The following is a 57,671-nucleotide window of genomic DNA, read 5'->3' as shown; positions in this document are numbered from 1 at the left end:
CAAGTACCATGGTGAAAGATATATTCGGCTTGGACTGTACCGTGGTAGAAGATCCTTTGTCGGGTTCTCCCTTGGTTGTACCCCGGGGAAGATATCATGTACATACTGGCGAATAAACTTGGTAATTGGACATTTTGGTCTAAGAGGCCACAGTAAAACAAGCTTATTCCAAGAATTCACCATCTGGAATCGGCTTTTTCGTTGCCGAGGGCCGGCTGATTCGATCTCTTTTTCCTCATGAGGAGAACTACGAACCTAGAAACCTGACCTAGAATGGCGTTATGGCTTGCCATGTTTTCTATTATCTTGAAAAAATAAATCTTTCACCCCTATAAGCGGGTTAGCGGTAAGGTTGAAACTAAAGTATACTAACAGGTAAACCAAGTAACTTAAAATTGCATATTTCAATCTAACTGTAATATTGATACACTATGACCAAGGTTTAATTTCGTTCAGAAGAGGTTTGGGCCAGTTCAAGAACGGGCTCGCTGCAAATGCCAAATCGATAACGCTTACATCCTTTTGGCAAATATAGGATATAAGGACGGTAGACATGAGCCAGGGACAAACGAGTACAGATGTTATCTTGATTGGTGCCGGAATTATGAGTGCAACATTGGGAACTTTGCTGAAGGAATTGGCACCAGATTGGAATATTAAGGTTTATGAGAAGCTCGCCAGTGCAGGAGAGGAAAGCTCCAACGAATGGAACAATGCCGGAACGGGCCACTCTGCACTTTGCGAATTGAACTATACCGTTGAACGACCGGACGGAACCGTAGATATCAGCAAAGCCATTAAGGTGAATGAGCATTTTCAAGTCTCCAGACAATTTTGGTCCTATCTCGTTAATAGCAATCTGATTCGTAATCCGCGGGACTTCATTATGCCGCTTCCCCATTTGAGTTATGTGCATGGAGAGAGCAATGTCCTGTTTTTGAAAAGACGTTTTGAAGCCTTATCGAACCACCCTTTATTTGAAGGTATGGAATTCTCGGACGACCCGGCAAAATTGCGGAAATGGATTCCTCTGATGATGAAAGGCCGCAAGGGGAAAGAACCGATCGCAGCTACCAAAATCGACTCCGGTACGGATGTTAACTTTGGTGCTTTAACGCGTATGCTGCTCGATCACTTGAAGAATCAAAACGTGGGCATCCACTACCAACATAGTGTGAAAAATATCAAACGCAAGCAAGATGGCGCTTGGGAATTAACAGTGAAGAATCTGACGAACGGTGCAGTAGAGCGCCATACAGCTAAGTTTGTCTTTATTGGTGCGGGTGGCGGAAGCCTGCATTTGCTGCAGAAATCTGGCATTCCGGAAGGCAAACATATTGGTGGATTCCCAGTTAGCGGACTCTTCATGGTGTGTAAAAATCCGGAGGTTGTGGAGCAGCATCACGCCAAAGTATATGGTAAAGCCTCGGTGGGCGCTCCGCCGATGTCGGTTCCGCATTTGGACACCCGATTTATTGATAACCAGAAGTCACTGCTGTTTGGGCCGTTTGCCGGATTCTCGCCCAAATTCCTGAAGACCGGTTCGAATGCCGACCTCATTACGTCGGTCAAAACACATAACCTTCTAACCATGCTAGCTGCAGGGGTCAAAGAGATCTCTCTGACCAAATATCTGATTCAACAGCTTATGTTGTCCAAAGAGCAGCGTATGCAGGAACTGCGTGATTTTGTTCCAAGTGCTAAAAGCGAAGATTGGGATATGGTTCTGGCAGGTCAGCGCGTGCAGGTCATTAAGGATACGGTGCAAGGTGGCAAAGGTACACTTCAATTCGGTACAGAGGTCGTTACTGCTGCCGATGGCTCCATAGCCGCATTGCTCGGCGCATCACCAGGGGCTTCCACTGCGGTGCAAGTCATGCTGGAGATTCTGCAGCGATGCTTCCCGCAGCATATGGATTCATGGGAGCCGAAGATTAAGGAAATGATTCCTTCCTACGGCGAGTCCCTGGTGGAGAATCCGGATCTTCTTCGCAAGGTTCACACGACGACAGCTAAGGCACTTGGGCTGACAGTTGAGAAGAAGGTTGCTTCGGTATAAAGAGGCAAATGATATAGAACGCCATTGCATATTTACTGTAATTATTCCAATGGATAAGAATAAAGTATAAAAAGCCTTTGCTGACATTAACGTCGGCGAAGGCTTTTTGACGTACTATTTTGGATTAGTGTACGGCACTCCCTCCGGAGCTACAGATAGATCCGTTTCGCTTCGTCCTCAAAGAACTGAATGACATTCGGGTACGCGGTTATGTTGATTTGTTTCTGTCTCATTACCCGATCAACGAAAACTGTGTCCATGAAGATTTTATTGATGATCGTTCTGCACCACACAGGGGTGTCTTCGAAATAATCCACTAATGCATGAATTTCATCAAACCTGAAAAACAGGATATACGAGGTATAGTTCTGGAGCAGCGTCGTGAAACAGTGTTCCCGATAGGGAGTGGAACGAGCTTCAGTCAGAAAATCCTTCATGATCTCAAACAACACTGTTTTATTTTCTTCATGCAGCTGCAGCATCTGATCCACGTCATTGATGAGCCGCAGCATTGCTTCTAATCCCTCCTCCTCAGGCAAGTTCAGCTTGGCAGATTTTCCTTCAATACACCGCAAAATCTCCAATGTAAGGTGTTTGCAGGCTTGGATGTCGTGTGGAGAAATGGCGATCTGCTCGCTGTACTCATTCATATTTGTACTATAGTAATCATGAAATGCCGTGAAATAACGCTCCAATGGAATATCCGTTTTGGTATGTACCAAGTTCTGACTGTCAAATGAACATGCGTAGAGCGTTTCCTCGTTAACCGGATGTGCATAAAGGTAGTAAAAGAAGAAAAAGTCTCTTACCTGGTGCTTCTGTTCCTCGTTTAAACGAGTGATCTCGCTCAAGTGAGACAGCTGTAAGAAGCTGTAGTTTTTCATGAAATCATTCATGGTGCTGTATGCGTTGTGCGAGTTAATGGACAGCGTAGTGTTGAGGGTGAACAGAAGATAATACAGGACCTGCTCATCATATATATCCATCTGCTGAAAAAACTCTCCGAGAACAGGCTTCCAGTCTGGCTCAGAAACATAATGGGGATCTCTCGGTTGTAAATCGTACATCCAATTCGTGAAGGTCACCTCAGGGTGATCCGGTAGAAACAGATCAGCACTGTCATCTTCATACAAGCCATATTCGAACGAATTCGTCCGTACAGGCGGTAATCCGCGTTTGAATTTGATATTGAGATACTCGTTATATATCGATTGAAGCTCCATCTATCCTAACCTCGATTCATGCATAGTTCTATACTAAGTCTTATATAGGTATTCGACGCCCATTGGGTTGTTCCTATTCGGCCTTCCATCAAGCGGGGTGTATTGCTTCCAGATGATATCGGGAAATGATTGATGCAGTCGTAATACTTTCACCCTGTTGGGAGATCGTGGAATCTGAGATGATGGGTCTACCAAAGGTTCGGGTCACGAGCTTCGGACCTATGACCTTCAGGCTATTGCGATCCTTCCTTCTAACTCAATTGGATGAAATAGGGTCGCAGCTCTCCTGTAGGATTTCTATTCAAGAGAGGAGGCGTCCAGGCTATTATATTCCTTCCTTCTTATGCTAACCTTTCACGTTATATAGGGATATAGCTTTCCTGGACTCTTTTATCATGAACCATAACACCATTTATTTAAGGCGAGCTAACAAACTGATTATCGAACATCAAGGGGAGAAACAACTGCCCAAGTCTTACCTGGCTACTGCCCTTAAAAATATTGAAACGCTAGGATACACGTTCTCCGATGAACTGATGCAAGCCGTACGAAGATTATCCAATGAACAGTTTGAAGCATTCGTTGTTCAGTTGGTAGCGGATCTGAGAGAGATGGTCGGGGCACATGTGAAGTACAAACCGATGTATCCGGGATTTCCCATGCAGGTCATGCAGGAAGATGAAGCGGAGCTGTATCTCAATGCCATCATTCACTACCTAACCCTTGTATATCCTGATCGTGAACCGGTTGATAGACAGCCTTTGTCTGACAAGACCAATCTGAAAGTGATCCACTTGGGAAGTGAGGAAGGGTTCAGAACACTCATCCGCCAGCTGATTGAAGCAAAGGGTTCCATTTCGGAGACGGACAAGAATGATATCGATACAGTACTGGAACATGCGGAACCGGATGAGGTAGATGCAATATTGCCTGCTGAAATTCCGTTCAAGGAGAATGTGGGCTTCGTGGTGGCTTCGCTGTTGAAACATGAAAAGGCGAGGTTGGAACGAATCGGCCCGTACTTCAAAACGGCCACGGACGTCCTGCGTCTGGCTGCTGCCTGGTCGGACGGGGATGTCAGTCTGGCTGCGCCTGCACGCTTTCGCAAGTTCAAACGTCGTGAGAGACGTCTATTGCTGGGGCTACTGGAGCAATGCGGGCCGATCACTGAAGACATGCTGCGTTATAAAAACCGCTGGGTTCGTCTGGGGGAGATTCTGCATCCTTCCGAATATAAGTCTCGGTATCCTCGCTGCGATGAAGCCTTTGATATTCTGCGCAATAAGAAGCCGTTTACCACCTTCAACGGAAGCGTAGAGCTGGCGTTCCAGTATCGCAACACCTGGAGCCTGATCGATCTGCTGTCACAGCGTCCGGGTGAGTTTGCCAGAAGACTGGATCATCTACTGCGAATCACCGAGGATGAGGCCTATGTACTGTTGGCATTTAGTGAGGTAACTGCACAGGTATCGACGCCGGTGCTGCTGCAGGTGAGACAACATTTTGCCCAGCGTAATGAACCACAGGATCTTCGTGTCTTTTTCCCTAAAGGCAACGTGGCAAAGGCATTTGGCGTTCCGAATCAGCTGCCAGAGCTGGATGAGGCGACATGCCGGGAAGTTGTGCAATTGTGCGAGCAGGCTCTGGTCGAACGGTTCGCAGCTCTTCCCCCGCTGGGTAAGACGTATATCGATGAACAGCTCCATGACTATCTTGTGCCTTTTTCCCAACGTTCCGCGAGCAAGGCCCTGCGTACCCTCGTGAGAGGGAGCCGGGTACCCATGGGCGAAGGAGATACCATTCGTTTCTTCAACTGGTGGAAGGAAGGCATGGTCAACGGGCAGGACACAGGACGCGTCGATATTGACCTGTCTGCGGTGATGTATGACGAGAACTGGAATTATGTTGAGCACATCTCTTATACGAATTTGCGTTCCACCAAGTATAAGGCTGTTCACAGCGGAGATATCGTATCGGCTCCGCAGGGTGCATGCGAGTTCATTGACTTGCATATTCCGTCGATCGTTAATTATGGAGGGCGGTATGTCGTTGCTTCATTGCTGTCGTTCACGAGTCATCCGTATTGCGATCTTCCGGAATGCTTCGCGGGGTGGATGATGCGCAAGAAGCCAGGGTCGGGTGAGATTTTTGAACCATCTACGGTGGCTAACAAAATTGATATTACAGCCGATACACAGATTACGATTCCTGTCATACTTGATCTGGTAGATCGCACGGTGATATGGACCGATCTTGCCCTAACCAGCCACCCAAACTATTACAACAATGTAGAGGGCAATGAAAAGGGAATGGTCTTGATGGGCAAAGCCATGACCGGATTGCGCAAGCCAGATCTATACGACCTGTTCATGCTGCATGTAAAGGCCCGAGGTGAACGGGTAGATACGCTGGATCAGGCAGATACAATCTATTCGTTGGAGCAAGGGGTTACCCCGTATGACATCGAGCAGATTATGGCGGAGTACCTGGTTTGAGTTTAACGATTGCGATTTGTGCAAAAAAGAAGGGCAGCTCCGCTGCTCTTCTTTTTTTGTGGATGTAGACTCGGTACAGAGTTATGAAACAATAAGCTGATGACTCACTTATGCTTCAAATAATAATTTAACTATGTGGAAGAAAAATTTAAATTGAGCGCGTAGATCAGCTGCCATCAGAATTTGCCCTTCGGTTTTTTCTGTACATATCGCTTATAATGCTTCGTTGTTCGGATCTTCTTGCTCTGCGAGAGGAGTTCGCGATCACTGATGATCCAAGTGTGGCCGGAGGAGTTTTTCCTGCGGATCGCGACAAAGTTATGCTTGCCTCCCGAGTATACCTTGTATCCCTTCCGTTTACTTCTTATGCAAAACAGATCATCTTCACCGACGCTTCGATTCGGAAACTGGACATGGCTGGATACATGTCGTTTAAAGACAAGTGTAGCACCAGGAAGGAGGGTTACAGGGCGATGTTCATCCTGGGGAAAGCGAAGGAGCAGCTTCCTGGGTCCTTTTAAATATAGATAATGTGCTCGCTTGCCAATGACATCGGCATTTGTCCTCTTGAAGGTCTGCAGGCTTTCCTTCAAATAGTAGGGAGCATAGTAATCATCATCATCAAACTTGGCAATATAGCTGTATTTTGTTTTCTTGATCGCATAATTGAGGCAAGCACCGAGAGAGGTACGTTCCGGTAGACGAAAAACGTGTACGTTCCGAAGCTTTTTGGCTAAGCTTTGATAAGGAGCAAGAGGGATATTATCGTTATTGACGATAACGATCATCTCTTTCCTGGAATGCTTCTGTCGGCTGTAATTTTTAAATAGATTATGGATATAATGCTGGCGTTTGGTGCAGGCAATGATAGACACGCCTTGTTTGGTCTTGACTGTACCGGGGCTGGCTCCCATTCGATCGCGCTCCTTATCCGTGAGGTTCAAAACGATCTTTCTATAAAATATGTACATGACAAGTAAGAGGAACGGCCTTGATACAAAATGGAGAATTCGCCGTCTATGCTGGCCGTCTGCGGATCAATACATTGCTGCCTGCAGAATGGTGCAGGGAATGTCGGATGCCGGAAGAAGAGCTTTGTTATGCTTGGATCAATGGGGGAGGGATTGATGATGAATACATTGGCACGGCTGAATGAGGGGTTAGCCTATATTGAGGAGAATCTGACGGAGACATTGGATATGAAAGAGGTCGCGCGAATCGCGTGCTGCTCGGAATATCATTTTACACGAATGTTCTCCTTTCTTAGCGGTATGACCTTATCCGAGTACATCCGTCGCCGGCGCTTGACGCTGGCAGCAATGGAGCTCAGCAGTCATGACAGCAAAGTCATCGATGTTGCGCTCAAATATGGATATACCTCACCGGACTCCTTCGCCAGGGCATTTCAGAGCATGCATGGGGTCACACCCTCGGAAGCGAGGAATCATGGCCCTTCGCTCAAGGCCTTCCCCCGGATGACATTTCAATTGACCATTCAAGGAGGAAGTGAAATGAACTACCGTATTGAAGAGAAGGAAGCCTTTCGGATTGTGGGAATCTGTAAAAGGGTACCGATCGTGTTCAATGGGGTAAACCCCGACATTGCTGCGATGTATCAGCAGCTCACCCCAGAATTGATCGAGACGATCAAAGGGGTGTCGAATGTTCAGCCGCTGGGGATCATCAGTGCTTCGGCTCATTTTAGCGAAGAGCGGATGGAGGAGAAGGGCGAACTGGATCATTATATCGGTGCAGCAACGACCCAAGTGGCCCCCGAGGGCCTGGCATGCTTGGAAGTACCCGCATCGACATGGGCTGTGTTTACTGCAGTTGGCCCCTTTCCGAGTGCGCTTCAGGATGTGTGGGGACGAATCTACGCCGAGTGGTTTCCTTCGTCCGATTATGAACTTAGCGAAGGACCGGAAATTCTGTGGAATGAGCACAAGGATGTTACCTTGCCGCAGTACAGAAGCGAGATATGGATTCCGATCCGGAAGAGCCAAAGTAACGACTAGTATTCCTAAGATGAAGCAGGAGAATAGGCCGGATGCGTGGAAAGGGTAACCGACCTGTTTTATACACATTTGAAGAATTTCATTCTTCAGTAATATGACATCACACTTGGGGGTGGTAACCATGGATCGCTTGAAACACAGTGGATTTTATAAGCTTAAGTTTCTGGTAACACCAGAGGAATTCAAAGGGATTTTAGAGCTTTTTGAACAAAAGGAAGCTCAGTTTGGTCTTTCGAATGCTGCAAGAACCACCCATGATCTAAATCAGGTACACGAAGCTTATACCACTTATTATCAGTACTTTACAGGACAGGAAAAGCTCCATTACCACCCCCATTTTGTATACTCCATAACGATGAAGCTGGATGATAAGATCTCTGGTTTTTTTATAAAAAACGAAGGAATCAGCTTTCCTTATCACGGAGCGTGGGCGGAGGACGAATTACCGAGCATGATGCTCTCACTTCCCAAAGGATTTCAAGTATATCTTGAAGATGAAAAAGGGAAGTATTATATCTATGAAGATATTCGTGAACATCTCCCGTTAACGCATGCATTCTACGAGGAAGTGGGAAAGTATATCAAGAAATACACAAAGCTGCTGCGCTTTTCAGTAGGATCTTCAACGGATGATGTGCAGGAGCTAAAACCCTCTGTGCGGGTTAGTAGAAATGCAGCAGCCGATCTGGCAAACTCCTGGATCTTCACAACCTATTCGCTCGTGCTGAATATGGCATGAGGCCAACTTGAATACTAGTCAGGAATGGCATTGCTGGAGAAGGCAATCTGATAAATGGTATAATTCTCAGCAAGGGATATCGAGCGAATGATCAGGGAGGTACGAAGGATGAGAGAAGAGTTATTGGAGCAGCTGGAAGAGTGGCATGAACAGGATGAATTCGAAGAGATTGTGGACGCAATTACAGCCATTGATGTGGAAGAGCGCGACTATGAGCTGATCGGTCATTTGGGTAGAGCGCTGAACAACCTGGAGCGTTACGAAGAGGCAGTTGAACAATTTCTGACGGTTGCCGAAGAGGGTCAGGACGACCCCTTGTGGCAATATCGCATTGGTCTGGCATATTATTACCTGGAGCAATATGAGAAGGCACGTGAGGCTTTTGAAACAGCAGACCGGCTGGATCCGGGAGATGAAGATACACAGGAGTTTCTCGAATGGATTCGCAGTAAAACAGTCGAGAAGCCTGCTGAGGAAATAACTCAAGTGACAACTCAGGAGACGGCTCAATCCGTCCCGGCAATCTCCATGGAGCAGCCCAGTGTTAGTGATCCGAATTCCACGGATTTCTGGGATGACAACGCCGAAGCTTTGCAGAACTGGGTTCTGCCTTCACCTACGGACGAACAGGTTGAGTCGGTAGAGGATCGGCTCGTTTTCAAATTGCCTAGAGCTTATGTCGACATGATGAAATTACATAATGGTGGGATCCCTCGTTATCGATATGTTCCAGTCAGCGAGGCTGGGGCTGCAGAGAAGAGACTCATTGAGATTTCGGGAATGCTGGGCATCGGCCAGGAGAAGAAGCATTCCCTGTGCGGTGAAGAAGGCAGCAGGTGGATCATTGAGCAAGGTGGCTATCCGGAGATTGGTGTGGTTCTATGTAAGTGCCCATCCGATGCTGAGATCATTATGCTGGATTACCGTGCATCGGATAATGCGGGTGAGCCTGAGGTTGTTCATGTGGATAAGGGAAACAACTACAAGATCACCTGGATTGCTCCCGACTTTGATACCTTTGTTCGTAGTCTGGTCAATGAGGACAATCGCCGCCCTGACCTTTCTGATTCAATTTAAGTTAGTCTACCCAATACCCTGTTTGACTCTTTCATTCCAAATGAGAGCGTTGGACAGGGTATTTTAGTTCACGCGATAACCAAAATAAGTTAAATGTGTCCATGCCATTGCATATCGGATAGTCTGGTGCTATTATTTAGACATCTAATAGTTATATATCTAAATAATAATCATCTTAGAACCATTACAGGTTTCTTAAATATAAGGAGCGTGGTGAATATGGACAGAATGAAAGACAAGGTTGTGCTTGTTACCGGAGGAGCTTCCGGCATCGGTTTATCCGCTGCCAACTTGATGGCTGCGGAAGGTGCTAAAGTCGTCATTGCCGATTTTAATGTCGATGGGGCTATAGAAGCTGCCAAAAACATTCAGCTTCGAGGAGGCGATGCCGTAGGCATATTTGTCGATGCTGCAAAAGAAACTTTAATTCAAGAAGCGATTGAATTTACGGCACAGCGGTACGCTAAACTCACATGCTTGTTTAACAATGTGGGGTTGACCAACCTCAAGAAGGATTTGGACGTAGTTCATGTAGACCTGGATGAATGGGATCGACTGATGAATGTTAACCTCAAGAGTGTACTTCTGGGCTGCAGATTTGCCATTCCTCATATGATCCGTGCTGGCGGGGGTTCCATCATCAATACAGCATCGATGGCAGGCTTTACGGGTGATGCTGTTCGTGTAGCTTACGGTGCTTCCAAAGCAGGTGTAGTCAATCTTACCAAGTATATTGCAGCCCAATACGGGAAGCACAACATTCGTTGTAATGCTGTTGCACCCGGTCTGATTTTGACACCGGCAGCGCAGGATAACATGCCACCGGACGTGTTGAATATGTTTGCAAAATATAATGCACTGCCTTATCACGGAGAACCGGATGATATTGGACATACCGTCCTATTCCTGGCTTCCGACGAGTCCAAATTTATTACCGGCCAGACGATTCAGGTGGAAGGCGGGCATTATATCGCTAATCCAACGGTTCCTGATTTCGAGAAGTTTATGCAAAGCGTATAAGCCTTCATTGCTGGCTTTATTCCTATAAACAAACATTCAAAACAAAGTGAGGAGCAACGGACATGGGAAAATTGGAAGGTAAAGTAGCTATTATTACAGGCGGAGCTTCAGGCATTGGCGAGTGCATGGTGGATCTTTTTGCACAGGAAGGCGCCATCGTGATTGCAGCGGATATTAATGAGGCAGCGCTGGAGACAGCTAGCCAGAAGCAGAATGTATATGGAATGAAATTAAACGTGGCGTCAGACGAGAACTGGGAGGCACTGGCGAAGGTCGTCAACGAGCGATTTGGCAAAATAGATATCTTGGTCAACAATGCAGGTATCTCATCCGAAAAACCATTTGAGGAGATCAACGCACAGGACTGGGAGAAGATGCTTTCCATTAACGGATTTGGCCCGTTTGCGGGTATGAAGCATGTGACTCCATATATGGCCGCTCAGAAGAAAGGTTCCATCGTTAATATTTCTTCGTATACTGCAATGATTGGGCAGGGCTTCAATCACTACTCGGCGTCGAAGGGCGCGGTACGTGCGTTGTCCAAAGCAGCGGCTACGACATTCGGACGTCAGGGCATTCGTGTCAATGCTCTTTTCCCAGGGATTATCGAAACGCCCATGACCCAATCCCTTAGCACGTCCCAAGAACTGCTTGGTCGGCTGATTCAGGCAACGCCTCTACAGCGTCTGGGTCAAGCTATGGATATTGCCAAAGCGGCACTGTTCCTGGCTTCCGATGATTCCTCCTATATTACCGGTTCCGAGCTGGTTATTGATGGTGGATACTCCGCACAATAGTGTGTAGAATAATGACAGCTCTTAATTTTCATTAGGGGCTGTCTTTTTTATGAGGAGGCAGTTATGGAAGAGAAAACAATTTTTGAAATCATACACAATATGGATACCTTCACCAACAAGTTGATTATACAGTGGAACAAATCATTTAATGAGGACCTGGGCGTATCTCATGTTCTTGTGCTTTCCCATTTGAAGCAAAACGGAAAAAGTCGACCATCCGATATTGCGAAAGTACTGGGGCTTACCCCGCCGACTCTCAGTTATTTATCGGACAAGCTCGTCGGAAAAAAACTGGCTGTCAGGGTCGTTGATGAATCCGATCGCCGCAATAGTTACCTGGATATCACCGAGGATGGTTCCGAAGTTCTTGGCAGAGCATCCATGGAGGGACAAAAGCTGCGCAGAGCGTTATTTGAAAAGTTAACAGCACAGGACCGGGAGAAGTTGGCGGAGATTTTTGAGAAGCTGAATCGCTAATGTTGTGTTGAGTTTTATATGTAAGAATTGAGTGAATGTTGACAGAGGGCAACTTTTTTTCTTATGATAATTGGGACTGCACCATTATGCTCTGAAGGAGACTGAGCCGTGATTGAAACCAACACGTCAAGACGCAATGAATCTCTTTTGCAAGTGCTGAACGTGCAGCACAAGGTCACCACTGACAATATTGCCAATGCAGACACACCCAATTACAAAAAGAAATCGGTGGAGTTTGAAGAAGCACTGAGACGTATCGTGGAAAATGGTACAACCCGGGAGCTGGATATGCACCGGACACATCCGAAGCATCTGCCTGCCAAAGATCTCAATTCTTCTGTCGTTCCATACCGGATTGTGGAGAACAACGAAACAACGATGAACAACAACGGCAATAATGTGGACATTGATGCCGAAATGGCGAACCTGTCGGAGAACCAGCTCATGTATAACTACATGGTTGACCGGGTAAGCGGGCATTACAACAAAATGAAAAACATTCTGCAGAGCTTGAAATGAAGAATGTCCAGCGGCCCCGAGGGCTGCTTTTTTTATTGGCTGATAACGATGTACCATGGTCTATAATTAAATTACAAAGTGATTGTATTGTAGACTAGAAGGGAAAATGGTGTAGAGGGAGGCAGGAGATATATGCAGGAACCGATCAAAGTATATAATACTGCAGTCGAAGCTTTACTTGAAGTGATCGGCGGCAAATGGAAGCCCGTTATTCTGTTCCATCTTACTTTTGGCAAAAAACGTAATGGTGAATTGATGAAGCTCATGCCTGCCATTGCTCAGAAAGTATTGACCCAGCAGCTTGGTGAACTTATGGAGGCGGGAATCATATCCCGTATTTCCCATCATCAAATTCCACCGAAGGTTGAATATGAGCTAACGGAATATGGGTGGAGTCTTAAGGAGATTCTCCATTCGATGTGCAGATGGGGAGATACCCATGTTGAAAAAGTATATGGTAATCGAGCGAAAATTCTGTTTAAGCCTCCCACCTCGGATGGTTAACCGGGAAATACATAACAAGCAGATTCCCGAGGTCTGGGAATCCGCTTGTTTTGCATTTAATATTCCATTACGGAATGATCCTGCGCTCACGCAAATTCGCGAATATATCCATAAACATAGATTCAGTTTCAACAAAATCATGAAAGCCAAAGCGGCGGGCTTTGGAACCATCTGCGAAGAAATCATAATCCCATGAGAATACAAAGTCGCCGAAGGCCCAGGAAGAGACGTCATCATAGGAGGTTTCCATCAAGCCATATTTCTCAATCATGGATCTCCAAAGACTTTCTTTGTCTGCCATCACCGTTGCGAGCGAGAGCGGCAGTGGAGGTGCCGTTTCTAGTTCAAAAAAGGCAGCGATTTTGGGCCAAAGTTCATTCCAGCGAAATAAATCGCCATTGGTAATATTAAACGCCTGATTGGCGCAGCGGGGGTCGGTTGCCGCCCAAACGGTAGCACGAGCCAGCAGGGCAGCATCGGTCATTTCGAGCAGGGAGTGGTAAGCACCTGGCTTACCGGGGAAGCGAAGTGGCAGCCCAAGTTCCTTGGAGATGGACGCATATATTCCAATAACCATGGCGAGATTCATTGGATTACCGAGTGCGAAACCACACACAACAGACGGACGCAGGGCCGACCAGGTCCAGCCGCTTCCGGTCTGCCTTCTCTCAAGAAACTGCTGCTGATCCACATTGAATTCAGGCGGCATATGGTGTGCATCCGTTTCCCGTGCAGGTGTTTTAAACGGGCCCAGATGAGCACCGTATACCTTATAACCTTGCATTAGACTAATATGCTGGAGGTTGGGGGCGATGGGCTCAAGGGCATTGACCACATTGACGAGCATTGCCAGGTTGGGTTGTACCAATTCGGACCAAGTAGGGCGATCCTGATAAGCAGCATAAAAAATGTGAGTGACCGTCGTCAATGGACTCAGCTTGGCCTGAGTATCGGCTTCATTCAATAAATCCACCGATATATAACGAAGTCTCGGAGAGTTTTGCCCTCCGCGGCGTGATACACCAATGACATTCCATTCCGGAAGTGTCGTCAGATAATCAATAAGATTACTTCCAATGACTCCGCCCGCACCAATAACGAGAGCAGTGTAGCGTGTAATAGGTTGATCGGGTTTCAATGGGCATGCTCCTTTCTTTTCCTGTACATTATTGTGAGCCAGCAAAAGAAAGGTGTGAAGTACGCACCTTGAAGTCATATACGCACTTGAAAGTAATATTTCGGCTGTTAGGCAGGTTTACGGGCTTTTGAAATGTAGTAAAAAAAACTCAGATGTTGCTATGCTGCTTCGTTAATTTTCTAAAGATGAATACGTATGTTACTATATACAGCATTAGAAGCCCGAACGGTATTTGCAAGCGCTAATCGGGCATGTAGGAGAAAGATATGCGTAATTGGCTTAAAAATGAAAATGTACAAATGACGGCGGTCGCCCTGGCTACAGCCATTGGTGCGCAATTTAAGATAAATCCTTTTCAGGAAGACTATTTTCGAATCGGCTTGGGCGTGAGTATCCTTTTGTTCCTGCTTATGATCATGCCGCATCTGTCTTATGTGAAGACGGGGATTCTGACGGGTATCGTGAGCTTTATCGTGCAATCCGTAGATTTACTGTACGATGTAAATTCGATGTCGGTCCTGGAAAGTTTGCATGACAACATTGGAGCTGGCATCTATTATATCGCCTTCTCTTATGGTCTTAGCAAGTTCAAGAACAGGTTTCACGAGATCCAACCACTTCTCCTGGGTGGCTTAATTACATGTGTTGATTTTTCCTCCAATCTCATTGAGCTTTTCATTCGCGGTGTATTGAATGGGACCAGCATCTTCGATATGAGAGAATGGCTGTATCTGCTCGTTGTGGGTGGGCTAAGAAGTTATTTCATCAGCGGTTTGTATAACAGTATCGCGGTAAGACAGATGAGGCTCATGCATGCGGAGCAGGAGAAGCGGATGGAGCAAATGCTCAATGTAAACTCCGGTCTCTATGGAGAGGTCTTCTATCTGAAAAAGGCCATGAAGACAATCGAAGGCATAACGGCGGATAGCTACGACCTCTATCGGGATCTTAGGGAACAGGACATGAATCAATACAGTCAGCGGACACTGGGGATTGCTCAGCAGATCCATGAGGTGAAGAAAGACTCGCAGCGCATCCTGGCCGGACTGCTGAAACTATATGACAGCGAGAAGGCAGTCAACATGAGCCTGTCGGAGGTTCTGAATTTCGCCGTGAAGGGCAATCTTAAATACGCTGAGATGCTGGATAAAAGAATACAAATTCAAATGGAGCAGCAGTATAATTGCGAATCGCCTTTTTACATTCCACTCTTAACGGTGATGAACAATCTGATCGCCAATGCTGTGGAAGTGATCGAGTTCGAAGGGACTATTCGGATACAGGTATATGAACAGGATGAGGATGTACATTTTGCGGTAATCGATTCTGGCAAAGGAATACCTGAAGCCAAGCGAAATATTATTTTCGAACCTGGCTATACGACGAAATTCAATCAGGCAGGCATTGCCGCAACAGGAATTGGTCTATCCCATGTTCGAGATATAGTCCAGTCTCTGGAAGGGCACATTACCGTCGAATCGGCCGAGCGAAACGAGAAGGGAGCAGCCTTTGTGGTGTCCATCCCAAAGAGGAACCTTATTAAAGGAGCGGAAGCGGAGAACACGTTCCACCCGGATGGAAAGTCATGACCAACACAAACACAAACATAGAGATAGCGACTTTAACCACAGAGGGAGAGTCGCTATCTTTATGTGGTGAACTTTAATCCAAAATAACTTCTTTGGTGGGATGATCCAGAAACTCAAACATGGTCTTCACCTGCTCTGCTGTATTTCTTTCAAGCGAAAGCTCAGGCAGATCATGCCTGTCGAAGAACTGGATTGCACTGGTTTCCACACCGATTTCAGCTGTACCACCTGTAATCTCGCATTGAATAAACATCTTGTAGATATGATAAGGTTCGGGTGGATGGCCATGGAATTTCTTATCCAATACGGCCAACAGGCGCAGGGGCACTACATCGAAGCCGGATTCTTCCTTGATTTCCTTCACGGCAACCTCCGATGGAGAGAGGCCGATGTCGCTCCATCCACCGGGCAAGGCCCAGGCTCCATCTATTTTTTCCTGCACCAAAAGGATTTTGTTATCCTTGAAAACAACACCTCGAATATCGACTTTGGGCGTTGCATATCCAGAATCACTCGCGAAAGTGAGTGATATCTTCTCCTTGTTTACAGAAGTGTAGTTAGCCAAGATATCCACACTAATCTTTCTTAATTCCTCGTAGCGTTCGATATCGTATACATCTTTGCCATAAGTTAAACCGGTCTGAGCAATAGCCTGAATCTGTTTAGCCCAATCGAGCCACTTCATGTCCATGGTAGCATCCCTCTTTCTTAGGCAAATCTCGAAATATAATTTCTATAGGAAATAAATCCATTATAGCAGAGGAATTCCAGCGTGTGATTACAAATAAGAAGCAAACCCAGATTGTCGGAGGAGCGAAAATTTCCATTCTGATTGTGAAAAACACATTGCTTTTAGCGAAGGAAATGCGAGATAGTATAGGGAAATGAGATATGGAAGGAGCACGTGAAATGGATATTACGATCGATCAACAGGGTAACTCCAAGGTTGCCATTATTGAGAGTAACGACATCGTCATCAGCGAAGTGCAAGATGCACTGGATCTGATGGCGTCGGTAAATTATCTGAACGAGGCATACAAGCTGATCATCGACAAATCCAACATTACGGAAGAATTCTTCGATCTGAAGACGAAGCTGGCCGGTGAGATTTTGCAAAAGTATGTTAACTACCAGGTGAAGCTTGCCATCATTGGTGATTTTGACGGCTACAGCAGCAAAAGTCTGAAGGATTTCATTTATGAGTGCAATAATGGCAAGCATGTGTTCTTCGTAAAAACAAAAGAGGAAGCGCTTCATATCCTGCATGAATTGAGCTAATCAATTGGAGGAGGTCTACCCATGATAGCTGAGTTGAAATTGGTTTCGAATGACGTTGTGGCCCGTTTTGATCGCTTGTGGCAGCATGATGTACGGAAGGTATGGTCCTTTTTAACGGAAAACGATAAGCTGCATGGATGGTTCCCCGAATTGCGAATTGAAGATCTGCGAGAGGGCGGACTGATCAAGTTTGACATGGGCGATGGGACATTTGAAGAAATGAGAATCACACATCTGGAGCCTTACTCCGTTCTTGCATACACCTGGGGGGAAGATGAGGTGAGGTTCGAGCTGCATCCTGTACAGGAGGGCTGCCGTCTTGTTTTGACAGAGATCATTCATTCCATGACAAGCCATACACCAAGAGATCTTGCCGGATGGCATGTCTGTCTGGATGTGATAGGTGCGCTGCTGGACGACCGCACGCTGGAGTCACGCAAGGATGAGTGGAGATCATGGTACGAGAAGTACCAGGAGCATGTGGATCGTTTTCTAAAAGAATAGGATGACGAAACCCACTTGCTCAAGTGGGTCAAAACAGGCAGGAGGAATACATGGTGAAAACGAATGACAAGTTACAGGTGCTTGCCCTGTCAGAGATACAGAACCTGAAGGTGCATGGTAGGACAACAGAGCAGCGGGGACCTCTGACGTTATTTTGGACAGGCAGCGCAATCGAACTTCAAGTCACAGGCTCTGAGCTGTGGGTGGAAGTGGAGTCGGACTACGATATCTATGAACCGTGGATCAGTATTCTGATCAATGGTGTTCCTGTAAGCAGGCAGATGGTCACTGCAGGACGGTATTGGATCTGTATCTTCCGGGGCATGAGCGAGGATACAGTAAAAAACGTAAAAGTCGTCAAGGACGTGCAAGCGATGAGTGCAGACCCGGGCTCCGCATTGCAGCTTCATGCCTTGAAGTCGGATGGCACATTCCTGCCTGTGGAAGAGAAGCCGTACAAGATTGAATTTATTGGTGATAGCATAACATCTGGAGAAGGCGCGATAGGGGCCAGAGCGGAAGAAGACTGGATTCCAATGTGGTTCAGTGCGATACATAACTATACGTACATGACAGCAGAGGCAATGAACGCGGAATACAGGGTGATATCCCAGAGTGGTTGGGGTACACTCACAAGCTGGGACAACAACCCGAACAATAATATTCCTGATTATTATGAACAAGTCTGCGGCCTGCTCACGGGTGAGAAAAACCAGGCGCTCGGGGCCGGGGAGCTGCATGATTTTGAGTCCTGGCAGCCGGACGTGGTTGTGATCAATCTGGGAAGTAACGATGGAGGTGCTTTCCAGACAGCGGAATGGAGGGATCCGGTGTCTGGAAAGGTGCATAAGCAGCGTTTAAACGAAGACGGAAGTTATCATGAAGAGGATTTGGCTGCTTTTGAGGAGGCGGTAGACCGATTCCTGGCCAAACTTCGACAGTACAATCCGAAGGCTCAGCTTGTTTGGGCCTATGGCATGCTTGGTTTTCCCATGATGCCTGCCATCTATCGTGCAGTGGATGGTTATATGAAGCGGACAGGCGACCGAAAGGCATCTGTTCTGCAGCTCCCGGATACAACGAAAGAGACCATGGGAGCGAGGGCGCATCCTGGCGAGTTGTCCCATCGGCGGGCAGCAGAGACGTTAAAAGGATACCTGCAAGGAATGTTGGCTTAACGCAGAATGTCGTAATAGCCCTGGCCTGGATAAAAACAAGGACCACACTTAACCCCCTCGTGGGCAGTGTGGTCCTTTTCTTATCCTGAGTTGGGTTATACCTGAACCTGATACCGGATGGAGATGATCTGACCGAGTGTCTGCGTCCCGATCATCTTCAGGTTGCTCGGTACCGTTCCCTCGGGAAATAGGGGAATGCCTTCCCCAAGAATTTTCGGAATGACGGCAACCTCAATTTCATCAAGCAGCTGTTTTTCCAACACAGCCTGAACCAGTTGACCACCCCCGACAATCCACAGATCGTCATCGGAAGCCTGTTTTAAATGGGGAATAAGGATTTCTACAGGCTCGGTTGTAAATTGCACATGTGGTGCTGGTGGCTGCTCCGAACGGGAGAGTACATAGGTGGGTCGGTCTGCATAAGGGAAATCTTCGGATAGCTTAAGCACATCTTCGTACGTGGTTCGGCCCATGACTACCGTTCCAATCGTTTGATAAAATGCAGCATACCCGTTATCTCCACCGTCACCTTCCACGTCAAACAGCCAATCTACCGAACCGTCCTTTCTTGCAATATAACCATCCAGACTCATCGCAATGTACAGCACTACTTTATTGGACATGATTTTATCGCTCCCTTCTGTTACGTATGATACACTTAAACTATGACAAAAGTTGACGTAGTTAGGTGGTGAACCCATGAATGGCCGGAAACTCGCCATTATGAGATTGATGGATTCCAGAAAAAAGTTCACAGCCCGTGAGTTGGCAGAACGATTCGGTGTATCCGTTCGTACCATTCAGCGTGACTTGGATGCGCTGCAGGAGATGGGGTTTCCTTTGTACACGGAAGTCGGTGTGAATGGGGGTTACAAGGTTCTGCCTAATCGGATCCTGCCGCCACTGCAACTGACACAGCATGAGGCACTAGGCCTGTTTCTGATGATTAAATATTTGCAGCGGGTTCCTGATTTTCCGTATGGATCGATGCGAGAGCATTTGGCAGAGCAGTATTTCTCCAGCTTGCCGCAGGATGTACAGGATCTGATTGTACGAATGAGAGAACATGTGACGTTTATACAGCATCCGGGCGAGCACTTAGAGATATTGACGACAGAGATTTTGAATGCTGCCGTAGATAAAAAAGAGATTGAATTCACGTATCATTCCCGGAATGGCAGTAAAACAACAAGGGCTTACCCGATCGGCATCTATTATGACGGTGGATTTTGGTACATGCCCGCACGTCATAAGGAGCGGGTGCTGTTATATCGTGTGGACCGCATGCAGCAGCTGAGATTGCTTGATTCCACAGATGAGTCCATTCCCAGTTTGCAAGCATGGTTTAAGTCCGAAGACGACAGAGAGGGGGCAGAAGTGGTGCTGCACTTCACCGAGTTTGGGTCAAGGCTCGCGCGTTCCGATGTGCTGTTCAATTCGATTCAAGGCAATGAATGGAGAGGGATGGTCCCTCTGGAGGAGTTCCCGTTCACTGCCCGGAAGCTGCTTGCCTATGGCCCGGAAGTCAAGGTGGTCTCGCCAGCACCCTTGCAGCATGCTGTCCGGGAGATGCTGGAGAAGAGTCTGAGCCAGTATTCATGATGCTTATGTTTAATAAGAGGATATTGCCGTGCTTTGATCGAATGGTTCATGTGAAGGGATCAAACAGCACCTATATATGGGTGCCGAATGGGGGGCTACCATGATTCAATTCATAAGAGGTTTCAAGATCCGCTCTATGCAGAGTCCATGCGATGAACAACGGCGGTTGTTTGCATAGAGCCATGTCTTTCCTTTCCGCCACATAGAACTCAGAAGTGTACGTCGTATGACTCTGCTGCCTTAAAAAGACTAATTTTAAGGAGCGGAGCAGCATGAAATATATCAATGCAGATGCGATCTTGCCGGAAGAATTATTAAAAGAGATCCAGAGGCACATCCCAGGTGGGCTGGTTTATATTCCAAAACCGAAGGAAGCTCACAAAAAGTGGGGCGAAAAATCGGGCAACAGGGCGGTTGTGAAGGAGCGTAATGAGCAGATCCGGCGCCTGTTCGCTGCAGGTTTAACCGTGCATGAGCTGACCGAACGATTTTTCCTGTCCATCGACAGTATCAAGAAGATCGTGTATTCCAAAAAATAAGGATGAAGAGCCGCATTAGAGAAATCTAGTGTGGTTTTTTTATGCAAAGAATCGTTATAAATGTTCGTTAAACTGAAGTTTGGATACTTGAAATCTAATTAGAATCCGATAATGCGTCTAAATACTGGACAAATTAACCAAATAAAGGTGATAATTGAAAGTAATGATGACGCGAAAGGATGAAACAATGATGCGTAAGGTAATCTGCTTAATGAGTGCTTTATTACTTTCAGGGATGATTATGGGATGTACTGAATCGAAGACGAGTGATCCTGTTCAGGAGATACCACCCCCAACCAGCGATCCGAGTATGGTAACGAACGATAAGGCAACGGCTCAGGATGAACAGAAGGCTCTCGATATGTCACTGGAGTATAAAAAAAAGGAATTGACCGTGGATTATGCCGATTATGAAGATACACTAACCGTAGAGGGGCTGCTCGCCAAAGGGGAGACCATGAAACCATTTTTGACGGAGAAGAACTATGAGGCCTACATGGCTAATCGGTATGCGACGTTACCGCTAATGGTTGCCGACAAGGAGAAGGCTCTACTCCATCCCGAAAATATACTCGTGGAGATCAAAGAGAGCAAGAACGATTGGATCCTTGTAGAATATAGACTGAATCTGGTCTTTACTGATCGCGAAGGCAAACAGTTAAAGAACATTCCATTATCAGGTGATATTACTTTTTTACAGGACCAAGGCGAATGGCGCATTCAAGACGACACCTATAATATCAAAGATTTGCAAAATATCGTCTATGAGGCAAAAGAGTAGCGTGATACGAACCGATCAAGATAATAGAAGGCTGCACTCTTAGATCAGTTTCTAAGATGCAGCCTTTTGTTAGTGAGATCTTACAGATGAGATCAGACTTCACAAGGTCAAACTAGAAGTTGGTTCGCCCAAACGTGGCATCACTTTTCACGGTAGAGCTGCTGGATGCATTAATGGTATCAAGCTGAAGTACGTAGTCATAGTGCCGGATGTAATACCCGGGCTGGCTGTACGATTGAAGTGATATTTTGGAGCTGTCTGCCCAGCCGGGGCTGCTCAGAAAGGTTGCATCTCCTTTATAAGCGGCTGTGTCTGCATAGGCTTCAAGCACAATTTTGTTGCTGCTGTTTCGCTTCAGGAAGTACCCTGGGAAGTTGATGGACTCCAGCGAAATGCCTGTAGAGCTGGCGAGACCAGGAACAACGCGGAATTGGGAGTCCAGTACAGGCGAGACATTCGCATCAACACGAGCTGTGAAATTGGAGTGCCGGATATAACGGTCCGGATAGTTATGTGAGCTGAACTGGCTGTAGCCTGTCGCTTCCGAGGCAGCAGGACCCAGCATTTTGACCTCATACAGCGTTGGAGTGTACCAATTACCCGGGTTGTTCCACAGCACGGCATTCACCATGTTGATACGTACATAGCGGGCCGTAAAGTGCACTGCATCTGTGGTAAACCCGTAGGTCAGGTTATTGGTCCGATCCAGTGTGGAATAGTTGACGCCATCGTTGCTGATCTCAATCTTGTATTTGTAATACCCCTCCGATCCTTTATACATAAACCAGGAGATATCGATTTCGGTAATGGTCTTCGGCGCTCCGAAGTCAACCTGCCACCATGCAGGCCATGTATTGGAAGAGGCCGCCCACGAAGTCTGGTAGTTGCCGTCATTCACATTGGCAGCGGAAGAACCGGAGGCTGTCGATATGGCCGTAGCTGTCTTGCCTTGAGCGTGATTGACGAGAGAGGACGGCGCTACCGTACCTGTAGCAGCATCGATACTCCAATCCTTATACCACTCCAGTGATGCCGTTCCGTTGGTATCGTTCAGGGTCAGAGGGAGCCAGATATGCTTATGCTCGCCCAGATTCATTGGATTCCAGCGGTCTCCCATATAAATATAGGACGTGGTGCTGCTGCCTGTAATCGTGGCAATATCATGAATCTGCGATCCAAAGGCAGAAGGATTGCCATAAGGGGTAAGTGCAGACCAGGGTCCCGCCATGGATGTGGCTGTCGCATAAGCCCCCTGATTCGGATACCAGCCAGCGGCCTGGGAGGTGAAGAGGTAATAGCGGTTTCCCTTTTTCACAACGGCAGGAGCCTCTCGGTAGCTGTTCTCAAATAACCAGCCAACAAAGGATTCTACGCCTGTATAGCTTGCGTTCATTTTGAAAATGGCCATCGTATCGTTCGCGCCGCCATTCTTGCGTGAGGCACTGATGAGATAGCCCGTACCATCGGTATCCACGAACACCGTCATATCGCGGGACTCATAGTCCAGTGGCCGGAAACTGCCCTCATACGTGAATTTACCACTCGGTGTATTGCTGGTCGCTACGGCGACGCGTCCCAGATTATAATCCGTTCCGTTCTCATAATGTGCCCAGAGCACATACTGCTGCGTAGCGGGATTGTAGATCACTTTGGGGCGCTCAATCTTGCTGGAGGCAAGCTCCGTTGCGGAATCCTTGGTGAGGATGGCATTGCTGAATGTCCAGTTTTTCAGATCGGTTGAAGTATAGACGTTAACACTGTCAAACTTGCCACCTACCGCATGCTCGCCATACCAATAATACGTGCTTCCCACTTTCAGAATATTGCCGCTGTTCGCATGAATGGGGTTACCTGCGGTATCCAGCCAATCGGAGCTGTTGCTAATAGTCACACTTGCTGCGTCCGTTCGTTCTGGATGGAAGCCAAACATCGTCAGTGTCAGGGTCAGAACCAGAATCCATGCATACTTCCTGCTTCTCATTACATGCACCTCCCCAAGGTTATGAGCAAAAGTATAGCGCTTTCACATATATTCTAGCTGGACTTCCATTCGTTTCAAGTGAACAATTCATCCATTGCTGAACAAAGAAGTGCTTTTCGATATAAAGCGGCGAGAGCGGGGAGTTTTTTATCAGACGTGTTCATCCACTTGCTGAAAACCTGCATAAATCAAAGAGAGAGTGCCTCAAGACACTCTCTCTTCTAAGGTATATTAAATTCGTATCTTCCGCTTACACATGCTTCCCTTTGCGGACCTTCAGCTGTTTCCCCTTGACCGTTGTGTTTTGCATCATTTCCAGTACAAGCGGGCCTTTGCCGTTTAGAATCTCCACATCGGTCACATTATCGAGAATCGTAATAATCCCGATATCATCTGCGGTGACGCCCTCCAGTTTGGCGATGGTACCTACAAAGTCTACGGCACGCAGCTTTTTCTTCTTGCCGCCGTTGAAGTTCAGCTTCATGATCTGCTGGTTCAGCTGCTCACGCTTGTCTTTTTTGCGCTCAGGTACAATCTTCAGACGTTTCTCGAATTCTTCCCTGCGGCGATCGACAGCTTCTTCAGATGGTGCCGGAACGACCGGGATCTCGAATCCGATATAGGATTCAATCTCGGCCAGGCGTCTGCCATCCTTCGGCGTAACCAGCGTGATGGCCTTGCCTGTCTTACCAGCACGTCCGGTACGGCCTGTACGGTGCACATAGCTCTCTTTTTCCAAGGGAATATCATAGTTGATGACATGAGTGATATTCGTGATATCAATCCCACGTGCCGCAACATCGGTTGCAACCAAATAACGGAATTGACCTCTTCTGAATGCATTCATGACTTCGATCCGCTCGTCTTGCTCCATGCCTCCGTGGATTCGGTCTGCTGGGTAGTCCAGGTCAGCCATCACCCGGAACAGTTTATCCACGTTCTCCTGTGTACGGCAGAATACAATGCAGCTGTCCGGATTTTCCACGATAAACAGATCCTCCAGCACAGCGGTCTTGTTGACTTCGGATACCCGAACAACCTCGTGTTCTATTGTAGCTGTTGTGAGACCACTTGCTTTGATCTCGATCTCTACCGGATTATCCATATACTTACGTGAGAGACGGGCAACGTCCTCAGGGAATGTAGCGGAGAATAACATCGTTACGCGCTCGCGAGGCAATGCCTGAATGATAGCTTGTACCGTCTCGATAAAGCCCATGTTCAGCATTTCATCCGCCTCGTCAATGACGAGATAGGCAATCCGCTCGAGCGGCAGCGTGCCGCGTTCGATATGGTCCAGCACACGTCCCGGCGTACCTACGGCGACATGTGTTCTTTGTTTTAGCTCTGCTTTTTGAATATAAAAAGGAGATTGTCCATAGAGTGCCGTGGCTTTAATCCGCTTATAGCGTCCAATATTGGTGATGTCTTCATTGACCTGCAAGGCCAGTTCACGGGTTGGCGTGAGAATCAAAGCCTGCGGTTTATTTTCATTCCATTCCACCAGCTCACAGATCGGAATACCATACGCAGCTGTTTTACCACTGCCTGTCTGGGATTTGACCACGAGGTCTTTATTTTCCAAAGCGACCGGAATCACTTCAGTTTGTACCTCGGTTGGCGTTTCATAACCCAGACTATCCAGTGCCCGGACGATCTCTTCACCAAGCTTATAATCTTTGAATTGTTGCTTGCTCATTGTTAACCTCTTTTGCGTTAGTTTTAAATGCTTAGACCAGAGACGTGCAGGATGCTTAATATAAGCATTGCACCATAACTATATCGTATACCTGTTCATTATACTCTATATGCAGGAAGGCCAGTGGAGGAAATGACCTAGGTACATGGGCAAATCAGGAAATTCATGCTGGAACCAGGAATTGGAATATGTTAGCATAGGGATAACTTACTGAACGGAGGGATACGTGTGGCACATTTTTTCCGATTGAGATAGTAGCGAAACGTTTGTTTGCGCGTTGCTGCTTGCTGCCTGTGTGCAGATAATCGGGAGAGGTTTGCCTATTTACACGTATGCCGTAATCGATAGTGGACACTCTTGTCTAAGAGTGGTTCTTCGATGTACCACTATTGGACTGCACATAGTTAGGTATATTCCTTAATCCGAGATCAAGGCACAGGCGTGAATGTCTGTGTTTTTTTTATTTTTCTGAGGAAAAGAGGAGGAATGGGTATGACAGGACCAATTTCGAATGAACAGGTAAAACTTCAACAGGATATATGGCTGCTCGCGGAACAGAATGGGCTTCGAATTCGCAAAGATTCGATGGAAATCAATGAGTCCGGGATGGATTTCAGGGTGACCTTTGCTACGGATGAGAGTGGGCAAAAGTGGGTTCTGCGCCAGCCGAGACGTGGAGACGTATGGGAGCGTGCCGAGAACGAGCGCAAGGTATTGGGGGTTGTACAGGATAACTTGTCAGTTAAGGTGCCGGATTGGCGAGTTTGTACACCGGAGCTGATTGCTTACCCCTTGCTGGACGGTGAACCGGTTGCTGTGGTCGATCCTGCTGGGGGAGGATATGCATGGCGCTTTCCACAGGAAGACCTGTCGGATGTATTTTTTGATTCGCTGGCCGCTGCACTCGTACAATTGCATGGCATTGATGCCAATGAAGCGGTACAAGGCGGAGTGCGGTGCAAGACGCCTAGGGAAGTGCGCCAGGAGTTTACCGCCAATATGGAGCAGATTAAGCAGAGCTTCACAGTGCCGGAGCGACTCGCCGAGCGGTGGAAAAAATGGGTGTCTACAGACCATTTCTGGCCTGAGCACGTCACATTCAATCATGGTGATCTGCATCCACCGCATATTATCGTCGATCATACACAGCGGGTAACCGGGCTTATCGACTGGACGGAAGCGGAGATCGCTGATCCAGGGAAGGATTTTGTGATCTTGTATGGGCTTTTCCAGGATGCTGGATTGCGCGATCTGTTAAAGCGGTACGAAAAGGCAGGGGGAAAAACATGGCCCCGGATGTTTGATCATATTCGGGAGCAGTGGGCTGCTTACCCGGTACTGGTTGCACAATTCGCACTAATCACAGGGGAAGAGTCGACCATGGAGATGGCGAGAGGCATGCTGGCTAGCTGGGATGTGCCTCAGGATTAAGTCTAAACCGACTGTATAACTTGAGTATGCCCGGATGAGGAGGAGGTGGGGGTGTGAAACGGGTTCGTGTTATGCATTGGTTAATAAGTGTTGTATTCATGATTAGTTTAACGAGTTGCTCTAACCCTTTATCTAACGTTCATGATGATGCAGGAAACAGACTGTCCCTGAACCGGATAGCGGAACTTAGAGAAGAATATCCACTTTCCACTGGCGTCCCGCCGACGATCAATATGAGGGAAGTGAGTTTCAGAGAGATGATGGATTTCGGGGAAGCCGTCATTGTTGCAGAGGTAGTGAGCGAACTCCCGAATTTTAGCGTCGACTTGAGGGACGAACCGGGTACACCTGAAGGTGACTCTGCAGAGAAGGATAAGGATGCTGGCATTGGTCCATACAAGCCTGAGTTCATAGCGTACAAGGTGAAAGTGCTTCAGGTTGTAACAGGTGAGGGTGTGAATGAGGATACATTTCTCTTTTATAATGCTGACTTTGCAGGCATGGAACCGGAACTTAAACCAGGCATGAGAATCGTCACCGTGGTCAAGAAGGGGACAACAGGGGAACAGGTGGAAGGTTATTCGTTTACCCGGTATGGAACGTACTATATTGTGGATGGGGATTATGTGCTATCTGCATATGAAGGGGAATCCGAGGAGCTGCGTGAATTTACGGGAAAAACGAACGGCATCCAGGTGGACTCTTTTATTCAGAAGATCAAGGAGCTAGCACACAGTTAGCAGGCAGAGGAGATCGTCGCCCTGTCCCTTGTTTTGCAAGAAATATAGCAAGAAAATAATAAGCCTATCGCACGTAGTTCATACAAGAACCTGCGATAGGCTTTATTTGTCGTAACACCTTTATGATTCAATACTGTTGTCCACCTGTTTATTTTCAAAAATCAGAATCGTTTTGCTTCTCCCGATATATCCGACTGTCGTATTAAGCTGCTCCGAAACAAAGCGAACAGGTACAAAAGCCGTACCATTTTCGATCAACAAGGGAGCATCATTCATCAGGAGCGAACCATCTACAACCACCTGTTTGTTGCCGGCAGTCCAGCGAATGGTTTTATCACCTTGTGTGATTACGGCCTCCTGCTTGTTGCGATCCCAACCCACCTGGGCATTCAGTTGTTCGGACACAAATCGCAGTGGCACATACGTACGCCCTTCATGGATAAAAGGTGCAGCTTCCAGGGCGTATGTGCGATCACCCACATAGGCTGTGGTCGATCCTTCGATCAGACGCTGAAAACGGCCTTGCGGTGTGCGTTTCTGTTCCCGGACATTCATCTGGTTAAGGAGACTCATGGTATTGCTGCCACTCGATACGTCCAGGTAGTTATTTTGCACGGTCAATCCGGCGGATTCCGCTTCCGTCATCGGGGTCAGTACGTTAGGCGATACAGAAGTGGAAGCTCCGATGTCCTGTACCGTATTCGCGGGAGTAGCCTGTGTAAAAGTAAAGTCAGCAAGCGGCGTCAGATCCCATACACGATTGTTCGCAAGCTTCAGCACCTCCAGCTTGGTGAGCTGTCGTAATGGCTCCAGATCATAGATCTGATTGGTTTCCGCATTAAGCTCGGTTAACCGCAGCAATCCTTCAAGTGCCTTGAGGTGCTGAATGTGGTTACTCGAGATGTCGAGCCCCTGAAGACGCGTCATATGCTGCAAGGGTGACAGGTCCGAGATTGCATTGCCTGCCACGTTTAGTCTCAATAATGTATTGTCCATATCAGCCAGTGGGGCCAGTGATTGCAGCCGATTATTTGCTACGTTCAGCTGCAGCAGCCGGGATTGATTAACCAGTGGAGTCAGATCTGCAATCTCGTTATTGGAAATCTCCAGCCATTTCAGATGATCTAGTTCAGACAAGGCAGATAAGCTGTAAATTTGATTGCCACTGGCATAAAACGTATGTAATCGGGTAAAGCCACGAACCACTTCTATAGATGAGATAGAGTTGTTGCTGATGTACAGCCGTCCCAGTTCCTTCAGGTCAGCGAGTGCCTCAATGGAGGTAATATAATTGTTGCTTACGTCGATTTCCCGGAGCTGGTCCAGATGCTTCAGCGGGGTCAGATCCTCAATCTCATTGCCGTATAGGCGGAGATGTGTCAGGTTGGTCGCATACTCCAGTCCCGACAGGCTCTGAATCCCTGCATTACTCAGATCAACAACGGTAAGCTGTTCCAGGTCGGAGGAAGTTAAGGGTGAATCTACCGGTTTGTTCAAGATCAGTTTAAGTCCGTTTTCCAGTGCAGGATCTTCTATGATGCCTTTGCCTGAGTCCATCGTTGCGTAGGCCATGGCTTGCCCCGACGCACCGATACTTAGAATGAATATTAGACATAGTAGTGCCATTCTTTTCATTGCATGCATTCCCTCCGATATTCAAAAGTTTTTCTAGCTTTTATGTAATCCGCGCATTGTAAAGGTCAGGTCAACAGGAATGAATCCTCAACATTTCTCTAGTTATTAACCCGTCTGGCGAGAAAAGGAACATCCATTTCAGGGGACAGGTAACAACTCTACTTCTATTCTATATGAAACAAGCCTTGATCTGTACTCCTTCAGGTGAACTTTACCAAAAAAATCTTTTGGCCTGCGAGCCTTATTCATCCTACCCCGAGAAAGGGTATAGAAGAAGTAAATATGTGCAGGTGGAGGGAGAGGCGTTTATGCGTCAAGCCATGATCATTAGCAATCCGTCATCGGGAAAAGAAGAGGCGCAGCAGTACGTGTCCCAAGTTCAGGCGATTTTGGAATCGCAGCAATATCAAGTGATGATTAATGAGACAGCCGGGGAGGGTGATGCAACCAGTTACTGTCTGGACGCCTGCCAAGGTGGCTGTGATCTGGTCATATCCATTGGGGGAGACGGCACGCTGCATGAGACCATTAATGGCATGATGGATCAGAAGCATCGTCCCAGGCTGGGTATTGTGCCACTAGGTACAGTAAATGATTTTGCCCGTGCGCTCCATCTGTCTCTCGATCCTGATGAAGCCATTAAGCAGCTTGGTTCAGATCAGGTACGCAAGGTGGATCTGGGGAGGATTAATGATCGTCTCTTCGCCAACGTGGTGGCAGCCGGTTCTTTGGCTGAAGCGTTATCTTCCGTCTCATCGGAAGACAAGTCGAAGCTGGGCTCCCTGGCTTATTTGAAGGAAGGATTGAAGGACCTCGTGTCCTCGCCCGCCTATCCTTTGAAGATTGAATACGATGGGCTGACGTGGGAGGGTGAATCCCCGTTGTTTCTCGCTGCGCTAACCAATTCGGTTGGTGGATTTGAGAAGCTGTCTCCGGATGCAGTAGTGGACGATGGACTGATTCATTGTTTTGTGATCCGCAATATCAGTGTGTTCAACAGCCTGACACTGGGAACCTCCTTATTGTTTGGGCATCTGAAGGACCATAAGGATGTGGATTATTTTACGGCAAAAGATATCCGGGTAAGCTGCACTGAATCGGTCCGCACCAATGTGGATGGGGAGGAAGGGCCTGCGCTGCCTATCCAGATCAGCGTCTTGCCTCAACATATTGAAGTGATCGTGCCTCAAGAAACGTAAGCCTGTCTAGAAATGGAGAAAAAACGACCATTTTTCCATATAAGATTTCTAAAAATCCATTGAAACCGATTGCAGATCTGTGTCACAATCATAGCTGGAAGACAAGTATATACAATCTATCCGAATATGGAGGGAAATCACCTTGAGAACAATAAAACTTGGCAGCAGCTCACTTGAAGTACCAGTTGTGGCCGTAGGCTGCATGCGCATCAATTCACTCAGCAACAAAGAGGCAGAACAATTTGTTCATTCCGCCATGGAAGTCGGTGCGAACTTCTTCGACCATGCTGATATTTATGGAAACGGAGCATGTGAAGAGATTTTTGCAGAGGCGGTACAGATGAATCCCCAGATTCGTGAAAATATGATTTTGCAATCCAAATGCGGTATCCGCAAGGGCATGTTTGATTTCTCCAAAGAGCATATCCTGAATTCGGTGGATGGTATCCTGCAGCGTCTGAAAACCGAGTATCTTGATGTTCTGCTGCTGCACCGTCCGGATGCTCTCGTGGAGCCGGAAGAAGTGGCAGAGGCATTCGATCTGCTCGAACGTGAAGGCAAAGTGCGTCATTTCGGCGTATCCAACCAGAATCCGAACCAGATTGAACTGTTGAAAAAGTACGTGAAACAGCCGCTGGTAGCCAACCAGCTTCAGCTGAGTATTACCAACACAACAATGATCTCCAGCGGGATCAACGTGAACATGGAGAACGATGCAGCCGTGAACCGTGATGGCAGCATTCTGGATTATTGCCGTTTGCACGATATCACGATTCAGCCATGGTCTCCGTTCCAATATGGCTTCTTCGAAGGCGTATTCCTGGGCAGCGACAAGTTCCCGGAACTGAACGCCAAGATCGATGAGATTGCAGCCAAGTATGATGTGAGCAACACCACCATCGCGATTGCCTGGTTGCTGCGTCACCCAGCTCAAATGCAGCCTGTAACTGGCACAACGAATATTGAACGCCTGAAGGACTGTGTCAAAGCTGGAGATGTTCATCTTACACGCCAGGAGTGGTACGAAATCTATCGTGCTGCCGGCAATATCCTGCCTTAAATCTGATTCACAAATAGAGTCGTAGAGTCTACTCTCTTATACGAAAACACGAGCATTTATTCGGCTCGTGTTTTTGTTTTTCCTGATTTGATGCGAGTTCATTCCCGGTATAAAATAGGGGAACGGGGTTTATTTTATCAAAAGGATTAAATTGTAATTAATACAAATTAGTTGAAATTATTATGTTGACCCTTTCTTTTGGATTACATATAATTACTTTTGCATACCGTTAATCCTGTATATGGCTTTAATTTGGGAGGGTGGTGTTCGTTTGGAGCCGACAACCACGATTCGCGATCATTTAGAGAATTATCTGAAGCGCGAGCAGATGTCCATCAGTTCTTTTTCGGAAGCATCGGGTATTAATTCGGGTACGCTGAGCAATATTTTGAACAAAAACCGCCCGATTGCGATGCAGCAGTTGGACCGAATCACTTCAGCCATGAAGCTTGAAGAAGGCCATTTCTATGAATTGTATATAGATGAGTGTTTCGTTCATGCTACCCCCGATTGGCGAAGACTGGGCCCCTTCCTTCACCGTTGTGCGGAGTTAGACAAGCTAAATTGTATTGAAGAGGTTATCCGATTAATGATGGATAATCTATCGTATATTCCCCTTTTATTTGATCTGGCTGAGGAATTCTACCACGAAGGTAGATTTAAACCAGCCATCCTCTTATATGAAACGATCGCTGAGAGTGAGAAAATGCAGCATTCGGAGCGTCTCGCTCTATGTCAGTATCGGCTGTTCAAATTGGGCCTGACCAATGACCAGCAGAGAAACCTGATCATCGCAGCCAAGTTCGAGTATTATGTCGATCGCCTGGATGAACGATATCAGTTGGACGCTCTTAATGAACTGATCAATGCTTTTGGAGCACTACACCGATGGAGCAAAGTGCAGGAGCTGTCCGAGAAGCTAAAAGTGAAGGCAACCATTCATTATGAATTGAATGGCAGAAGAAAACAGGAAGAAACCAAAAAGCCTATTGTTTTCTATGTCCTTTATTCCGATTTGGCTGCTGGAAGTGCATGTTATCATCTCAAAGATTACGATAGTGCTTTAAAATATGTCTCATTATATGCAGATAACAGCTGGGTTAAAGACCCCGATCAGGATGAGATTGTGGTTATTCATCAGTTCCAGGAATGGGCTGTAGCAAATCGTTATATCTATCAATTGATGGCGGGGCAGTTCGAGATACTGCCTTCCTATTTAGAATATATATCTACCAAGGAAAATGAAATTTTTCCTGCGCTTTGCGATATAGTCACCGCCGCTAATCGTTATGATGAAAATATCGATTATGTTCTTGAACAGTATCAATCCTATTTTACGTATCAGGAACAGAGTAATCGAATTGGAAAGGTTAGCAAGCAGGTTACTGATGATCGTTATTTACGTCTTTTAGCTGATCTTGGAGCGTATTATCTAAAGAAAGATGAATATCATAAAGGCTTGGGATTCGTGCTTGATAGCTTAAGATTTTCTATTGAAATTAGCAGCGGCAGGGGTATGCTAAGGGGTATCGGATTGTTTGAACAGTATAGGGATTATGCGACTGATACAGCCAAGCAGCAGTACAAAATGATCATTAGTGAGGTGCAGAAACTCAATGAAGAGAAAGTTGGCTTTGCTGATAGCTACATGTAGCATTGTGGTAAGCATACTAACTCCTGCAAGTGAGCCTGACTTAAGTACGGATGCTCCAAACCCCGCAATTATGAGAACCGCTGATCATGGTTTCGGCTCTTAATCCCATTAGGAAATTGGAACGCTTCTGAATTTTCATTCAGAGGCGTTTTTTTTGTTTGCCTTTGCCATGACAAAGGAGGGGTGGCTCCATCTTAAACGGATGAACTCACTCCATCTTGCAGGTTCAAAAAAAAAATGAAATACGGGATAGTCGGCTATTTACTTTTGAATATCTGTGTACTATAGTTAGTTACATGAGTAACTAACCAATTAACCTAAATAACGAAAGTTGGATTGGCATGAAATCGACTTTGGATGAATCACAGCCCATATTTCATCAGATTGCCATGATGATTATGGATGATATTGTGGAAGGCAGATTACAAGCGGAAGAGCAGGTTCCATCGACCAATGAGCTCTCACGTTTCTACAATATCAATCCGGCAACAGCGCGCAAAGGGCTGCAGGAGCTTGTGGACAGAGGAATCATTTATAAACAGCGAGGTGTTGGGATGTTTGTCGCCAAAGGAGCAAGAGATGCACTGCTGGTTGAACGAAAACAGCATTTTTACGAAGAATACATTAAGCCACTGCTCGAGGAAGCCAGACGGATTCATATGAATGAAGACATGATTATTGATCTGATTAAAGGCAAGAGAGACAAGGAGAGTGAGTCATGATTCGTGTAGATCAGGTAAGCTACGGTTATCATCAGACACCTGTTTTGGACCATGTCACATTGCATGAAAGTGAGCCGGTCATTAGTGCGATCTGGGGGAGGAACGGAGCCGGGAAGACAACACTTATGAGTTTGCTTGCTGGACATAACCGTCCTGATCAGGGCAGCATTCAAATCATGGGGGAGGACCCCTATAATAATCTGGCTGCTCAGAAGCATCTCTGCTACGTTCAGGAGAATCACCCGCTGGGCAGGAACTGGACAATAAGTGACCTGGTACGATTCGGTCAGTATTTCCATCCAGAGTGGAATCAGGAATTGGCGGAGCGGTTAATTGATCTGTTTGAATTACCTTCCAAAAGGAAGATCATCAAATTTTCCAAAGGGATGAAAACAGCTGCCCAGATGGTTCTTGGCCTCGCAAGCCATGCGAGTGTAACCATTCTGGATGAGCCGACCAACGGATTGGATGCAGAGAAACGCAAATTTTTCTATAATACCTTGCTTGAAAGTTATGAAGAGCATCCCCGTTTGATTCTGGTTTCTAGCCATCATATTGAAGAGATTCAGCCGTTATGTGAGTCACTCATCGTGCTCCATCAAGGCGGCGTACTGTGTCATGAACAGATGGAAGAGATGCGCGAAAAGGGAATTCTGCTAACAGGGTTAATTCGTGATATAGATCAGGTTACCCAAGGCGAAAACATCATGGAGTCTGCACAGCTCGGGTCAACAAAAAAGGTGATGATTGACGCCTCTTACTCCAAGGAGTGGAGAGATATAGCGCAGGCGCATGGTCTTTCCATTGAAAAAGCGACCCTGCAGGACTATTTGGTTAACCTGACGCGGAAACAGGAGGTGCTTAAGGGATGAATGCAGTAAAAGGTACAAATCGACTGATTCTGGATGATATGCGTTGGTATCTGATGCTCTTCTCACTCATTACACTTATGCTTACGGCCGTATATCTGGCAGTGGGCTTCATATTTGATGTTGCTTTTACCACTCAGCTGTTCGGGCCCATGTATGGGGGGATCTGTGCATTTGCTGTGGCGGGTCTCATTACACTGTACCCCGTTGCAATTGGACTGGGGAGCACCCGAATTCAGTTTCTGAAATCCTTCTACCTCATCTCTGCATGGATGGTGGTTGGTACCATTACCATTCTGAATGTGATCTATCTCATCATGCATCTGCTTCATGAAGCTGGATGGCTTGGTGTAACCTTTTATCAGTTGGGTAGGCTACACTCCAGTGATTATCAATTCCTGTCCTATCTCTGGATTGACTTGATGATTGGATTTCTTGTCCTCGGGTTATCTATCTTTTTGACGGTTTGCTGGATACGGCTGGGAATGCGCAATTTCCTGATCCTGTTCTTCGGCTTAGGCCTGATTCTTACGCTGGCTTTCGTTTTGTCCGACCTGAGTGCTCTGGTAAAATGGTTCACGAGTATCAATATCCTTGTGTTTGCCACGGTCTTGGGGGCTTTGAGCTGGGGGTTCATTCTATGCACCTATCCCATGATGAAGAATGCGCCGCTTACGATGAAGGGCAGAAAAGAGTAGTGGTTATCGGTATACGTTAGAAGGCTGTGTGGATCTATGGAATCAAACGTAAACAAACACGAGTGCATTACTGCCTCGTGTTTTTCTGTTTATATAATTATTCCTGCACCTGTAATCTTCTTAGCTTGTTTCGAGTAAAATGCTTCGTCCGAGTTCTTTCAAGTGTTCCATGGCACTCTGATAAGGATAAGGTCCATAGCTTACCCGGGCTACCCCGAGCCTCGCGAGCTGTGCTGGGGTTGGCTCATTAGATGTCACCATTACGTTGACTGGAATCGGGGAGTGTTCACACAATTCCTGAATGAGTTGTGGATCCTGTAGACCTGGAACGAATAGCCCGCTGGCTCCTGCCTCTGCATAAGCGTGGGATCGTACTAGGGCTTCTTCCAGGTGGAATGAGGTATGCTGCGCTGGTGCCGTTTGCAGAAATATATCCGTGCGAGCGTTAATGAATAGGGCAATGTCCATTCGTTCAGCGGCTTCCCGAGCGGCTCTCAAGCGCAGAACGAATTCCTCAATGGCATATAGACCTGTTCCACCAGGAAGTTGATCTTCGATGTTAATGCCGACAGCACCACGCTTGATTACCCGGAGGACATTCTCCTTCACTTCTGACGCATACCTGCCATGCCCTCCCTCAATATCGATGGTAACAGGCAGTTTAGTACTGGATGTGATGCGAGCCAGATTGGAAAGTACCCATTCAAACGGCATGATCTCTCCGTCCTGCTCCCCATGAGCCGCGGCAACAGACCAGCTTCCGGTGGCTATGGCTGCGGCTCCAATCGATTCAATGGCTTTTGTACTTCCGGCATCCCACACATTGATTAGCACGAGTGGATTACCTTTGATGTGCAGCTGGTGAAATAGCTCTGCTTGTTCTTTTAGGGTCTGCATAGGATGATTCTCCTCCGTTATATCGTTATAAATGGATATACTTTCACTGACTATGTCTCAACGAATTTGTCCAAAAGCAGTCTTCTCATGGGTTAACAGCCAGTTCTTGCGAGTGAGGCCACCGCCGTACCCACCGAGATCGCCACTTGCATTAATGACCCTGTGGCACGGGATGACAATGGCCAGTTGATTCGCCCCATTGGCCTGTGCGACTGCACGGCATGCGGACGGTTTACCCAGTGCAACAGCGATATCCTGATATGACCTTGTCTCGCCTGGCGGAATCGCCATAAGCTGCTCCCAGACGCTCTTTTGGAATGGTGTTCCTAAACAGAACAACGGGGTGTTGAATGCCGTTAAAGTCCCGTCAAAATACGATGCCAGTTCCCGCTCGATAGAGTGAATGGGTTCAGTTACACCCGGTACGATAGCGGACTTGGTTCGTTTCCGAAGGCGCTCCACTTCCCGCTCCAGACCTCTGCGATCCACAAATTCAAGCAAATACAGGGCTGTATCATCAGCCACGGCCATCATGGGTCCAAGACGGGTATCAATCCAGGAGGCCTTCAGCACCCGCCCGTCATCCACATGAGTAGGAGCAGCGCCCATAATTCGGGAGAAAGCATCCCGGAAGCCGCTGCTGGATTCGTAACCTGTTGATAGCTGGGCATCGATAATGGTGCGGCCTGAGCGGATATTCTTCAAAGCCAGTCCCATACGACGTGCGCGAGCATACTCCACAAAGGTCATGCCGAACCGCTTTTTGAACTGGCGGCGTGCCGTGGACTCATCGATGGATAAATCCTTGAAATCCTGACCTTTCCAGCGCTTTTCCGGATTGTTCTCCACGGCCTCGACCAGTATTCGGACTACATCAGATACCTGGTTGGGGTGGGATAACGGACGGCAGCGCTGACAGGGGCGAAATGAAGCAAGCAGTGCCTGCTGTGCGGTCTCGTAAAATTCACAGTTTTCATATTTGGGCTTCCGTGCAGGGCAGGTAGGGCGGCAAAATACCCCCGTCGTTTTGACACCAACGTAGAATAAACCTTCGTATTCCGAATCTTTGGCAACCAGAGCCTGATAATATTGTTCTTTCAGTTCAGCAGAGATCATTAAACGCACGTCCTTACGATTTTTGTTCCAGCTAGCAAGATGCAGTCCTATCGGAAGTCACATCTGTCTTTGTTATTATAAAAAAACGATGCGCAGGGCATCGCCGAAAATCAGGCATGAATATTTTTATTTCAATGCAATGTGTTTCTTTCCTCCAGTCCAGTTTACCAAAAAGATCCCCAGGAATATAAATAACCCGCCAATATAAACGTAGCTCTGGATGACCTCCCCAAGAAGCAGCCAGCCGGATAGTATGCCGAAGAACGGAGCTAGAAAAAGAAAGGCGCTTGTTTTGCCAGGATCGCCTTTGCTCAGCAGGTAGTACCATGTAGCAAACTGAACAATGGAGCCAAGCAATGCCAGGTATAGAACAGCACGAATGGAAATGGCGTTAAGCTCCAGATGTGGTGTCTCCAGCGATAAACTGAGCAGTAATAGGAGCAGGCCGCCGAATAACATTTGATAAGCGGTCAATACCCAGGTGCTGAAGCGGGCCCCCCACTTTTTTACGAGTAAAGTAGCAATGGCCCACGACACGGCGGAGCCTATGCCCAGCCACGTTCCTTCTGATAACTGCAAGTGAAATCCCAACGTAACAAACACTCCTGCAATACCAATAACGACACCTATCCACTGATAAAACCGGTATTTCAGATGGAGAAACAGACCTCCCAGAATAACGACCAGCAACGGATTGGTAAACGTAAGAATGGAGGTCTCTCCAGAAGGAATGGTACGCATGCTAAGAAAGATGCAGGCCATAACCCCGGTTGTCTGGAACACACCAATAACGAATAATCGGGTCCAGTCCGGTAAGGTAGAAGGAAGATTTTTGTTCCACACCCATAGTGCCATGAGTCCCCCAGCCAGTGTAAAGCGGATACCTACGAGAAGAAGTGGAGAAATATAAGCGAGCCCAATTTTGCCAACAGCAAAAGAAGAACCCATAAGCGAAGTGGCAATGATGACAAGTATGATGTAAACCAAGCGATTCAATATGTTCCCCCCTAAATTCGGTAATGCCTTTGTCTAACCAAGGTAACACGTCAATAGTTCAGAACTCATCGAAGTGTGGCTGTAATGATCAAATTCGGAGGGTTTACATATTATGGAGCTTCATGAGGGACGATATGGTGTAGTGATTAATAAGGCATGTGTCGTTTAGATGGATTAGACCAAGATGGAAGGAGTTCCAATGATGAAAAAGAACACGAATACATTTGCTCTTTGGGCATCGGTGCTTTGCATTCTGCTGCTGATCAGCGCCTGTGGCGCGAAAAATAACAATGAATCGGTTCAGGAACACGCTTATCCGCAATCCAAGCAACCTATCGAGGAAGCGGGAAAAGGCTCCATTCCGAACTCGGATGCCAAACAGGGCAATGAGGACCCGGCGAACACGGCGGATGGCGATGAAGGGAAGCTGTCTGCTCAATCCGATTCATCAGCAAATGACGAACAGATCATCATTCAAATTGACCAATCGGACAAGCCGACAGAGAATAACAAAAGCTTTGACTTCTCCGTGAGCCAGGTGCCAGAGGGCTACACCCTCTCTGAGCTGCGGTGGACATCCAACCAGATTACCATTATTAACTCGCCTGCAGAGGCCATTCAGCATGGTGGTGACAGTAAAGAAGGCTTCTATATTAGCGGGAACGGACAGTTCTCCGGCTTTAAGTACTCGGATGAAATGAAGGGTGAACGGGGTAAGATCACACTTGTCTACAAGAATGAAGCGGGTAAGGAAATACTGGCCGAGCAGGGAGTTCAGTTGAAAAAATAAAGAATAAGCAGCCGATATTGAACTGCCCCCCAATTGTTGGACACCATTTAACAATTGGAGGTGCAGTTTTTTCGTTTGGCATGATCTCCAAAAATGCATCTTGCGGTAAGTGTTGTCTGATCTACATGAAGTCGAAGAAATAACGAACGACATGAAACATGACCGGAGACGTATAGGTCAGGCTGTCGACCCGGCTCAGATAGCTTTTTTTGAGTGCATCGAATTTGTTGTCGTCCCCAATTAACAAGTCCCGCTTGAGTACAGACACCGTCAGACTTCCGAAGAAACCGGCAAGGCTGATCAATACACCGATAAAGATTCCGAATTGCCAATCGAACGGAGTCAGATAAGGGTGGATGAAATAGGAGGCTGCCGTTGTGATGACAAATGCACAGGCGAATCCTTCCCATGTCAAAAATGGATTAGCTGTGGGTACCACTTTTCGTTTCCCCAGATAGAGGGAGACCAGATAGTGGACCACATCGTTAAGTTGCGTTAACACCACGAGGAAGAGGACCAGCTTCGACCCATACTCCGGTGTTGCAAACGGAAAGTAGGCCAGATGACTGAGTCCGAATACCATCAGCATCAATCCCCACTGAGTAGAACTTACACTTCGCAGGAAGCCGACTGTTCCCTTATTAATCAAGCGGGGGAGCGGCAGCACGAGGAAGACATACAGCGGAATAAAGACGATAAACATCCCATACCATCCAATATAGATCCAATAGAACTGCACCGGTATGGCGAGATAAGCCCATAGGAAAAGCCGGCGGTCAGCCTTTCGGGTACTGCGGATCATGGAGAAATACTCTTTGAGCGCGAAAAACGCAAGTACCATCAATGAGATGAGGGAAACAATCGGATTGAAGAGCGTAGCGAGACAAAAGATGACGAGCATGCCCCACCAGGTCTTGATTTTGTTGCCGATGCCCGAATAATCCTTGTCCGGCTGAAGCTTGGCAATGATTTTATACACGATATGTATGACGAGTAATGCTGCAAAAATGAGCGTTAATGTGAAGAGCGAGCTGCTCACGAACCAATCACCTGCTTATTCCAGAAGTAAGATCCCATAATTGGGTACCTATGTTATTATGAAGGAATAGTGCCAACTTGATAAGGGGAAATTTCGTTATGACAGCCGACCGTTCAATCTACATCCTGCTTACGAATACAGGGACACTGTTTACCAAGGTTATTCAGAGTTACACCAGAGCACCATACAATCATGCCTCGATCTCTTTCAACCGGGAATTATCCGAGCTGTACAGCTTCGGCCGCAAGCACCCGAACAATCCGCTGAATGGCGGTTTTGTGAAGGAGGATATTCAGACGGGTACATATAGCAAATATCCGAATACAACATGTGTCATTTATGAGCTTCAGGTTACGGACCGCGAGGTGGAAAAAATGAAACGCGTGCTGCAGATTTTCATCCGCAGCCGTCAGAAGTACATGTACAATCTGCTGGGAGTCATCGGCATTACCCTGAAGGAGCCAGTGGAATTCAGCAACTCCTACTTTTGCTCCCAGTTCGTGGCTGAGATTCTTCAACGTTCGGGAATTAAGCTGTGGAATAAGCTGCCTGCACTGGTGACCCCTGATGATTTTCGTCAAAGTGATCGCCTGAAGCTGGTATACGAAGGAAAGTTAAGCGACTATAAGCCAGTCACCTAAACGCAGAACAGCCTGCTGCCTCGGATCATTGGGTAGCAGGCTGTTGTGCATATGCACAATGAATTTCGTCCTTTAATCAATATTTATTTGATGCGCCAGCCTCTATAATGAAAGCGTGTTCAACAAGAGCAAGGGGGCAATCACAATGGAGGCTTTAACTATTAGTTGGATTGGCGCACTGGCAGGACTTGCTATTGCCATCATATTGATCTTAAGGAAGCTGAACCCGGTCTATTCTTTATTTCTGGGGGCAATTGTAGGCGCTTTAATTGGTGGAGCAAACCTGGAAGAGACCGTAAACATATTGGTGAATGGCACGCAAAGCGTCATGGGCACCGTGCTCCGCGTTCTTGCGGCAGGGGTTCTGGCAGGTGTCATGATGGAGTCCGGAGCGGCAGAGACCATAGCTCAGGCGATTGTGCGAAAATTTGGTGGAAGCAAGGCAATTCTAGCATTGGCACTGGCCACGATGATTATTACAGCTGTTGGGGTGTTCATCCCCGTTGCCGTACTTATAGTGGCACCAATCGCCTTGTCTGTGGGTAACAAAATGGGTATTTCCAAACTGGCCTTGATTCTTGCGCTATCTGGCGGTGGTAAGGCGGGGAACATTATATCTCCAAATCCCAATACGATTGCAGCGGCACGTGGATTCGATCTGGATCTCAGCAATGTCATGCTGGCAGGTGTGATTCCAGCCATCTGCGGATTAATTGTAACCGTTATCGTCGCTTCAATGCTCAAAAATAAAGGCGTAATGGTTACTGATCAGGAAGCGGAACAGGGTGAAGTGGATACCTCACAGTACCCGCCGCTGAAAAAAGCGATTGTTGCACCTCTGGTAGCCATTATTTTGTTAATGATTAACCCGATTGGTTCGATAACAGGGGTAGAGGTACTATCCTCGTTCAAAGTGGATGCGATGTATATTCTGCCGCTTGCCGGCATCATCGGCATGCTGGCGATGGGACAAGGTAGAAACATTGTGAAGTACACAACTTCCGGATTGAATAAAATGACAGCAACCGTGCTTATTCTGATCGGCGCAGGTGGGATTGCGGGTCTGATCTCTGCATCCGACTTGTCAGGTCAGGTGGTTAGTTTAATTGAAGCATCCGGCATCTCAGGCACCTTCCTGGCGCCGATTGCGGGTATTCTGATGGCAGCAGCTACTGCCTCTACATCAACCGGTGTCATACTGGCAACAGGCTCGTTTGGCGACGCGATTCTGAACATGGGGACGGCTCCGCTCGCAGCAGCGGTTATGGTGCACACCGGGGCAACCGTCATTGATTCTCTGCCTCAGGGGAATTACTTCCACGTTTCGGCAGACAGCATGAAAATGACGATCCGGCAGCGGATGGGTGTCATTCCTTATGAAGCTATTGTAGGTGGGACGATGGCGATTGTAGCCACATTACTATACGGATTTATCCTCTAATATCAAGGATGGGGTGAGAAGAATGGGAGAGAAGACATTTGTACTGGCACCGGATTCATTCAAGGAGAGTATGACGGCGAAGGAAGTCTGTATTGCGATGGAAAAAGGATTGCGTAAAATCTACCCGAACGCCAGTTACATCCATGTGCCCATGGCAGACGGCGGAGAGGGGACCGTGCAATCATTGGTGGATGCTTCAAATGGTGCTATTCACCGGAAAGAGGTGAGCGGACCGCTTGGTCAACCGGTCATGGCGCAGTATGGCATTCTGGGCGACGGCACAACGGCAGCCATTGAGATGGCATCAGCCAGCGGCATTCATCTGGTAACCCCGGACAGCCGGGACCCGCTCCGCACGACCACTTACGGAACAGGAGAACTGATTCGGGCATGTCTGGATCTTGGCATTCGCAAAATCATTATCGGGATTGGTGGCAGTGCCACCAACGATGGCGGCACAGGCATGGCTGAGGCGCTCGGGGCGAAGTTTCTGGATGCCCAAGGGCTGCCACTTGCTCGTGGCGGTGGGGATCTGAACAAGTTGGCCCATATCGATGTGTCGGGTCTGGACCCGCGTTTGCAGGAAGTGGAGCTCATTGTAGCCTGTGATGTGACCAATCCGTTGTGCGGAGAGCATGGTGCTTCAAGGGTATTTGGGCCGCAGAAGGGGGCTACACCGGAAATGGTACAGCTGCTGGATGGCAATCTCTCTCATTATGCGGAGGTGGTGAAACAGCAGCTGGGCAAAGATATTCGGGATGTTCCAGGCGCCGGAGCAGCAGGTGGACTGGGTGCAGGATTGCTGATTTTTACCCAGGCCGTTCTGCGTAAAGGCATTGAGATTGTCATCGAGTACACAGGTTTGCAGGGCAAGCTGGATCATGCAGATGTAGTGTTTACAGGTGAGGGCGGGATCGATTTTCAAACGAAATTCGGCAAGACTCCTTACGGTGTTGCACAGGCCGCCAAGGAAGCGGGCAAACCGGTCATCGCCATTGCGGGGTATGTTGGTGAAGGTATCGATACACTGTACACGGAAGGTATTGATGCCGTATTCGGTATTGTACCGGGGGCAGCCGATCTGGGTAAGCTGCTTCGTGAAGGGCCGGAGAATGTGGAGCGTACCATGGAGAATATTGCAAGAGTGCTGAAGTTGGGTTTGTGATCTTGATGATCAATCGGGATGAAATGATCAATCAAAGTTATAACGGAGACGGGTTGCGGATCTGCCAGCGTGCAGATGCTGCATGCCCGTCTCTCTTTTTTATGATGGCTGTTGTCACTGATGGAGTGAGAGCAGTCCATGGGTAAGTTCGATCAGTTCGAACCAGTTGTGAGGGTCTCTGCCCGTAATAGTCTCTATGCGTTTGAGGCGATACTGCAGCGTATTGCGATGAATGTTCAGATCGGTAGCCGTTATGGTCATGCTTCCGTTATGGTGGATGAAGCTGCGCAAGGTTTCCAGCAGATCTGCATGGTCTTCCAGCCTGCTAATGATGTTGGCTTGAGACGTCAGGCGAGTCTTGCTGAAGCTTACCAGAAAGTGCGCATCATCATAATAGAGGAGAGGGGTAGCTGGCTGAAGTGCCATCAGAATATTCATGACGGATCTCGCCTGCTCATAACAAACAGCAACGTTGGGTTCTTTTCGGCTGACCGAAATCAAGCAGTGAGGCTGTTCTTGACGTAATCGCTCAAGGAGTGAATCAAGATCTGTTTCACTTTGAATCATGATAATCTGTGCGTCACCTTCGTCCTCCATGGAGAAAGAGGGGAACTGCAGCAATACTTTGCCTATACTTTCATTGAATTCAGGAGTACTTCCACTGGCCTTGATGTAAAGGAGGACGGTTGGCAGCTGCAGATCCAGGTTGTATTGCAATGCTTCTTTCCTGATCTTCAGGGAATAGGAACCGTAATGATTCAATAGGCGTTCCAGAAAGGCCTTCTTACGCGATGTTTCATGAGCCAGACTCTCCAGTTGGTTGCGTTGTTCAATGAGGAGCGCGACCGTTGTCCGTACAATGTTACAGAACGGGCGAACCTCGTCCGGATGACCGGAGATTCCGATGACACCCACATGCTGGTTGTTGATCCTAATCGGTTCATTGGTGCCCATTTTCTCTAATTTCCCGTCCTGCCATACCTCAATTCGGCTTCCTGTGGTCAGTGCCCGAACAGCACCCTGATGAACGGTTCCGACCCGCTCTTTCTGGCCGCTTCCAATAATAATGCCCTGTTCATTCATGATGTTGATGTTATACGGAATGTCCTGCATCATTTTGTCGACGATTTCCTGTGCCTGTCTCTCGGTGAGCTGCAGCAACGCTATTTCCCCCTTTCTATTCATTTGGCTTAAATATAGGTCAACCGTTATTTCGAATGTTGGCATATCTATCTACATTGTTCATATGAACGAAATTATAAATGATTGATAAGGCGTACACAAATGACATATTCACCTCAATTGCGCGAGTGATGATATGATCCTGTCCCAGTTCCCGCTCTGATTCGTTAAGGTTCCTTGGACTACAAATTTGTAGATGTTCAATACACGTTCATTAGATAGCTCGACATAGAGGGGAGTAGGCCTTCGAGATTATCTGTTAATTAAAAAAAATGATGAATAATGACGAAAAATGTAGAGATTCAACCTGGTTTTTACCTTCAAGAAGGGTCTTTTTCCAATTTTTAGATTGATTGTTCAGAATCCGTTCAGAGTTGCGTACTACAATAGACCTAAATTGCGGCCATTTGAATGGAATAGAAAAGAGGAGGATACAGGTTTATGTTTTACAGGAAGCTAGTAAGTTGTTTATTAGTTGCAGTTCTGTTTTTGCAGGTTGTTAGTGTAGGAGGGGTAAGTGCGGATTCCGATCCTACCCCATTAGAGCAGCTCAATCAAATCAGAAAATCAGATCAGGATATTGAACAAACCATTTCACAAGTTCAAAGTCTTATAGAGAACAGCAGTCTAATCGATGATAAAACAATGCTCTATGATGGGCTGGATGAAGAACAAAAGAGGGAACTGGCACGAGGAATGACTCTATTGCTGCCAATTGGGACAGATTATGTGAATCAAAGTCAAGCTAACGACATTTTCTTCTTCTTATGCTTTCTAGTAGAATTGCCTAAAACGATGAATTCAAGTGAAGCACAGTTTTTTTTGGATAATATATATAATTTTTATTTTAGTCGGGCCAGAGATTTCCTGCCTTCTGAACAAGCACAACCAATGGTTGAGGCGAGTGCTGCCTACAGCATGCTAAGAGGTGCTGATAAGGAAATATTCACAAATATTGTGATGTTTGGACCTGCTTTAGGTCAACACCAAACACCCATTAATTATAAGGGTCAGATTGAATTACTGAACGTGCTGATGTCGGATTATCTTCCAATTAACAGACCCATCACTGGATCAGACATGGATGCTGCACTGAATAGTCTCTATGCACACTATCAAATGACTTGGATGATTGGTATGAATCCAAATGCTACAGTTCAGCCTTTTCCAATCAACATGGAGAAGATGTCTACCATCCAGAATAATGAGCAGAGACGGGCGGAACTGGCAGATTGGATGATTTATAAGAGACCCGGTGTTGAAGGCTACAATACCACAGCAGAAGTACAAGCTGCCTTTGACGCATTCTTCGCAGTGGCTGCACCAGCAGTAACAGCGGATGATGAAGCCAATGCAATTGTAGGTGCGGACGGTACAATGGAGTATAGCACGAATGCTGGCGTAGATTGGTTTGTTTACAGTTCTACTAATCGGCCTCAATTTGATGGTGCGCAAACGGTATGGGTACGTGCGAAAGCAACTGAAAGTACTCCAGTAGGTCCTTACGTGACATTGACCTTTACCGAGAATAGAGGAGCAGATCCACTTGAGGCAATAAACTTGGCAAAAAGTAATGAAGATGTAGCCGGTGTGCTTACTGCAGTTCAAGATCCTCAAGTTGGAGTAATTCTTCCTCAGGATTTTGGCAACTGGACCGAGGATGAGAAAGAATCCATGGCTGAGTTTCTGACGTTTATGAACGGCAGCAAAGGATATGTAAGTAAAGATCAAGTGCAATATGTGATTGATCTAGTTGTTTACCCTCGGAACCTCCTTGAAACTCGTGATTTGCTAAGCGTGGAACAGAGGGTTACAACGTATTTTGACATGCTGAGAGGTCTGCCTGACGTATTCAGTGGAAATATGGATTCCAGCATCTCTACCATTTATAGTGTTGGGAAAAAGTATAACAATCTGTCGGCAGTAGATAAGCAGATTTTGACGTACAATATTACCTTTGAACTTATGCGCAGTTCAACACCTTTATATCAATATAAAGATCAGTTATCTGCTGAATTATCAACTTATATCCCGATCAATAACTTGAGTAACCAGCTTAAAATGCACAGTGCATTGGTAAACCTTCGATTGCTACAGAAGGAGTCGGCGCAATTTAACAATGATCCTTACTTTGGACATTTGGAGGATTTTCCACTTAATCTAAATAAGGTTGACCAATTGGAGCACAACACCTATCAAGAACTCGCCCAGTGGATGATTGATAAACGTCCGGTAGAGGGTTACGAAAGCTACCAAGCAATTCAACAAACGTTCAATGCTTTCTTTGGCCCATTATCACCCATGGAACAATTAAACGATGCAGTGGATGCAGAAAATGTAGATGAGGTTCTATCTATTATCCGCAACAGCCCTGAGCTTGTAATACTTCCTGCAGGATTCAATGATCTTACTCCTGAAGAGCAGTTAGCTGTAGCTCAAGCTTTGATTGATTTGCTTCCGGATAAATATGATTATGAAAATGAAGGACAAGTAAGATATACCGTTGAGCTGGCATATGAAGCTGTGCTTGCCTATAAGGCAACGAGTCAGGCCGAGATGCAAAATCATTTGGATAATTTCTATTTGAAGCTTTCTCAAGTCAATGAATATATCTCGATTGAAGACTTCGAAGAGTATGAAGAATTCAGAGTGCTTAGCAAAAAGTATGTAGATGGATCTGTTGTAGATCAAAAATTGATCGCTTATATGGCTCGCCTCATCTTCAAAGAAGAGGGTCTGTCAGTGGATAAGGCTGTGCTCGGCATGGTTATGATCTTGACCATTTCTCCGTCTCTTAATGTAAACACAGCAGACGAGATGAGCCAGACCTTGTTTACACTTCTGATGATTCAACAAGAGGTGGAGGAGTACAACAAACAATCGGATCATGAAAAATTGGATGATTTCCCATTGAACTTCTCGAAATTAGCAGATGCATCAAGCGATGAATCTAAGATCGAAAAACTCGCACAATGGATGCTGGACAAAAAACCGGCTAACGGTTATGGAAGCTATACCGAGGTTCAATCCGCATTTGACGAGTTTTTTGAACCTAAGACACCGGTTGTCACGCCGCCAACCAGTGGCGGAAGCGCTGGTGGATCTTCATCTACACCTGTAACATCAACGCCTGCAACAAATAAAGAAACACTTACGGTGGATGTGAATGGTACCAACGGGATCAACTTGGTGAAAACAACAATTACACGTACAACAGAACCAAATGGTAAGGTGAAGGACCTCGTAACGATGTCTGAAGCGACAGCCAAAGAATCCGTAGAAAAAGCGAAACAGCTTGGCATGGATACAGCACGCATCGTCATTCCGGATGCCAAAGATTCCGTATCCGAGACTCGCGTTGAACTGCCAAAAGCAGCAGTAAAACAGCTGAATGAAGGCGGACTTAAGCTGGAGATCTCAACAGCTAATGCAATCATTTCGATTCCGACGGCCTCGACCGCTGGTTTCGACCAAGACTTGTACTTCCGCATCGTGCCAATGAAGCAGGAATCCGAGCGCAAGCAAGTGGAAGAACGCGCGAAGCAGGAGCAATTGATTCAGCAAATTACGCCTGATGCAAATGTCAATGTACTGGCTCGTCCAGTCGAAATCGAAACGAATATGCAGAGTCGTGAAGTAACACTGACATTGCCACTGCGTGACAGTCTGCCGACAGATGCAGCAGCACGTCAGAAGGCTTTGGACAACCTGGCAATCTATATTGAACACAGCGACGGTACCAAAGAATTGCTTCAAGGCAAGCTGGTTCAGCTAAACGAAGGCAGTGAAGGCATCGAATTTACAGTGAGCAAATTTAGTACGTTCACACTGGTTGTGGTCGATGGACTGAAAGCGGCAGAAACACCAAATAAACCGTATATCAAAGGTTTTGGAGACGAGTTCCGTCCAGATGCAGTCGTGACTCGTGCACAAATGGCAGCCATGCTAGCGCGTAACCTGACGGGTGAATCTAAAACTACGATTTTCGGTAACTTTGCCGACGTAACGGCAACCCACTGGGCAAACAGCGAAATTGCACAAGCTCAATCCGCAGGTATCATGAATGGCATGAGCGCAACTCAATTTGTACCAGAAGGTTCGATTACACGTGCACAGATGGCGACAATTGCTTACCGTTGGATTCAGCAGCAATCGGGCAGTGCAACTGCAGCAACGGAAGCTAGATCATCCTTTACGGATGTGTCCACAGATTCCTGGGCTGCAGAAGCGATCGCATATGTACAATCTGCTGGCCTGATGACTGGATACACGGATGGTACGTTCAAACCGGATAGCCAATTGACCCGGGCTGAAGCAGTAAAAGTATTAAATGTATTGTTCAAGCGTACCCCAGCAGCAGGTACAGGTTCACAATCGTTCTCTGACGTACCCGCGTCTCACTGGGCATATGCAGATATCGAAGCTGCAGCACAGCAATAATTTATCTGTAAATTGAAAATAAATAAGGCTACCCGAAAGGGTGGCCTTATTTGTATTTAAAAGAACGGATTGCGGCTTATTTTAGATGCGAATTTTACATATCTTTACCTGCAACAAACTGTCGAGACGTTTATTCCACGGTGTCTGTCCTTTTTCACGTATCACGCAATGGTTTCAAATCTCTGCAATCACTGAGAATACTGCTCTGCATGCAGAAGTTCTGCATAACACGTGAAGTCTCATTCGTTCCTGAGGCATGGTCGTTGTTGTGTTGTTATCATGGGCTGATCCTCGAAATATATCTTCGCTGAGTGCATAAAAGTTCCACGTGAAACGTCTCAACCCCGGCCTTTTTGGGTAAACTTGTAAATTGGTCTGGCGGGGCTCTATACTCAATAGTATGTATAACATTTGATAGAAGAGAGGATGTATACGCCGCATGAGAGAACTTCAAGTTAACACACGGTACGGTACAGTTGAGGGAGAACATCTGCATGGAACAAGTGTATGGAAAGGCATCCCTTATGCCAAACCGCCGGTGGGCGAATTGCGCTTTCAAGCCCCGATTCCGCCTGAATCATGGGATGGAGTCAGGGAGGCGAAGCAGTTCGGACCTGAAAATATACAGCCAAGACATCATCAAGCAGAAGGGATATTCGGAGATCCTCCTGCCGAGTCGGAGGACAGTCTGTATCTGAACATCTGGGCACCGGAAAAAGAAAGCCAGCATCCTCTCCCCGTTATGGTATGGATTCATGGAGGCTCATTCACTTCGGGGGCGGGAAGCCAGCCTTTGTATGATGGAACCCATCTGGTCCTGCGTGGCAATGTCATCGTTGTGACGATTAACTATCGTCTTGGCCCACTTGGATTCATGCATATGGCTCCACTTGGGGAAGGGTTTGCAACCAACGTGGGCCTGCTGGATCAGGTTGCTGCCCTGCAATGGGTGCAGGATAACATCGGAGCCTTTGGCGGTGATTCTGGCAATGTTACTGTATTCGGTGAATCGGCCGGCAGTATGAGCATTGCTGCATTGATGACCATGCCAGCAGCCAAGGGCTTGTTCCACCGTGCCATTATGCAAAGCGGAGCATCGCAGTTCATGCCTGCAGAGCAGGCTGCCGAGATCCGGAGCGGTGTATTGAAGGTTCTGGGCGTAACCCAGGATGATCTGCATAAGTTGAAAGATATCCCGGCAGAGCAGATCCTTGCTGCTGGCGAAACGGTCAAAAAACACAGCGGAGCAGCCATGGCATTGTTATTTCAGCCCGTGCTGGATGGTGTAACGCTTCCGCAATCTCCACTTGAAGCTGTTCGTACAGGAGCTGCCCAAGGCATCCCTGTCTTGATTGGAACCACCCTGCATGAAGGTGCGCTGTTCATTCAGCCGCATGTCCCTTATTCAGAAGAGATCGATATGGTACAGGCCGTCGACTTCATGACGCCTGATCTGGAGAACCGGGCAGCGATCGCGGACAGTTATCCCAAAACAGCAGATGGACAGGCTCAGGTGATGACCGATCTGTTCTTCTGGCGCTCAGCGCTTCAATACGCGACTGCTCAACAGAAATATGCCCCCGTGTGGATGTACCGCTTCGATTGGATCATGCCGGAGCATCCATTGCTGAGAAAGTCGATCCACAGCATCGATATCTTCTTTGCTTTCAATACATTGCAAGCGCTGAAGTCCATGAACGCCGAACCGGATGCAGCAGCCACAGAACTGGCGGGCAAAGTGCAGGATGCCTGGATCTCCTTTGCCAAGAATGGCCGTCCGGAAACGGCTGGAGTAAACTGGCCTCCTTATGAGGAGAATCGCGCGACGTTGATCTTCAATCATGAGATTGAACTTGCGCATGATCCAGAGTCATCCAAGCGGGAACTGCTTGGCGTATAAACGAGCCAATTATAGCGTCATGGTACACAGATCATAGGCGTCTTCCGTCATGCTTGATGGAAGACGCCTTTTCTTGTGTCCATTCAATACACTGCTGCTGTCCGAAGTGTCCGATGTAGGGCGTAATTCATTTACGGGAGGCTCTGATATTGGATACATGATCACAATAGAATGAACGGCTGCCTCTAGAGAAGAGTACCAGTATGACGTGAAGGAAGAGTGCTCCGAACAGGAGCATATAGAGACCGATCATGCCGATCGAAATCCATACTTTATACGGCTCAAGCACCGAGTCATGATTGACAAAGGCATAATCGTTGACGAGCCGGATCATGGTAAAAATGAGCCAAGGTACATAAAGCGCGAGCCAGCGTTTAAACAGCAGCGGCATGGAAGGTTTCCCTGTCTGCCTGCGAACATACCGGAAGCGCATAAGTGCGGAGCCTGGCGTGTTGCCGTCCCGGATACTCGGAATAAGAAATAATACAATGAGCATTGCGATGGTTGTATTAGCTGCGCTGTTGAACACATTGGTACTGGATAGACTGAAGATCGAGAGCAGATTGGATAGGAATACCACCACAACACCGTCGATGATGAGTGCAAGCAGCTGAGGGATCGGGAACACTTGGTTTTGCTCCACAATCTGCTCACTTTTCGCCTGAATGCTGGCACGTGACGGGAATAGGGCAAGCAGGATCGGGGCTGCGAAGAATCCAAGTACCGCTCCTGACGTATTCGACAGCAGGTCATCGACATCAAACAGTCGATAAGGGCAGCTGTAATAGCCGTAGAATCCGGTGATTTGCGTTATCTCAAAAAATAGGGAAAGTCCAAATCCGCCAAGCAGGGCATATTTCCAGTAGGATCTCTTTTGAAAAAAATACCGGATATATATACCGAGAGGCATGAGCAGCAGCACATTAAACAGAATTTGCAGAAAAGCTCTGCCTTGGATCATCCCCATGTAGGTGGACGGCTGGGACCATACAATCGGTGTTTCTTTCATGATATCTTTTACGAAAGTGAAGGGGACGAGATTGTAATATACGGTATCTGCTGCCTGCTGGGCACACGTATTGCGGGTTGTCGGAAAGGGCAGGATGACGAGACAATACGCAGCGAGAATATAAAAGATGAACGAAAAACTGACGGCAAAGCGTGACCAGCTGAAAAATCCGTCTTTGCGATAGCCATAAATGAGCCACGGAATAAGCAAAAACATGGCGATGATCACGAAAATAAAGAAAGCTGTTTGTACAGGGAAAACATAAGAAGACATGGACATTGACATGACAAGAAACTCCTTTTGAAAAAATATATTTCATGGACGGGCTGAACCCGGAAGCGAATATGCAATTAACACGAATCAGAATCTGAATTTGGATATGTCACGGGAATCTCTCCCGGATAGGTATATCGTATAGGATCCGTTTTAAAGTAAGGAGAGGTGAACCTTAAATTTCGTTTAAATTCCATTAACCGAACGCAGAATGGGGGCTAACATGGATTTAACGTGATCCTTTCGCTGGAAGGAACATGAGGAATCCCGTATACTTGCGAGAAGCCCAAAAAAGGAATGGAGAGTTTAAACGATATGTCCAATTTACCTAACTGCCCCAAATGCAATTCCGAATACACATACGAGGACGGTAATCTGCTGGTATGCCCGGAATGTACACATGAGTGGACGTTGGAATCCGAAACCGAGCGTGCAGAAGAAACCAAAGTAGTACGTGACTCGAACGGCAATGTTCTGAATGATGGAGACACCGTGACAGTCATTAAGGATCTGAAGGTGAAAGGCAGCTCGCTGGTTGTCAAACAGGGAACCAAAGTCAAAAATATCCGTTTAATTGACGGTGACCATGATATCGACTGTAAAATCGATAGTTTGGGTGCGATGAAGCTGAAGTCTGAATTTGTGAAAAAGATCTAGAAGGTTACATATTTAAGGTTGTAACAGAATGAACAAGGCCTGAGCGTATTTAATGAGGTACATGTATTTCGTGTGTAAGAATCTTTCGAGATGCATTGACAGGAAATATATGGATGATATATACTTTCTGAAATTTAACAGGTAAACGCAATGATCAGGAGTATTAAGGACTAAGGCTGGCCCAGAGAACTGCTGCATGGTGCAAGGCAGTCCAACCTATCCCCAACTCGCCTGTGAGCGGCAGGATTGAGCAGCAGTCATTCATACGGACTGAGATCAGATCCTGACGGGCTAACCCCCGTCATCAGGTTCCTGAGTTTCTGTGGCCCAGTAGATACAGAGAGATCTGTCATTAGCATGGTCCATGGATGAAGAAGAGTGGTACCGCGAAGGTCATACCTGTCGCCTCTTAGTTGAGGTGGCAGGTTTTTTGCATTTTTTGACCCTAAATGAAAAAAGGCAGGTGTCGGATGAATGACAAGAGAACGCATTATTGACTATTATTCCGGGTTTGACGAATGGGGAAGATTGGAGCGGGAGCCGCTGGAGTTCATCATTAACATGCATTACATCAGGGCACATCTTCCTGCAGCTGGACTCGTTCTGGATAATGGCGCAGGTCCAGGGAAATATGCGATGGAGCTTGCGAGGGATGGATACCGAGTAACCCTGTCAGACTTGACACCTGCTTCCGTGGATATCGCTAGGCAGAAGGCTAAGGAGTATGATCTGACGAAGCAGTTTGAGGGATTCCACGTACTGGATGCAACCCGTCTGGAGGGGCTGGCTGACGATACATACGATGCATCGCTGATGCTGGGACCGCTGTATCATCTCCAGACTGAACAGGAGCGGGTAGCGGCTGTAAGAGAACTACACCGGGTAACGAAGCAAGGCGGCATGGTGTACATCGCGATGCAAAGCCGAATGAGAATGGGCATTAACTCGCTGCAGTCTCCCCAGCACTGGAAACCGAATGATCATATGGGTGCCATTCGTTCTTTTGTTGAAAAGGGGACATTCGACCATCAGGATCAGGGCCGATTCACAGGGGCGTACTATTTTAACATTCAGGACATTCAACCATTCATGGAGCAGCATGGATTCGAAACGGTGAATCTGATTGGATCATCCAGCCTCGGAGCCATGCTCACAGCAGAACAGCAGCAGTATTGGAAAGAGCGCGGGGAGTATGAAGAGATGATCCAATTCATGATTGAGAAGGCAGCAGATCCTACAATTCTGGGGATTTCCTCTCACCTGCTGTACATCGGGACCAAGAAATAATCATGAATGTCACAAAAATAGAGAATAATATATCAAAATCATGCCCTCTGGAGAAAGAGGGCTCTTGTGTTTTTCTTCAAAATAGTTCAATATTAAGATACATAACAAAAGGTGATCTACTTACAATAGGTTAGATGAACGACGGATCGCTTCATAAACAGGGAGGAACAGAACATGGAAATCGGAATTAGTACCTTTGTAGAGACAAATCCAGATGTAAAAACCGGAGAACTCATAAGTCACGCACAGCGTATTCGTGATGTTGTAGAAGAGATTGTCCTGGCTGACGAGGTCGGTCTGGATGTATACGGCGTAGGGGAGCATCATCGTGCTGACTATGCAGCATCATCCCCAGCGGTAATTTTGGCAGCAGCAGCTTCACAGACCAAGCGCATCCGTCTGACCAGTGCCGTAACTGTACTGTCTTCGGACGATCCGGTACGGGTATTTCAGGATTTTGCAACGCTGGACGGTATCTCAAATGGACGTGCGGAGATTATGGCGGGCCGGGGTTCATTTATCGAATCCTTCCCTCTATTCGGCTATGATCTGAACGACTACGACGAGTTATTCGATGAGAAATTGGATCTGCTGCTTAAGCTGCGTGATTCGGAAAAGGTAACCTGGGAAGGCAAGCATCGTCCTTCCTTCAATAATCTGGGCATCTACCCGCGTCCAGTGCAGGAGAAACTGCCCGTATGGATCGGTAGTGGTGGTAATCAGGAATCGGTTGTACGCGCAGGTCTGCTCGGTCTGCCGCTGGTACTCGCGATTATCGGTGGTCGTCCGGTTCAATTTGCTCCACTGGTGGAGCTGTACAAAAAAGCAGCAGCCCATGCAGGGCATGATGCCTCCAAACTGACGGTGGCATCACACTCTCACGGTTTTATCGCGGATACGATGGATGAGGCTGTTGAGAAATTCTTCCCACCTGCTCAGGCTGTCATGAACATACTGGGCCGTGAACGTGGCTGGGGGCACTACAGCCGTGCAACATTTGATGCTGCACGCAGTCTTGAAGGCGCATTGTACGTTGGTGACGTAGAGACCGTGGCTCAGAAGATTATTTACTTGCGCAAGGAAGTTGGCATCACTCGTTTCATGCTGCACACTCCTCTCGGCACGATGCCGCATAATGAGGTGATGAGAGCCATTGAACTGCTTGGTAAAGAGGTTGCTCCAATCGTTCGCAATGAAATTGCACGTTGGGAAGCGGAGAATGGTGAAGCGCGTTAATTCTGCCCGTTCGTCGATCAGAGAAAAGCGAACATCACTTATTTTAACGTAACAAAAGGAGTAGAGGCTCAGCATACCAAGCTGGGCTTCCACTCCTTTTTTTGTTTTGGGCTGTTTTACAATTTTATGATGCCATACAGAATGCTGGTTCCTGCTGCACTCAGTGCAATCAGCTGAATTTTCAGGCCTAATCCATCAAAGCTGAATACTTTCGGAAGCAGCCAGTATAGGCTGATTGTTGTCCAGAGCGTGTACAAGAATGCTGCAGCAAGCAGCTGTCTCCCGGAGATTTCCCTGATTGTGGAACCCAGCAGACCCGGAAAGGTTGCATCACCAATCATTTTCAGATTCCAGTAGGAGAGAAGAAAATAAACAAGTACAACGCCCATCGTTCCCACGATCATCAGCGTATCCTTGCTCAGCAGTAGACTGCTAAGAGTCCGTGACCTGTTCTTCATTTCCCCGAAACCGATGAGGAAAAAAAAGAAGCCTACCACCATTCCTACACCGGCTCCTGCCGTGCACAGCGTAAGTAGAACGATACCGAGGATGCCAATAATCCATAACATGTCATCACCTTCTTCAGAGCCTTGCGAACTTCCCGCTCGCAGAGCCATACCATGCTGTCCATTCTACGCCTGATTGTACGGCTCATCAATGAAGTGCCTTCCCTGTTATCTGGTTCCCGCTTTTGAACAGCGTATAGTGAATGACCTCACCGCTCCAGAAATGGAAGGCCAGATCAATCTGCCCGTTATGCAGTTCATTGAGCCATTCCGGCTGCAGAATCAGTTGATCTGTTTCATAAGAAGGTGCAAATGTAGTCAGGAATTCTTTGTAAGGTGTCCAATTCTGCGGAGCAGTGAACTCTCCAGAGGAATAGACAGCTTCCATGGTGGCTAGCTGATCACCATGAAAGAGTGTTGGTATGGAAAAAGCCTCTGTAGTACCGAATGCATTCTCCAGATCGGGCTTGGCCGATACGACGAGCTTCCATGTCCAGTCTGCGCCTTGATTGAACTTCGCGGTGATGATGGCCTGTTTGCCGAGCTGGTCGCCCTTGCTAACCATACGGGATAATGCATCTGATTGGATAAGCAACGTACTCCCGCTGAATGAATAGTCTGCATTTTGTTTCAACGGTTGCTCACCCGCATAGAGCGATACGAGTTTGGCTCCATTTAACTTGATTGTCAGCGCCGTATCCTGAATTGGGTAGCCTTGTCTCAGGTACAGTAGGTCACGATCTCCAACAGCAGAACGGCCTGTCCAGCCTGCCTGAATCATCTGGAACAGAGCCGGATCGGACCACACATACGTCTCCCGGTTTAGATGCTGGCCATTGTCCCACAATATGGACGCGATCTTTTTGTCCTTCAGCTCATGCCCGATGAATTCGAAATATTTTAGCTTCTCCCCCTGTTCAATAACATCCGTATGTTTATCGAATCCCAGAAGTCCATACTCGCCGAGAATGACTGGAATCCCCTGCGTGACGAGTGTCCTGTATATATTGTTAAACGTGTTGGCTGCATCATTCTTGGTCTCGGTATCAAACGTGGTGTGTCCTGCGATATTGACGCTAAATGGCCAGTAACCATAGTAATGCACGGTGGCAATCAGGTTCCTGTCTTTCAGTTCAGTGATGGTATGCCTCAAACTGTTCAGCCTTGCCTGTGTCGGTGAACCCTCAAGTGTAGGCAGCAGAAGTGCACGCTCTTCGTTATTGCCGCCTGTGCTGCGAATCAGCTTCACAAACGTCGTGTTTAATTCATGCAAAAGGGCAAGCTGCCTTGGCTCATCGATATTGCTTCCTGTTCCCATATCACCCGCCTGAGTGATTCCACGATTGAAGCGCGGTTCATTCACACTTTCGAACATCAGCCGAAGTGGAGCATCCTTGAATTGATTCGCGATTTGGGTCCACACTGCTGTGTAACGAGCGAGTACCTGGTCATGATCGGTTTCCAGCTGACTGATCCAGAGATATGAATCATGATGGAGATCCAACACGACGTACAGATTCGCATCCAGTGCCCATTTGATCACTTCCTGGACCCGTGCCATGTAAGCAGGATCTATCCGGTAATCCGGGGCGGCACCAATATGCTGGTCCCAAGTAACGGGGATTCGTATGCTTTTGAATCCTTGAGCGGCAATGTTTCCGATTAATTCCGGAGTAACGCGTGGATTGCCCCAGTAGGTTTCATCCGGACCTACCGTATCCAATGAGTTGCCGAGGTTCCATCCGGGCTGCATCTGATCCACAACCGTTTGCAGTGGACTGAAGGCGGTCATTTCACGCTGCCTCGCAAGCTCGGATTGGGCTGCAGACGCAGGTAATGGCAGCAGGATGAACAGATACATCGCGATGCATGTC

52 protein-coding genes (2 of these 52 running past the window's edge) are annotated in these 57,671 nt (G+C 47.2%); 36 read left to right on the top strand and 16 right to left on the bottom strand.

The genetic code is table 11. The annotated features are described in order from the left end of the window. Positions 1–116, top strand: partial view of an ABC transporter ATP-binding protein gene (locus PIL01S_RS10930; protein ID WP_127537559.1) — the 3' portion only. 694 nt of this gene lie to the left of the window's left edge; only the last 116 of its 810 coding nucleotides appear in the window; its start codon lies beyond the left edge, outside the window; it ends in the stop codon at positions 114–116. Between the two features lie 437 nt (positions 117–553). Further along, positions 554–2,059 carry a malate:quinone oxidoreductase gene (locus PIL01S_RS10925; RefSeq protein WP_127537558.1) on the top strand — a complete coding sequence of 502 codons (1,506 nt, stop codon included), beginning with the start codon at positions 554–556 and terminating at the stop codon, positions 2,057–2,059. 149 nt (positions 2,060–2,208) lie between these two features. Here the strand turns inward: PIL01S_RS10925 and PIL01S_RS10920 are convergent, their stop codons facing one another. After that, positions 2,209–3,282, bottom strand: a complete 1,074-nt coding sequence (locus tag PIL01S_RS10920) for a hypothetical protein (protein WP_127537557.1) — start codon at positions 3,280–3,282, stop codon at positions 2,209–2,211. Positions 3,283–3,677: 395 nt separating this feature from the next. Between PIL01S_RS10920 and PIL01S_RS10915 the strand changes: the two genes are divergently transcribed. After that, the gene (locus PIL01S_RS10915; protein ID WP_127537556.1) at positions 3,678–5,777 is read left to right on the top strand and encodes a TerD family protein; all 2,100 of its coding nucleotides are present in this window, start codon (positions 3,678–3,680) and stop codon (positions 5,775–5,777) included. 176 nt (positions 5,778–5,953) lie between these two features. Here PIL01S_RS10915 and PIL01S_RS10910 read toward each other — a convergent pair whose 3' ends face one another. Beyond that, the gene (locus PIL01S_RS10910) at positions 5,954–6,691 is read right to left on the bottom strand and encodes a glycosyltransferase family 2 protein (protein ID WP_127537555.1); all 738 of its coding nucleotides are present in this window, start codon (positions 6,689–6,691) and stop codon (positions 5,954–5,956) included. 77 nt (positions 6,692–6,768) lie between these two features. Here PIL01S_RS10910 and PIL01S_RS29475 point away from each other — a divergent pair, with 77 nt between their 5' ends. The 9 genes from PIL01S_RS29475 (at position 6,769) to PIL01S_RS10870 (ending at position 12,925) form a co-directional block, all read left to right on the top strand. Next, positions 6,769–6,933, top strand: coding sequence for a hypothetical protein (locus tag PIL01S_RS29475; RefSeq protein ID WP_164764218.1), 165 nt, complete (start codon positions 6,769–6,771; stop codon positions 6,931–6,933). Next, complete coding sequence (locus PIL01S_RS10905; RefSeq protein ID WP_127537554.1) at positions 6,908–7,792, top strand: AraC family transcriptional regulator; 885 nt, start codon at positions 6,908–6,910, stop codon at positions 7,790–7,792. Before PIL01S_RS29475 ends, PIL01S_RS10905 begins: the two co-directional genes overlap by 26 nt. Before the next feature lie 121 nt (positions 7,793–7,913). Next, entirely contained in the window at positions 7,914–8,531 is a 618-nt protein-coding gene (locus PIL01S_RS10900) for a hypothetical protein (protein WP_127537553.1), read from the top strand. Positions 8,532–8,639: 108 nt separating this feature from the next. Then, a complete protein-coding gene (locus tag PIL01S_RS10895) occupies positions 8,640–9,608 on the top strand; it encodes an SMI1/KNR4 family protein (RefSeq protein ID WP_127537552.1) in 969 nt (322 codons plus the stop codon). A gap of 219 nt (positions 9,609–9,827) precedes the next feature. After that, positions 9,828–10,628 (top strand): SDR family NAD(P)-dependent oxidoreductase, encoded by an 801-nt coding sequence (locus PIL01S_RS10890; RefSeq protein WP_127537551.1) that lies wholly within the window; start codon positions 9,828–9,830, stop codon positions 10,626–10,628. A gap of 62 nt (positions 10,629–10,690) precedes the next feature. Continuing rightward, a complete protein-coding gene (locus PIL01S_RS10885; RefSeq protein WP_127537550.1) occupies positions 10,691–11,425 on the top strand; it encodes an SDR family NAD(P)-dependent oxidoreductase in 735 nt (244 codons plus the stop codon). 63 nt (positions 11,426–11,488) lie between these two features. Continuing rightward, positions 11,489–11,902 carry a MarR family winged helix-turn-helix transcriptional regulator gene (locus tag PIL01S_RS10880; RefSeq protein WP_095360297.1) on the top strand — a complete coding sequence of 138 codons (414 nt, stop codon included), beginning with the start codon at positions 11,489–11,491 and terminating at the stop codon, positions 11,900–11,902. Between the two features lie 108 nt (positions 11,903–12,010). Then, positions 12,011–12,421 carry a flagellar basal body rod protein FlgB gene (flgB, locus tag PIL01S_RS10875; protein WP_095360296.1) on the top strand — a complete coding sequence of 137 codons (411 nt, stop codon included), beginning with the start codon at positions 12,011–12,013 and terminating at the stop codon, positions 12,419–12,421. Between the two features lie 132 nt (positions 12,422–12,553). After that, a complete protein-coding gene (locus tag PIL01S_RS10870; RefSeq protein WP_127537549.1) occupies positions 12,554–12,925 on the top strand; it encodes a winged helix-turn-helix transcriptional regulator in 372 nt (123 codons plus the stop codon). Positions 12,926–12,992: 67 nt separating this feature from the next. Here the strand turns inward: PIL01S_RS10870 and PIL01S_RS10865 are convergent, their stop codons facing one another. After that, entirely contained in the window at positions 12,993–14,063 is a 1,071-nt protein-coding gene (locus tag PIL01S_RS10865) for an SDR family oxidoreductase (protein ID WP_246058167.1), read from the bottom strand. A gap of 266 nt (positions 14,064–14,329) precedes the next feature. On the opposite strand from PIL01S_RS10865, the gene PIL01S_RS10860 reads away from it, so the two are divergent. Next, positions 14,330–15,652, top strand: a complete 1,323-nt coding sequence (locus PIL01S_RS10860) for a sensor histidine kinase (protein WP_127537547.1) — start codon at positions 14,330–14,332, stop codon at positions 15,650–15,652. Positions 15,653–15,725: 73 nt separating this feature from the next. Here PIL01S_RS10860 and PIL01S_RS10855 read toward each other — a convergent pair whose 3' ends face one another. Next, entirely contained in the window at positions 15,726–16,343 is a 618-nt protein-coding gene (locus PIL01S_RS10855) for an NUDIX hydrolase (RefSeq protein WP_127537546.1), read from the bottom strand. A gap of 218 nt (positions 16,344–16,561) precedes the next feature. Here PIL01S_RS10855 and PIL01S_RS10850 point away from each other — a divergent pair, with 218 nt between their 5' ends. Genes PIL01S_RS10850 through PIL01S_RS10840 form a run of 3 tightly spaced genes read left to right on the top strand, consistent with a single transcriptional unit; the run spans position 16,562 to position 18,612 of the window. After that, entirely contained in the window at positions 16,562–16,930 is a 369-nt protein-coding gene (locus tag PIL01S_RS10850; protein WP_127537545.1) for a DUF4180 domain-containing protein, read from the top strand. 21 nt (positions 16,931–16,951) lie between these two features. Next, entirely contained in the window at positions 16,952–17,434 is a 483-nt protein-coding gene (locus PIL01S_RS10845; protein ID WP_127537544.1) for an SRPBCC family protein, read from the top strand. A 50-nt stretch (positions 17,435–17,484) separates the two neighbouring features. Beyond that, complete coding sequence (locus tag PIL01S_RS10840; protein ID WP_371859951.1) at positions 17,485–18,612, top strand: SGNH/GDSL hydrolase family protein; 1,128 nt, start codon at positions 17,485–17,487, stop codon at positions 18,610–18,612. A 95-nt stretch (positions 18,613–18,707) separates the two neighbouring features. Here the strand turns inward: PIL01S_RS10840 and PIL01S_RS10835 are convergent, their stop codons facing one another. Continuing rightward, complete coding sequence (locus tag PIL01S_RS10835; protein WP_127537543.1) at positions 18,708–19,235, bottom strand: dihydrofolate reductase family protein; 528 nt, start codon at positions 19,233–19,235, stop codon at positions 18,708–18,710. Between the two features lie 76 nt (positions 19,236–19,311). On the opposite strand from PIL01S_RS10835, the gene PIL01S_RS10830 reads away from it, so the two are divergent. The 3 genes from PIL01S_RS10830 to PIL01S_RS10820 all read left to right on the top strand — a co-directional run bounded on the left by PIL01S_RS10830 (position 19,312) and on the right by PIL01S_RS10820 (position 21,534). After that, a complete protein-coding gene (locus PIL01S_RS10830) occupies positions 19,312–20,214 on the top strand; it encodes a helix-turn-helix transcriptional regulator (protein WP_127537542.1) in 903 nt (300 codons plus the stop codon). 272 nt (positions 20,215–20,486) lie between these two features. Beyond that, complete coding sequence (locus PIL01S_RS10825; RefSeq protein WP_127537541.1) at positions 20,487–20,753, top strand: CD3324 family protein; 267 nt, start codon at positions 20,487–20,489, stop codon at positions 20,751–20,753. Between the two features lie 211 nt (positions 20,754–20,964). Continuing rightward, positions 20,965–21,534 (top strand): hypothetical protein, encoded by a 570-nt coding sequence (locus PIL01S_RS10820; RefSeq protein ID WP_127537540.1) that lies wholly within the window; start codon positions 20,965–20,967, stop codon positions 21,532–21,534. 112 nt (positions 21,535–21,646) lie between these two features. On the opposite strand, the gene PIL01S_RS10815 is transcribed toward PIL01S_RS10820, so the two are convergent. Both PIL01S_RS10815 and PIL01S_RS10810 read right to left on the bottom strand, forming a co-directional pair. Next, positions 21,647–23,515 carry an AbfB domain-containing protein gene (locus PIL01S_RS10815; protein ID WP_127537539.1) on the bottom strand — a complete coding sequence of 623 codons (1,869 nt, stop codon included), beginning with the start codon at positions 23,513–23,515 and terminating at the stop codon, positions 21,647–21,649. A 250-nt stretch (positions 23,516–23,765) separates the two neighbouring features. Beyond that, positions 23,766–25,214, bottom strand: a complete 1,449-nt coding sequence (locus tag PIL01S_RS10810) for a DEAD/DEAH box helicase (RefSeq protein ID WP_095290673.1) — start codon at positions 25,212–25,214, stop codon at positions 23,766–23,768. A gap of 492 nt (positions 25,215–25,706) precedes the next feature. Between PIL01S_RS10810 and PIL01S_RS10805 the strand changes: the two genes are divergently transcribed. Continuing rightward, positions 25,707–26,645 (top strand): macrolide 2'-phosphotransferase, encoded by a 939-nt coding sequence (locus PIL01S_RS10805; protein ID WP_127537538.1) that lies wholly within the window; start codon positions 25,707–25,709, stop codon positions 26,643–26,645. A gap of 53 nt (positions 26,646–26,698) precedes the next feature. Further along, positions 26,699–27,385, top strand: coding sequence for a hypothetical protein (locus PIL01S_RS10800; protein WP_127537537.1), 687 nt, complete (start codon positions 26,699–26,701; stop codon positions 27,383–27,385). A gap of 120 nt (positions 27,386–27,505) precedes the next feature. Here PIL01S_RS10800 and PIL01S_RS10795 read toward each other — a convergent pair whose 3' ends face one another. After that, complete coding sequence (locus PIL01S_RS10795) at positions 27,506–29,020, bottom strand: leucine-rich repeat domain-containing protein (RefSeq protein ID WP_164764217.1); 1,515 nt, start codon at positions 29,018–29,020, stop codon at positions 27,506–27,508. 308 nt (positions 29,021–29,328) lie between these two features. Here PIL01S_RS10795 and PIL01S_RS10790 point away from each other — a divergent pair, with 308 nt between their 5' ends. The 6 genes from PIL01S_RS10790 to PIL01S_RS10765 all read left to right on the top strand — a co-directional run bounded on the left by PIL01S_RS10790 (position 29,329) and on the right by PIL01S_RS10765 (position 35,222). Further along, a complete protein-coding gene (locus tag PIL01S_RS10790; protein WP_127537535.1) occupies positions 29,329–30,219 on the top strand; it encodes a diacylglycerol/lipid kinase family protein in 891 nt (296 codons plus the stop codon). Between the two features lie 142 nt (positions 30,220–30,361). After that, positions 30,362–31,279 (top strand): aldo/keto reductase, encoded by a 918-nt coding sequence (locus PIL01S_RS10785; protein WP_095290677.1) that lies wholly within the window; start codon positions 30,362–30,364, stop codon positions 31,277–31,279. A gap of 271 nt (positions 31,280–31,550) precedes the next feature. Beyond that, positions 31,551–32,933, top strand: a complete 1,383-nt coding sequence (locus PIL01S_RS10780) for a helix-turn-helix domain-containing protein (RefSeq protein WP_127537534.1) — start codon at positions 31,551–31,553, stop codon at positions 32,931–32,933. A 341-nt stretch (positions 32,934–33,274) separates the two neighbouring features. Continuing rightward, positions 33,275–33,655: a GntR family transcriptional regulator gene (locus PIL01S_RS10775; protein ID WP_127537533.1), complete on the top strand. Its 381-nt coding sequence runs from the start codon at positions 33,275–33,277 to the stop codon at positions 33,653–33,655. Beyond that, positions 33,652–34,527 carry an ATP-binding cassette domain-containing protein gene (locus tag PIL01S_RS10770; RefSeq protein ID WP_127537532.1) on the top strand — a complete coding sequence of 292 codons (876 nt, stop codon included), beginning with the start codon at positions 33,652–33,654 and terminating at the stop codon, positions 34,525–34,527. Before PIL01S_RS10775 ends, PIL01S_RS10770 begins: the two co-directional genes overlap by 4 nt. Continuing rightward, entirely contained in the window at positions 34,524–35,222 is a 699-nt protein-coding gene (locus PIL01S_RS10765; RefSeq protein ID WP_127537531.1) for a hypothetical protein, read from the top strand. Before PIL01S_RS10770 ends, PIL01S_RS10765 begins: the two co-directional genes overlap by 4 nt. Positions 35,223–35,342: 120 nt before the next feature. Here the strand turns inward: PIL01S_RS10765 and PIL01S_RS10760 are convergent, their stop codons facing one another. From PIL01S_RS10760 to PIL01S_RS10750, 3 genes are all read right to left on the bottom strand, one after another. Then, complete coding sequence (locus tag PIL01S_RS10760) at positions 35,343–36,119, bottom strand: isocitrate lyase/PEP mutase family protein (protein ID WP_127537530.1); 777 nt, start codon at positions 36,117–36,119, stop codon at positions 35,343–35,345. Positions 36,120–36,176: 57 nt separating this feature from the next. Beyond that, a complete protein-coding gene (locus PIL01S_RS10755) occupies positions 36,177–37,235 on the bottom strand; it encodes a bifunctional transcriptional activator/DNA repair enzyme AdaA (protein WP_127537529.1) in 1,059 nt (352 codons plus the stop codon). Positions 37,236–37,361: 126 nt separating this feature from the next. Further along, positions 37,362–38,231, bottom strand: coding sequence for a DMT family transporter (locus PIL01S_RS10750; RefSeq protein ID WP_127537528.1), 870 nt, complete (start codon positions 38,229–38,231; stop codon positions 37,362–37,364). Positions 38,232–38,433: 202 nt separating this feature from the next. Between PIL01S_RS10750 and PIL01S_RS10745 the strand changes: the two genes are divergently transcribed. Beyond that, positions 38,434–39,021, top strand: a complete 588-nt coding sequence (locus PIL01S_RS10745) for a hypothetical protein (protein ID WP_127537527.1) — start codon at positions 38,434–38,436, stop codon at positions 39,019–39,021. Positions 39,022–39,142: 121 nt separating this feature from the next. Here the strand turns inward: PIL01S_RS10745 and PIL01S_RS10740 are convergent, their stop codons facing one another. Beyond that, positions 39,143–40,060, bottom strand: a complete 918-nt coding sequence (locus PIL01S_RS10740) for a phosphatidate cytidylyltransferase (RefSeq protein WP_095290686.1) — start codon at positions 40,058–40,060, stop codon at positions 39,143–39,145. A gap of 98 nt (positions 40,061–40,158) precedes the next feature. Between PIL01S_RS10740 and PIL01S_RS10735 the strand changes: the two genes are divergently transcribed. The 3 genes from PIL01S_RS10735 (at position 40,159) to PIL01S_RS10725 (ending at position 43,307) form a co-directional block, all read left to right on the top strand. After that, entirely contained in the window at positions 40,159–40,701 is a 543-nt protein-coding gene (locus tag PIL01S_RS10735) for a hypothetical protein (RefSeq protein ID WP_095360269.1), read from the top strand. A 115-nt stretch (positions 40,702–40,816) separates the two neighbouring features. Next, positions 40,817–42,142: a GntP family permease gene (locus PIL01S_RS10730; RefSeq protein WP_371859950.1), complete on the top strand. Its 1,326-nt coding sequence runs from the start codon at positions 40,817–40,819 to the stop codon at positions 42,140–42,142. A 22-nt stretch (positions 42,143–42,164) separates the two neighbouring features. Then, positions 42,165–43,307, top strand: coding sequence for a glycerate kinase (locus PIL01S_RS10725; RefSeq protein WP_127537525.1), 1,143 nt, complete (start codon positions 42,165–42,167; stop codon positions 43,305–43,307). A gap of 114 nt (positions 43,308–43,421) precedes the next feature. Here the strand turns inward: PIL01S_RS10725 and PIL01S_RS10720 are convergent, their stop codons facing one another. Continuing rightward, positions 43,422–44,468: a CdaR family transcriptional regulator gene (locus PIL01S_RS10720; RefSeq protein ID WP_127537524.1), complete on the bottom strand. Its 1,047-nt coding sequence runs from the start codon at positions 44,466–44,468 to the stop codon at positions 43,422–43,424. A 462-nt stretch (positions 44,469–44,930) separates the two neighbouring features. Here PIL01S_RS10720 and PIL01S_RS10715 point away from each other — a divergent pair, with 462 nt between their 5' ends. Beyond that, positions 44,931–48,929 carry a DUF4073 domain-containing protein gene (locus PIL01S_RS10715; RefSeq protein WP_127537523.1) on the top strand — a complete coding sequence of 1,333 codons (3,999 nt, stop codon included), beginning with the start codon at positions 44,931–44,933 and terminating at the stop codon, positions 48,927–48,929. Between the two features lie 439 nt (positions 48,930–49,368). Then, positions 49,369–50,829, top strand: coding sequence for a carboxylesterase/lipase family protein (locus tag PIL01S_RS10710; RefSeq protein WP_127537522.1), 1,461 nt, complete (start codon positions 49,369–49,371; stop codon positions 50,827–50,829). 127 nt (positions 50,830–50,956) lie between these two features. Here the strand turns inward: PIL01S_RS10710 and PIL01S_RS10705 are convergent, their stop codons facing one another. Continuing rightward, positions 50,957–52,123: a VanZ family protein gene (locus tag PIL01S_RS10705; RefSeq protein ID WP_246058166.1), complete on the bottom strand. Its 1,167-nt coding sequence runs from the start codon at positions 52,121–52,123 to the stop codon at positions 50,957–50,959. Between the two features lie 303 nt (positions 52,124–52,426). Between PIL01S_RS10705 and PIL01S_RS10700 the strand changes: the two genes are divergently transcribed. The 3 genes from PIL01S_RS10700 to PIL01S_RS10690 all read left to right on the top strand — a co-directional run bounded on the left by PIL01S_RS10700 (position 52,427) and on the right by PIL01S_RS10690 (position 55,291). Continuing rightward, positions 52,427–52,768: a zinc ribbon domain-containing protein YjdM gene (locus PIL01S_RS10700; RefSeq protein WP_127537521.1), complete on the top strand. Its 342-nt coding sequence runs from the start codon at positions 52,427–52,429 to the stop codon at positions 52,766–52,768. 474 nt (positions 52,769–53,242) lie between these two features. After that, a complete protein-coding gene (locus tag PIL01S_RS10695; protein WP_127537520.1) occupies positions 53,243–54,055 on the top strand; it encodes a class I SAM-dependent methyltransferase in 813 nt (270 codons plus the stop codon). 174 nt (positions 54,056–54,229) lie between these two features. Next, the gene (locus PIL01S_RS10690; RefSeq protein WP_095360258.1) at positions 54,230–55,291 is read left to right on the top strand and encodes an LLM class flavin-dependent oxidoreductase; all 1,062 of its coding nucleotides are present in this window, start codon (positions 54,230–54,232) and stop codon (positions 55,289–55,291) included. A 116-nt stretch (positions 55,292–55,407) separates the two neighbouring features. Here PIL01S_RS10690 and PIL01S_RS10685 read toward each other — a convergent pair whose 3' ends face one another. Together PIL01S_RS10685 and PIL01S_RS10680 are read right to left on the bottom strand one after the other, a co-directional pair. Then, a complete protein-coding gene (locus PIL01S_RS10685) occupies positions 55,408–55,860 on the bottom strand; it encodes a hypothetical protein (protein WP_127537519.1) in 453 nt (150 codons plus the stop codon). 85 nt (positions 55,861–55,945) lie between these two features. Continuing rightward, a protein-coding gene (locus tag PIL01S_RS10680) for a cellulase family glycosylhydrolase (protein ID WP_127537518.1) crosses the window boundary here: on the bottom strand, positions 55,946–57,671 show its 3' portion. Its footprint extends 35 nt past the window's final position; the window shows 1,726 of its 1,761 coding nt (coding positions 36–1,761); the start codon falls outside the window, past its right edge; it ends in the stop codon at positions 55,946–55,948.

The organism is Paenibacillus illinoisensis NBRC 15959, assembly GCF_004000925.1.
GTDB classification, from domain to species: Bacteria; Bacillota; Bacilli; order Paenibacillales; family Paenibacillaceae; genus Paenibacillus; species Paenibacillus illinoisensis.
The sequence above is the reverse complement of the archived record's forward strand: the minus strand, read 5'-3'. Positions and strand labels throughout refer to the sequence as shown.

What these genes read in the sequence shown, in the direction of transcription:
- PIL01S_RS10925 (WP_127537558.1), top strand. Translation starts at nt 554, where the DNA reads ATGAGCCAGGGACAAACGAGTACAGATGTTATCTTGATTGGTGCCGGA.
- PIL01S_RS10920 (WP_127537557.1), bottom strand. Translation starts at nt 3,282, where the DNA reads ATGGAGCTTCAATCGATATATAACGAGTATCTCAATATCAAATTCAAA.
- PIL01S_RS10915 (WP_127537556.1), top strand. Translation starts at nt 3,678, where the DNA reads ATGAACCATAACACCATTTATTTAAGGCGAGCTAACAAACTGATTATC.
- PIL01S_RS10910 (WP_127537555.1), bottom strand. Translation starts at nt 6,691, where the DNA reads ATGGGAGCCAGCCCCGGTACAGTCAAGACCAAACAAGGCGTGTCTATC.
- PIL01S_RS10905 (WP_127537554.1), top strand. Translation starts at nt 6,908, where the DNA reads ATGAATACATTGGCACGGCTGAATGAGGGGTTAGCCTATATTGAGGAG.
- PIL01S_RS10900 (WP_127537553.1), top strand. Translation starts at nt 7,914, where the DNA reads ATGGATCGCTTGAAACACAGTGGATTTTATAAGCTTAAGTTTCTGGTA.
- PIL01S_RS10895 (WP_127537552.1), top strand. Translation starts at nt 8,640, where the DNA reads ATGAGAGAAGAGTTATTGGAGCAGCTGGAAGAGTGGCATGAACAGGAT.
- PIL01S_RS10890 (WP_127537551.1), top strand. Translation starts at nt 9,828, where the DNA reads ATGGACAGAATGAAAGACAAGGTTGTGCTTGTTACCGGAGGAGCTTCC.
- PIL01S_RS10885 (WP_127537550.1), top strand. Translation starts at nt 10,691, where the DNA reads ATGGGAAAATTGGAAGGTAAAGTAGCTATTATTACAGGCGGAGCTTCA.
- PIL01S_RS10880 (WP_095360297.1), top strand. Translation starts at nt 11,489, where the DNA reads ATGGAAGAGAAAACAATTTTTGAAATCATACACAATATGGATACCTTC.
- PIL01S_RS10870 (WP_127537549.1), top strand. Translation starts at nt 12,554, where the DNA reads ATGCAGGAACCGATCAAAGTATATAATACTGCAGTCGAAGCTTTACTT.
- PIL01S_RS10860 (WP_127537547.1), top strand. Translation starts at nt 14,330, where the DNA reads ATGCGTAATTGGCTTAAAAATGAAAATGTACAAATGACGGCGGTCGCC.
- PIL01S_RS10855 (WP_127537546.1), bottom strand. Translation starts at nt 16,343, where the DNA reads ATGGACATGAAGTGGCTCGATTGGGCTAAACAGATTCAGGCTATTGCT.
- PIL01S_RS10850 (WP_127537545.1), top strand. Translation starts at nt 16,562, where the DNA reads ATGGATATTACGATCGATCAACAGGGTAACTCCAAGGTTGCCATTATT.
- PIL01S_RS10845 (WP_127537544.1), top strand. Translation starts at nt 16,952, where the DNA reads ATGATAGCTGAGTTGAAATTGGTTTCGAATGACGTTGTGGCCCGTTTT.
- PIL01S_RS10840 (WP_371859951.1), top strand. Translation starts at nt 17,485, where the DNA reads ATGGTGAAAACGAATGACAAGTTACAGGTGCTTGCCCTGTCAGAGATA.
- PIL01S_RS10835 (WP_127537543.1), bottom strand. Translation starts at nt 19,235, where the DNA reads ATGTCCAATAAAGTAGTGCTGTACATTGCGATGAGTCTGGATGGTTAT.
- PIL01S_RS10830 (WP_127537542.1), top strand. Translation starts at nt 19,312, where the DNA reads ATGAATGGCCGGAAACTCGCCATTATGAGATTGATGGATTCCAGAAAA.
- PIL01S_RS10825 (WP_127537541.1), top strand. Translation starts at nt 20,487, where the DNA reads ATGAAATATATCAATGCAGATGCGATCTTGCCGGAAGAATTATTAAAA.
- PIL01S_RS10820 (WP_127537540.1), top strand. Translation starts at nt 20,965, where the DNA reads ATGAGTGCTTTATTACTTTCAGGGATGATTATGGGATGTACTGAATCG.
- PIL01S_RS10815 (WP_127537539.1), bottom strand. Translation starts at nt 23,515, where the DNA reads ATGAGAAGCAGGAAGTATGCATGGATTCTGGTTCTGACCCTGACACTG.
- PIL01S_RS10810 (WP_095290673.1), bottom strand. Translation starts at nt 25,214, where the DNA reads ATGAGCAAGCAACAATTCAAAGATTATAAGCTTGGTGAAGAGATCGTC.
- PIL01S_RS10805 (WP_127537538.1), top strand. Translation starts at nt 25,707, where the DNA reads ATGACAGGACCAATTTCGAATGAACAGGTAAAACTTCAACAGGATATA.
- PIL01S_RS10795 (WP_164764217.1), bottom strand. Translation starts at nt 29,020, where the DNA reads ATGAAAAGAATGGCACTACTATGTCTAATATTCATTCTAAGTATCGGT.
- PIL01S_RS10790 (WP_127537535.1), top strand. Translation starts at nt 29,329, where the DNA reads ATGCGTCAAGCCATGATCATTAGCAATCCGTCATCGGGAAAAGAAGAG.
- PIL01S_RS10775 (WP_127537533.1), top strand. Translation starts at nt 33,275, where the DNA reads ATGAAATCGACTTTGGATGAATCACAGCCCATATTTCATCAGATTGCC.
- PIL01S_RS10770 (WP_127537532.1), top strand. Translation starts at nt 33,652, where the DNA reads ATGATTCGTGTAGATCAGGTAAGCTACGGTTATCATCAGACACCTGTT.
- PIL01S_RS10765 (WP_127537531.1), top strand. Translation starts at nt 34,524, where the DNA reads ATGAATGCAGTAAAAGGTACAAATCGACTGATTCTGGATGATATGCGT.
- PIL01S_RS10760 (WP_127537530.1), bottom strand. Translation starts at nt 36,119, where the DNA reads ATGCAGACCCTAAAAGAACAAGCAGAGCTATTTCACCAGCTGCACATC.
- PIL01S_RS10755 (WP_127537529.1), bottom strand. Translation starts at nt 37,235, where the DNA reads ATGATCTCTGCTGAACTGAAAGAACAATATTATCAGGCTCTGGTTGCC.
- PIL01S_RS10745 (WP_127537527.1), top strand. Translation starts at nt 38,434, where the DNA reads ATGAAAAAGAACACGAATACATTTGCTCTTTGGGCATCGGTGCTTTGC.
- PIL01S_RS10735 (WP_095360269.1), top strand. Translation starts at nt 40,159, where the DNA reads ATGACAGCCGACCGTTCAATCTACATCCTGCTTACGAATACAGGGACA.
- PIL01S_RS10725 (WP_127537525.1), top strand. Translation starts at nt 42,165, where the DNA reads ATGGGAGAGAAGACATTTGTACTGGCACCGGATTCATTCAAGGAGAGT.
- PIL01S_RS10715 (WP_127537523.1), top strand. Translation starts at nt 44,931, where the DNA reads ATGTTTTACAGGAAGCTAGTAAGTTGTTTATTAGTTGCAGTTCTGTTT.
- PIL01S_RS10710 (WP_127537522.1), top strand. Translation starts at nt 49,369, where the DNA reads ATGAGAGAACTTCAAGTTAACACACGGTACGGTACAGTTGAGGGAGAA.
- PIL01S_RS10705 (WP_246058166.1), bottom strand. Translation starts at nt 52,123, where the DNA reads ATGTCAATGTCCATGTCTTCTTATGTTTTCCCTGTACAAACAGCTTTC.
- PIL01S_RS10700 (WP_127537521.1), top strand. Translation starts at nt 52,427, where the DNA reads ATGTCCAATTTACCTAACTGCCCCAAATGCAATTCCGAATACACATAC.
- PIL01S_RS10695 (WP_127537520.1), top strand. Translation starts at nt 53,243, where the DNA reads ATGACAAGAGAACGCATTATTGACTATTATTCCGGGTTTGACGAATGG.
- PIL01S_RS10690 (WP_095360258.1), top strand. Translation starts at nt 54,230, where the DNA reads ATGGAAATCGGAATTAGTACCTTTGTAGAGACAAATCCAGATGTAAAA.
- PIL01S_RS10685 (WP_127537519.1), bottom strand. Translation starts at nt 55,860, where the DNA reads ATGTTATGGATTATTGGCATCCTCGGTATCGTTCTACTTACGCTGTGC.